This is a genomic window from Rhodococcus sp. PvP016 (genome assembly GCF_017832185.1).
Lineage (GTDB): Bacteria > Actinomycetota > Actinomycetes > Mycobacteriales > Mycobacteriaceae > Rhodococcoides.
Genome location: NZ_JAFIBH010000001.1, coordinates 3,897,968 through 3,955,638, shown reverse-complemented (window position 1 = coordinate 3,955,638; position 57,671 = coordinate 3,897,968). Strand labels below are relative to the sequence as shown.

At 68.9% G+C, this 57,671-nt stretch carries 50 protein-coding genes and 3 tRNA genes (2 of these 53 running past the window's edge); 36 read left to right on the top strand and 17 right to left on the bottom strand.

Features of this window, described 5'->3' with window-relative positions:
- On the bottom strand, positions 1 to 711 hold the 5' portion of the coding sequence (locus JOE30_RS18375) for a LuxR C-terminal-related transcriptional regulator (protein WP_204868430.1). The gene continues 66 nt to the left of window position 1, outside the view; only the first 711 of its 777 coding nucleotides appear in the window; its start codon is at positions 709 to 711; the stop codon falls past the left edge of the window.
- Positions 712 to 777: 66 nt separating this feature from the next.
- On the opposite strand from JOE30_RS18375, the gene JOE30_RS18370 reads away from it, so the two are divergent.
- Complete coding sequence (locus JOE30_RS18370; RefSeq protein WP_204868427.1) at positions 778 to 2,343, top strand: AMP-binding protein; 1,566 nt, start codon at positions 778 to 780, stop codon at positions 2,341 to 2,343.
- Here JOE30_RS18370 and JOE30_RS18365 read toward each other — a convergent pair.
- A complete protein-coding gene (locus JOE30_RS18365) occupies positions 2,307 to 2,726 on the bottom strand; it encodes a DUF732 domain-containing protein (protein WP_204868425.1) in 420 nt (139 codons plus the stop codon). The genes JOE30_RS18370 and JOE30_RS18365 overlap by 37 nt on opposite strands.
- 40 nt (positions 2,727 to 2,766) lie before the next feature.
- Between JOE30_RS18365 and JOE30_RS18360 the strand changes: the two genes are divergently transcribed.
- Positions 2,767 to 3,405 (top strand): YoaK family protein, encoded by a 639-nt coding sequence (locus JOE30_RS18360; protein WP_204868423.1) that lies wholly within the window; start codon positions 2,767 to 2,769, stop codon positions 3,403 to 3,405.
- Positions 3,406 to 3,411: 6 nt separating this feature from the next.
- Here JOE30_RS18360 and JOE30_RS18355 read toward each other — a convergent pair.
- Positions 3,412 to 3,487: transfer RNA gene (locus tag JOE30_RS18355), tRNA-Arg, on the bottom strand.
- Positions 3,488 to 3,601: 114 nt separating this feature from the next.
- Between JOE30_RS18355 and JOE30_RS18350 the strand changes: the two genes are divergently transcribed.
- Both JOE30_RS18350 and JOE30_RS18345 read left to right on the top strand, forming a co-directional pair.
- Positions 3,602 to 4,693: an XdhC/CoxI family protein gene (locus JOE30_RS18350; RefSeq protein WP_239533078.1), complete on the top strand. Its 1,092-nt coding sequence runs from the start codon at positions 3,602 to 3,604 to the stop codon at positions 4,691 to 4,693.
- Between the two features lie 177 nt (positions 4,694 to 4,870).
- Positions 4,871 to 6,907, top strand: a complete 2,037-nt coding sequence (locus JOE30_RS18345; RefSeq protein WP_204868419.1) for a cytochrome c oxidase assembly protein — start codon at positions 4,871 to 4,873, stop codon at positions 6,905 to 6,907.
- Here the strand turns inward: JOE30_RS18345 and JOE30_RS18340 are convergent.
- Both JOE30_RS18340 and JOE30_RS18335 read right to left on the bottom strand, forming a co-directional pair.
- On the bottom strand, positions 6,904 to 7,305 hold the full coding sequence (locus JOE30_RS18340) for a GtrA family protein (protein ID WP_204870549.1): 402 nt from the start codon (positions 7,303 to 7,305) through the stop codon (positions 6,904 to 6,906). The two genes, JOE30_RS18345 and JOE30_RS18340, sit on opposite strands and share 4 nt — an antisense overlap.
- Before the next feature lie 47 nt (positions 7,306 to 7,352).
- Positions 7,353 to 8,015, bottom strand: a complete 663-nt coding sequence (locus JOE30_RS18335; protein WP_204868417.1) for a TetR/AcrR family transcriptional regulator — start codon at positions 8,013 to 8,015, stop codon at positions 7,353 to 7,355.
- A 125-nt stretch (positions 8,016 to 8,140) separates the two neighbouring features.
- Here JOE30_RS18335 and JOE30_RS18330 point away from each other — a divergent pair, with 125 nt between their 5' ends.
- The gene (locus JOE30_RS18330; protein WP_204868414.1) at positions 8,141 to 9,679 is read left to right on the top strand and encodes an MFS transporter; all 1,539 of its coding nucleotides are present in this window, start codon (positions 8,141 to 8,143) and stop codon (positions 9,677 to 9,679) included.
- Between the two features lie 36 nt (positions 9,680 to 9,715).
- On the opposite strand, the gene JOE30_RS18325 is transcribed toward JOE30_RS18330, so the two are convergent.
- Positions 9,716 to 10,156 carry a MarR family winged helix-turn-helix transcriptional regulator gene (locus tag JOE30_RS18325; RefSeq protein WP_204868411.1) on the bottom strand — a complete coding sequence of 147 codons (441 nt, stop codon included), beginning with the start codon at positions 10,154 to 10,156 and terminating at the stop codon, positions 9,716 to 9,718.
- Positions 10,157 to 10,229: 73 nt separating this feature from the next.
- Between JOE30_RS18325 and JOE30_RS18320 the strand changes: the two genes are divergently transcribed.
- From JOE30_RS18320 to JOE30_RS18295, 6 genes are all read left to right on the top strand, one after another.
- Positions 10,230 to 12,044, top strand: a complete 1,815-nt coding sequence (locus JOE30_RS18320; protein ID WP_204868408.1) for an ABC transporter ATP-binding protein — start codon at positions 10,230 to 10,232, stop codon at positions 12,042 to 12,044.
- A 137-nt stretch (positions 12,045 to 12,181) separates the two neighbouring features.
- On the top strand, positions 12,182 to 12,628 hold the full coding sequence (ssb, locus tag JOE30_RS18315; RefSeq protein WP_204868406.1) for a single-stranded DNA-binding protein: 447 nt from the start codon (positions 12,182 to 12,184) through the stop codon (positions 12,626 to 12,628).
- 142 nt (positions 12,629 to 12,770) lie between these two features.
- Positions 12,771 to 14,450, top strand: coding sequence for an energy-dependent translational throttle protein EttA (gene ettA / locus JOE30_RS18310; protein WP_027505632.1), 1,680 nt, complete (start codon positions 12,771 to 12,773; stop codon positions 14,448 to 14,450).
- A gap of 154 nt (positions 14,451 to 14,604) precedes the next feature.
- Positions 14,605 to 19,470, top strand: a complete 4,866-nt coding sequence (locus tag JOE30_RS18305; RefSeq protein ID WP_204868403.1) for an NAD-glutamate dehydrogenase — start codon at positions 14,605 to 14,607, stop codon at positions 19,468 to 19,470.
- Between the two features lie 133 nt (positions 19,471 to 19,603).
- Positions 19,604 to 20,035 carry a thioesterase family protein gene (locus tag JOE30_RS18300; protein ID WP_307806238.1) on the top strand — a complete coding sequence of 144 codons (432 nt, stop codon included), beginning with the start codon at positions 19,604 to 19,606 and terminating at the stop codon, positions 20,033 to 20,035.
- Entirely contained in the window at positions 20,032 to 20,703 is a 672-nt protein-coding gene (locus tag JOE30_RS18295; RefSeq protein ID WP_371831686.1) for a hypothetical protein, read from the top strand. The genes JOE30_RS18300 and JOE30_RS18295 overlap by 4 nt, the downstream gene beginning before the upstream one ends.
- A 21-nt stretch (positions 20,704 to 20,724) precedes the next feature.
- On the opposite strand, the gene JOE30_RS18290 is transcribed toward JOE30_RS18295, so the two are convergent.
- On the bottom strand, positions 20,725 to 22,338 hold the full coding sequence (locus JOE30_RS18290; RefSeq protein WP_371831685.1) for a glycoside hydrolase family 13 protein: 1,614 nt from the start codon (positions 22,336 to 22,338) through the stop codon (positions 20,725 to 20,727).
- A 281-nt stretch (positions 22,339 to 22,619) separates the two neighbouring features.
- Between JOE30_RS18290 and JOE30_RS18285 the strand changes: the two genes are divergently transcribed.
- On the top strand, positions 22,620 to 23,051 hold the full coding sequence (locus JOE30_RS18285) for a cupin domain-containing protein (protein ID WP_204868398.1): 432 nt from the start codon (positions 22,620 to 22,622) through the stop codon (positions 23,049 to 23,051).
- 10 nt (positions 23,052 to 23,061) lie between these two features.
- Here JOE30_RS18285 and JOE30_RS18280 read toward each other — a convergent pair whose 3' ends face one another.
- Together JOE30_RS18280 and JOE30_RS18275 are read right to left on the bottom strand one after the other, a co-directional pair.
- Complete coding sequence (locus JOE30_RS18280; protein ID WP_204868397.1) at positions 23,062 to 23,457, bottom strand: globin; 396 nt, start codon at positions 23,455 to 23,457, stop codon at positions 23,062 to 23,064.
- Positions 23,458 to 23,477: 20 nt separating this feature from the next.
- Positions 23,478 to 24,431 carry a mechanosensitive ion channel family protein gene (locus JOE30_RS18275; protein WP_204868396.1) on the bottom strand — a complete coding sequence of 318 codons (954 nt, stop codon included), beginning with the start codon at positions 24,429 to 24,431 and terminating at the stop codon, positions 23,478 to 23,480.
- Positions 24,432 to 24,691: 260 nt separating this feature from the next.
- Here JOE30_RS18275 and JOE30_RS18270 point away from each other — a divergent pair, with 260 nt between their 5' ends.
- From JOE30_RS18270 to JOE30_RS18260, 3 genes are read left to right on the top strand one after another with little or no spacing between them, the layout of a single operon-like run.
- Positions 24,692 to 25,414, top strand: a complete 723-nt coding sequence (locus JOE30_RS18270; RefSeq protein ID WP_239532409.1) for an HNH endonuclease — start codon at positions 24,692 to 24,694, stop codon at positions 25,412 to 25,414.
- 27 nt (positions 25,415 to 25,441) lie between these two features.
- Positions 25,442 to 25,711 (top strand): hypothetical protein, encoded by a 270-nt coding sequence (locus JOE30_RS18265; protein WP_027505641.1) that lies wholly within the window; start codon positions 25,442 to 25,444, stop codon positions 25,709 to 25,711.
- Positions 25,698 to 26,180 (top strand): DUF5130 family protein, encoded by a 483-nt coding sequence (locus JOE30_RS18260; protein WP_204868395.1) that lies wholly within the window; start codon positions 25,698 to 25,700, stop codon positions 26,178 to 26,180. The genes JOE30_RS18265 and JOE30_RS18260 overlap by 14 nt, the downstream gene beginning before the upstream one ends.
- Before the next feature lie 82 nt (positions 26,181 to 26,262).
- On the opposite strand, the gene pepN is transcribed toward JOE30_RS18260, so the two are convergent.
- Entirely contained in the window at positions 26,263 to 28,845 is a 2,583-nt protein-coding gene (gene pepN / locus JOE30_RS18255; protein ID WP_204868394.1) for an aminopeptidase N, read from the bottom strand.
- 176 nt (positions 28,846 to 29,021) lie between these two features.
- Here pepN and JOE30_RS18250 point away from each other — a divergent pair, with 176 nt between their 5' ends.
- Positions 29,022 to 29,633 (top strand): DsbA family protein, encoded by a 612-nt coding sequence (locus JOE30_RS18250; protein WP_204868393.1) that lies wholly within the window; start codon positions 29,022 to 29,024, stop codon positions 29,631 to 29,633.
- Between the two features lie 39 nt (positions 29,634 to 29,672).
- On the opposite strand, the gene JOE30_RS18245 is transcribed toward JOE30_RS18250, so the two are convergent.
- The gene (locus JOE30_RS18245) at positions 29,673 to 30,383 is read right to left on the bottom strand and encodes a DUF429 domain-containing protein (RefSeq protein WP_307806237.1); all 711 of its coding nucleotides are present in this window, start codon (positions 30,381 to 30,383) and stop codon (positions 29,673 to 29,675) included.
- A 16-nt stretch (positions 30,384 to 30,399) separates the two neighbouring features.
- On the opposite strand from JOE30_RS18245, the gene JOE30_RS18240 reads away from it, so the two are divergent.
- Together JOE30_RS18240 and JOE30_RS18235 are read left to right on the top strand one after the other, a co-directional pair.
- A complete protein-coding gene (locus JOE30_RS18240) occupies positions 30,400 to 30,897 on the top strand; it encodes a ribose-5-phosphate isomerase (RefSeq protein WP_027505646.1) in 498 nt (165 codons plus the stop codon).
- Positions 30,898 to 30,936: 39 nt separating this feature from the next.
- Complete coding sequence (locus tag JOE30_RS18235) at positions 30,937 to 31,734, top strand: Fpg/Nei family DNA glycosylase (protein WP_204868392.1); 798 nt, start codon at positions 30,937 to 30,939, stop codon at positions 31,732 to 31,734.
- A gap of 33 nt (positions 31,735 to 31,767) precedes the next feature.
- Here the strand turns inward: JOE30_RS18235 and JOE30_RS18230 are convergent, their stop codons facing one another.
- From JOE30_RS18230 to JOE30_RS18215, 4 genes are all read right to left on the bottom strand, one after another.
- Positions 31,768 to 32,553 carry a DUF1542 domain-containing protein gene (locus tag JOE30_RS18230; RefSeq protein WP_204868390.1) on the bottom strand — a complete coding sequence of 262 codons (786 nt, stop codon included), beginning with the start codon at positions 32,551 to 32,553 and terminating at the stop codon, positions 31,768 to 31,770.
- A gap of 37 nt (positions 32,554 to 32,590) precedes the next feature.
- Positions 32,591 to 33,607, bottom strand: coding sequence for an iron-containing redox enzyme family protein (locus JOE30_RS18225; RefSeq protein WP_204868388.1), 1,017 nt, complete (start codon positions 33,605 to 33,607; stop codon positions 32,591 to 32,593).
- 18 nt (positions 33,608 to 33,625) lie between these two features.
- Positions 33,626 to 34,960 (bottom strand): EAL domain-containing protein, encoded by a 1,335-nt coding sequence (locus JOE30_RS18220; RefSeq protein WP_204868386.1) that lies wholly within the window; start codon positions 34,958 to 34,960, stop codon positions 33,626 to 33,628.
- Between the two features lie 89 nt (positions 34,961 to 35,049).
- Complete coding sequence (locus tag JOE30_RS18215) at positions 35,050 to 35,883, bottom strand: universal stress protein (RefSeq protein ID WP_204868385.1); 834 nt, start codon at positions 35,881 to 35,883, stop codon at positions 35,050 to 35,052.
- Between the two features lie 229 nt (positions 35,884 to 36,112).
- Here JOE30_RS18215 and JOE30_RS18210 point away from each other — a divergent pair, with 229 nt between their 5' ends.
- The gene (locus tag JOE30_RS18210) at positions 36,113 to 36,529 is read left to right on the top strand and encodes an STAS domain-containing protein (protein WP_204868384.1); all 417 of its coding nucleotides are present in this window, start codon (positions 36,113 to 36,115) and stop codon (positions 36,527 to 36,529) included.
- 56 nt (positions 36,530 to 36,585) lie between these two features.
- Here the strand turns inward: JOE30_RS18210 and JOE30_RS18205 are convergent.
- A tRNA-Gly gene (locus tag JOE30_RS18205) sits at positions 36,586 to 36,659 on the bottom strand.
- Positions 36,660 to 36,851: 192 nt separating this feature from the next.
- On the opposite strand from JOE30_RS18205, the gene JOE30_RS18200 reads away from it, so the two are divergent.
- The 7 genes from JOE30_RS18200 (at position 36,852) to JOE30_RS18170 (ending at position 43,363) form a co-directional block, all read left to right on the top strand.
- Positions 36,852 to 36,925: transfer RNA gene (locus JOE30_RS18200), tRNA-Pro, on the top strand.
- A gap of 115 nt (positions 36,926 to 37,040) precedes the next feature.
- Positions 37,041 to 38,459: a trigger factor gene (gene tig / locus JOE30_RS18195; protein WP_204868383.1), complete on the top strand. Its 1,419-nt coding sequence runs from the start codon at positions 37,041 to 37,043 to the stop codon at positions 38,457 to 38,459.
- Between the two features lie 241 nt (positions 38,460 to 38,700).
- Positions 38,701 to 39,297 (top strand): ATP-dependent Clp protease proteolytic subunit, encoded by a 597-nt coding sequence (locus tag JOE30_RS18190; protein ID WP_051613384.1) that lies wholly within the window; start codon positions 38,701 to 38,703, stop codon positions 39,295 to 39,297.
- A gap of 79 nt (positions 39,298 to 39,376) precedes the next feature.
- On the top strand, positions 39,377 to 40,042 hold the full coding sequence (locus JOE30_RS18185) for an ATP-dependent Clp protease proteolytic subunit (RefSeq protein WP_027505653.1): 666 nt from the start codon (positions 39,377 to 39,379) through the stop codon (positions 40,040 to 40,042).
- 225 nt (positions 40,043 to 40,267) lie between these two features.
- Positions 40,268 to 41,548, top strand: a complete 1,281-nt coding sequence (gene clpX, locus JOE30_RS18180; RefSeq protein WP_027505654.1) for an ATP-dependent Clp protease ATP-binding subunit ClpX — start codon at positions 40,268 to 40,270, stop codon at positions 41,546 to 41,548.
- A gap of 108 nt (positions 41,549 to 41,656) precedes the next feature.
- Positions 41,657 to 41,926: a SelT/SelW/SelH family protein gene (locus JOE30_RS18175; RefSeq protein WP_204868382.1), complete on the top strand. Its 270-nt coding sequence runs from the start codon at positions 41,657 to 41,659 to the stop codon at positions 41,924 to 41,926.
- A 48-nt stretch (positions 41,927 to 41,974) separates the two neighbouring features.
- Positions 41,975 to 43,363 carry an amino acid permease gene (locus tag JOE30_RS18170; protein ID WP_204868380.1) on the top strand — a complete coding sequence of 463 codons (1,389 nt, stop codon included), beginning with the start codon at positions 41,975 to 41,977 and terminating at the stop codon, positions 43,361 to 43,363.
- On the opposite strand, the gene fdhD is transcribed toward JOE30_RS18170, so the two are convergent.
- Positions 43,332 to 44,180, bottom strand: coding sequence for a formate dehydrogenase accessory sulfurtransferase FdhD (fdhD, locus tag JOE30_RS18165; protein ID WP_204868378.1), 849 nt, complete (start codon positions 44,178 to 44,180; stop codon positions 43,332 to 43,334). The genes JOE30_RS18170 and fdhD overlap by 32 nt on opposite strands.
- A gap of 164 nt (positions 44,181 to 44,344) precedes the next feature.
- Between fdhD and JOE30_RS18160 the strand changes: the two genes are divergently transcribed.
- The 10 genes from JOE30_RS18160 to JOE30_RS18115 form a co-directional block, all read left to right on the top strand.
- The gene (locus JOE30_RS18160; protein WP_204870539.1) at positions 44,345 to 45,334 is read left to right on the top strand and encodes an iron-siderophore ABC transporter substrate-binding protein; all 990 of its coding nucleotides are present in this window, start codon (positions 44,345 to 44,347) and stop codon (positions 45,332 to 45,334) included.
- 40 nt (positions 45,335 to 45,374) lie between these two features.
- Entirely contained in the window at positions 45,375 to 45,755 is a 381-nt protein-coding gene (locus tag JOE30_RS18155; RefSeq protein ID WP_204868377.1) for a dimethylamine monooxygenase subunit DmmA family protein, read from the top strand.
- 8 nt (positions 45,756 to 45,763) lie between these two features.
- On the top strand, positions 45,764 to 46,672 hold the full coding sequence (locus JOE30_RS18150; RefSeq protein ID WP_307806236.1) for a PDR/VanB family oxidoreductase: 909 nt from the start codon (positions 45,764 to 45,766) through the stop codon (positions 46,670 to 46,672).
- Positions 46,669 to 47,640: a DUF3445 domain-containing protein gene (locus JOE30_RS18145; RefSeq protein ID WP_204868376.1), complete on the top strand. Its 972-nt coding sequence runs from the start codon at positions 46,669 to 46,671 to the stop codon at positions 47,638 to 47,640. The genes JOE30_RS18150 and JOE30_RS18145 overlap by 4 nt, the downstream gene beginning before the upstream one ends.
- 18 nt (positions 47,641 to 47,658) lie before the next feature.
- The gene (locus JOE30_RS18140; protein ID WP_204868375.1) at positions 47,659 to 49,713 is read left to right on the top strand and encodes an alpha/beta fold hydrolase; all 2,055 of its coding nucleotides are present in this window, start codon (positions 47,659 to 47,661) and stop codon (positions 49,711 to 49,713) included.
- 9 nt (positions 49,714 to 49,722) lie between these two features.
- The gene (locus JOE30_RS18135) at positions 49,723 to 52,374 is read left to right on the top strand and encodes a valine--tRNA ligase (RefSeq protein WP_204868374.1); all 2,652 of its coding nucleotides are present in this window, start codon (positions 49,723 to 49,725) and stop codon (positions 52,372 to 52,374) included.
- Positions 52,371 to 53,807 carry a folylpolyglutamate synthase/dihydrofolate synthase family protein gene (locus JOE30_RS18130; RefSeq protein WP_204868372.1) on the top strand — a complete coding sequence of 479 codons (1,437 nt, stop codon included), beginning with the start codon at positions 52,371 to 52,373 and terminating at the stop codon, positions 53,805 to 53,807. Before JOE30_RS18135 ends, JOE30_RS18130 begins: the two co-directional genes overlap by 4 nt.
- Positions 53,804 to 54,202, top strand: a complete 399-nt coding sequence (locus JOE30_RS18125; protein ID WP_027505665.1) for a DUF4233 domain-containing protein — start codon at positions 53,804 to 53,806, stop codon at positions 54,200 to 54,202. The genes JOE30_RS18130 and JOE30_RS18125 overlap by 4 nt, the downstream gene beginning before the upstream one ends.
- A gap of 46 nt (positions 54,203 to 54,248) precedes the next feature.
- A complete protein-coding gene (gene ndk / locus JOE30_RS18120) occupies positions 54,249 to 54,662 on the top strand; it encodes a nucleoside-diphosphate kinase (RefSeq protein ID WP_204868370.1) in 414 nt (137 codons plus the stop codon).
- A gap of 433 nt (positions 54,663 to 55,095) precedes the next feature.
- On the top strand, positions 55,096 to 57,671 hold the 5' portion of the coding sequence (locus tag JOE30_RS18115) for a translation initiation factor IF-2 N-terminal domain-containing protein (RefSeq protein ID WP_204868368.1). It continues 838 nt past the right edge of the window; 2,576 of the gene's 3,414 nt are visible here — the first part of the coding sequence; the start codon lies at positions 55,096 to 55,098; its stop codon lies beyond the right edge, outside the window.

The window sequence follows — 57,671 nt, the reverse complement described above, 5'->3', positions numbered from 1 at the left end:
GGCCATGATCGACTTCATGTAGCTCTTGACCGTGGACACGGTGAGGCCGAGTTCCTCGGCGATGGCGATGTTCGATCGGCCCAGCGCCACCAGTGACAACACGTCCCGTTCGCGGGCCGTCACGTGCGGAGCGGACGGCATCGGTGCAGCGGGTTCGAGGAATGCGCGCATCGAATCGAGCACGGACGTGAGCTCGGGTGCGTCCGACCGTGCCGCGACCGCCCGAAGGCGGGTGTAGGTCTGACGGACGTCCTCGCGCAGCCGGTCGGCATCACGCCGCGCCTCGTCGACCGCGAGGTCCTGGCCCAGAATCCCCGCTTCGAGGGTCAGCACGTCGAGCACGCGATCCCCGATGTGCCCGGCCGTGTGCATCGCGCCGTAGAGCACGCCGACGGCCGTCCGGCCGACGACGACGGGGGCGGCGATCATGGCGCGCAGGCCCTCGGCGGAGATGATGGCGTCGTATCGGTGGCTGATCTTCGGAGTCCGCATGTAGTCGTCGAGGGCGACGGTGCGATTGACCTCCAGCACCTTGCCGCCGAGACCATGACCTGCCTCGAGCTCGACCCCGTCGAGCGCTCCGACGGACTGCCCGGCGAAGTGGCGCAGCGTCAATCGCCGACCCGCGGTCATGACTCCGCCGAAAGCGAGTGTGACGCCCGAGCCGGCGCGCAACCGGTCCACGGCGGCGTCGAAATGTGTGTCGATCATGGTCTCCGTCTTCTTACCCTCTTCGGAGGGTATCGGGCCGCGAGTGTTCCGCGCCACACTCTCACCATGACGACCTTGACCGACGATGTCGCACGCCTGCTGTCGACCTACGGATCCGCCGACGCCGACCTCGCCGCGCTGCTGTGCGACGACCACGACCCGGCGGCGATCGCGTTCACCTTCATCGAAGGCGATCTCACGGCGCGCGACCTCACCTACGGCGAGCTGCACGAGCTGTCGGCACGCTTCGCGACGGGCCTCGCCGAGATGGGCGTCGGCCGGGGTGACCGCGTCGGAGTGCTGATGAGCAAGCGGCTCGAACTGGTCGTCGCACTGCTCGGGCTGTGGCGACTCGGCGCGGTGCACGTCCCGCTCTTCACCGCGTTCGCGACCCCCGCGATCGCGATGCGCGTCGAGGCCGCGCAGGCGCGCGTCGTCATCACCGAGACCGACCAGCGCGAGAAGCTCGACTCGATCGAGGGCATCACGGTGATCGAGACGGGGGAGGGCTTCGACGCTCTGGTTCGTGAGCACGAGCCGATGGCGGTCTCGGTGGCCGTGGGCGGCGACGGTGTGATGATCCAGCTCTTCACCAGCGGTACGACGGGCAAGCCGAAGGGCGTGCCGGTGCCCGTGTCGGCGCTGGCGTCGTTCGTCGCCTACATGACCTACGGCCTCGACGTGTCCGAGGACGACGTCTTCTGGAACGCCGCCGACCCCGGCTGGGCCTACGGGCTCTACTACGCCATTCTCGGCCCGATGGCGATGGGCCGTCGCAGCTTGATGCTGCATGCCGGCTTCACCCCCGCGCTCACGGTCGCGGTGATGCAGAAATTCCAGGTCACCAACTTCGCGGCGGCGCCGACGGTGTACCGGAGCCTGAGCAAGGACCCGTCGGTCGGCGGCATCACGCTGCGACGGGCGTCGTCGGCGGGGGAGCCGCTGACGCCGGACGTCCTGGTGTGGTCGGAGTCGGCGCTCGGCGTACCGGTGCGTGATCACTACGGCCAGACCGAGCACGGCATGGTCATCGTCAACGCCTGGCACGACGCGGTCCGTGAGCCGCTGATCCCGGGCTCGATGGGAAAGCCGTTGCCGGGCTTCACCGCCGGAGTCGTCGAGGATCAGATCGGCTTCGAGGTGGCGGGCAGCCCGTTGATGTGGTTCACCGGATACGTCGATGCTCCCGAGAAGACTGCCGAACGGTTCACCGAGGACGGGTCCTGGTACCTGACGGGTGATGCCGGACGCATCGAGAACGGCTCCTTCTTCTTCTCCGCGCGTAACGACGACGTCATCATCATGGCCGGCTACCGGATCGGGCCGTTCGACGTGGAAAGCGTTCTCGTGGAACACCCGTCGGTCATGGACGTCGCGGTGGTCGGGCAACCGGACGACATCCGCGGGGAGGTGATCGAGGCGTACGTCGTTCTGGCGGAGGGTGTCTCGGGCACTCCCGAGTTGGAGTCCGAGCTGCAGCAACTGGTGAAGTCCAACTTCGCCGCGCACGCCTACCCCCGCACAGTGCACTTCGTCGACGCCCTGCCGAAGACGCCCAGCGGCAAGGTGCAGCGCTTCCTGCTGCGCCGGAACCGTCAGCCTGGCAGCAGCGCTCGGAATTCGGGGCAGTAGGCGCCGATCGCGGTACCGACGATGGCACCCGCGGCGCTCTCGTCCCACTTGCCGCGGCTGCCCGTCGTGACGGCGTCCACCTCGGCGATCACGGGCTGCCCCTGCTGCAGTTCCGCGCAGATGCCGCGCCCGAGGATCTTCATCGTCTCCGGGTCGGTGTACTCGATGGCGCCACTGTCCAACCCCGCGATGAAGAGGTCGTCCGCGGCGACCGCGTCGGGCCCCGTCGGCACGGAGGGACCCGCCACCGCCGGAGTGGTGGGCGCCTCGGACGTCGAGGACGTGGGAGCCGGGTCGTCGGCCGGTGGTGTCGCCGGGTCACCGCCGCACCCCGCCACGCTCAGAGTGGCAAGGAGGAGAAGGGTAGCGGTGCGGCGGGTCACCGGTGCGACGTTACCGGTCTCGTGGTGATCCAATGACCGCGTGAAGCGCACCCACGACCGCCGCCGCGATGCCCACGTGGCCCTGGGTCTCGCCGCCGTGGCCGGCTTCGTCGACGCCGTCGGCTTCCTCGCTCTCGGCGGCTTCTTCGTCTCCTTCATGACGGGCAACACCACTCGGGCGGCCGTCGAACTGACCGCAGGACATCTCGGTGCGGCGGCTGTCGGGCTCGTGGTGATCGTGTCGTTCGTGGGCGGAGTGGTCACCGGGTCGCTCGTCGGCGACCTCGCCGGCCGGCGTCGTAAGACCGTCGTCCTTCTGCTCGTCGCGGTACTGCTGGCCGCGGCCGGCGTCGTGCACCTCGGCGGCGGCGCGACCCTGGTGTCCGCACTGATCGTGGCGGCGGCGATGGGCGCCGAGAACGCGGTGTTCGAGCGGGACGGCGGCATCAGCCTCACCTACATGACCGGGACGCTCGTGACCATGGCACGCACGATCGCCGCTCGGATCCAGGGGCGCAGCTCGGAATCCTGGGTGCGCCCGCTGATGATGTGGGCTGCGCTCGCGGGCGGAGCGATTCTCGGCGCCGCGGCCTTCGCGATCGTCGGACTCGGCGCACCCGTGGTGGCGCTGGTCGCGGTGCTCGTGGCCGCCGGCGTCGTCTTCTCGATGGGTGACTGAGCGCCGTGGTGCCCCCGGCAGGATTCGAACCTGCGACCAAGGGATTAGAAGGCCCTTGCTCTATCCCCTGAGCTACGGAGGCGTGCATCGGTGTCCGATGCGCCGTCTAGTGTAGCGAGGCGCTGCGCCCTGCCCGGCCCGGAGGTGCGGCTTAGACTTCTCGCTCCGAGGGAAGGCATCAGGCGTGCAGGACGTGATGGACCAGGTGCTCGCGGCGTGGCGCGCGGGGGAGTCCGTGGGTGTGGGCACCGTCGTGCGCACGTTCCGATCGGCACCGCGTCCGCCGGGTGCGTCGATGGCCGTGCTCGCGGACGGCCGGGTGGTCGGGTCGGTGTCCGGCGGCTGCGTCGAGGGCGCGGTGTACGAGGCCGCGCATAACGGTGAGGCGGGTCTGCATCGCTACGGAGTCAGCGACGACGATGCGTTCGCGGTGGGTCTGACCTGCGGGGGCATTCTCGACGTCTTCGTCGAGACCGTCTCCCGATCGACTTTCCCGGAGCTCGGCGCGGTGGCGTCGGCGATCGCGGAGCACCGGCCGGTCGCGGTGGCGACCGTCATCGAGCACCCCGACGCCGGTCGGGTCGGCTCTCGCCTGGTCGTCGACCCGGTGGCGGCGTCCGGCACGCTCGGGTCGCCGCGTGCGGATGCCGCGGTGATCGACGACGCCCGCGGTCTGCTCGAGGCTGGCCGCACCGATCTCCTGCACTACGGCCCCGACGGTCAGCGGCGTGGCGAGGGCATGACGGTGTTCGTGAACTCCTTCGCGCCCCGTGCTCGCATGTGCGTGTTCGGTGCGATCGACTTCGCGTCGGCGGTGGCGCGTCAGGGCGCGCTGCTCGGCTATCGCGTGACCGTCTGCGATGCGCGGCCGGTGTTCACGACACCCGAGCGATTCCCGACGGCCGACGAGGTGGTCGTCGAGTGGCCGCACCGTTACCTGGAGCGACTGCAGGCCGAGGGTGAGATCGACGAGCGCACCGTGATCTGTGTACTGACCCACGACCCCAAGTTCGACGTGCCGCTGCTCGAGGTGGCGTTGCGGCTGCCCCGCGTCGGCTATGTGGGGGCGATGGGGTCGCGGCGCACCCACGACGATCGCGTCGCGCGACTGCGCGAGGTGGGAATCACCGACGACGACCTCGCACGATTCTCGTCCCCGATCGGGCTCGATCTCGGCGCCCGGACACCGGAGGAGACGGCGGTGTCGATCGCGGCGGAGATCGTTGCGAGGCGGTGGGGCGGCAATGGTCGGCCGTTGGGGGAGCGCGAGGGACGCATTCACCACTGACGCCTCCGCCGCTGACCCCTTCGCCGCTGACCCCTTCGGCGAGTACGTCCGAACTGCCGCTGCAGCACGGAGGATCATGACGTTTCCGACGTACTCGCCGGAGGGGGTGGAGTGTGAGTTGCGCGTCTACTACGTCCCGTAGGTGCTGCGATGCCGGTCACCTCCTACCCTGGAGGTATGGCAACGACTGAGGCACCGCGTTCCGCGACCGCGGAACCCGACGGTGGGGCGCGACGAGCCGGATCGGCAGGCGTGTTCGCGAGTGCCGGACTGATCGCCGCGGTGGTGGCCGGCCTGATCGTCGCACTGTCCGCGTCGCAGGCGTTGGTCCTGCTCGGCATCCCGGATCCCGGTCCGGTGACGACGTACGGTCTGCCCGCCGTGCGCGCGCTCGGGGAGATCGCGGCCGTCATCGCCGTGGGTTCCCTGCTGCTCGCAGCCTTCCTCGTGCCGCCGCAGAGGTCGGGTGTTCTCGACATCGACGGCTACCGGGCACTGCGCACCGCATCGTCGGCGGCGATCGTGTGGGCGGGCTGCGCCATCGTGCTGGTGCCGTTGACCCTCTCGGACACGTCCGGTCAGCCGGTGTCCGAGGCGCTGCGTCCCGAGAACCTGTGGTCGGGCCTGTCGCAGATCGAGTTGGCCCGCGCGTGGCAGTGGACCGCGATCATCGCGATCGTGCTCGCACTCGGGACACGCGCCGTGCTGCGGTGGTCGTGGACGCCGATCCTGCTGGTGGTCGCGCTCGGCTCGCTCATGCCTCTCGCGTTGTCCGGCCACTCGTCGTCCGGTGGATCGCACGACGTCGCCACCAACAGCCTCATCCTGCATCTCCTCGCCGCGTCGCTCTGGGCGGGCGGACTGTTCGCGGTCCTGGCGCACGCCCGCCGCGCCGGCGCGCACACCGACGTCGCGGCGCGCCGCTTCTCCGCGGTCGCCACGGTGGCGTTCGTGGTCATGGGTGTCAGCGGAGTGGTCAACGCCTTCGTCCGCGTCGAGCCCGCAGATCTGTTCGACACCACCTACGGCCGGCTCGTGCTCGCCAAGGTCGTCGCACTGGTCGTCCTCGGCGTGTTCGGCTACACCCAGCGTCGACGCGCCCTGCCCGCGCTCGCCGCGGACCCGACCTCGCGCGCGAATCTCGTGCGTTTCGCAGGTGCGGAGGTACTGGTCTTCGCGGCCACCATCGGGCTCGCGGTCGGGCTCTCCCGGACACCGCCGCCGCTGGGGAGCGCTCGGGAGCTCACGCTCACCGAGGCGGAGTTGGGGTACGACCTCACCGCGGCCCCGAGCCTCGGGCGCTTCCTCTTCGACTGGCGGTTCGACCTCATCTTCGGTACCGCCGCCGTCGTCATGGCCGTCGTCTACCTCCTCGGCGTCCGTCGACTGCGGGCCCGCGGCGACGCATGGCCGGTGGGTCGCACTATCGCCTGGGTCCTGGGCTGCGCGACGCTGCTGTTCGCGACGTCGTCGGGTGTCTACCGCTACTCGATGGCGATGTTCAGCGTGCACATGGGCTCGCACATGGTGCTGTCGATGCTCACCCCGGTGCTGCTCGCGCTCGGCGGTGGCGTGACCCTGGCCCTGCGGGTGCTGCCGGCGGCCGGCCGGGACGGTGTGCCGGGACCGCGCGAGTGGATCCTCGAGGCCCTGCACAGCCCGGTGTCCCGGTTCCTCACCCAGCCCCTGGTCGCGGCCGTCATCTTCGTGGGTGGTTTCTACGCGCTCTACCTCGGCGGCATCTACGGCGCGACCGTCGACTCGCACGGCGCCCACCTGCTGATGAACGCGCATTTCCTGCTGAGCGGGTACTTGTTCTACTGGGTCGTCATCGGCGTCGATCCGGCACCGCGTCGGCTGTCGCCCGTGACCAAGCTGGCGATGGTGTTCGGATCGCTGCCCTTCCACGCCTTCTTCGGTATCGCGCTGATGAGTACCGAGACGGTGATGGGTCAGACCTTCTTCCGCGGCCTGTCGCTGCCGTGGAACTCCGACCTCCTGGCGGATCAGCGACTCGGCGGCGGCATCGCGTGGGCGACGGGCGAGATCCCGCTGATCCTCGTCATGCTGGCGTTGCTGGTGCAGTGGTCCAACACGGACCGGAAGGAAGCCGTCCGCACGGACCGGGCGGCCGATCGCGACGACGGTGCGGACCTCGCGGCGCACAACGCGATGTTCGCGGAGCTGGCGCGCCGCGAGCGTGAGCGCAGTTAGAAGACCAGACCGCGTAGGGCCAGGAAGCGGAGCCCGCCGACGAGGGCGGTGACTCCTACCAGGATCAGGGCCGACAGCGCGGCGCCGGCGGTCGGCAGTGCGACGTCGAGTGCGGTCAGCGCCGCGGTGCTGGCGCCCAGTCCGATGAGTGCCAGTCCGCCGCCCTCCCACTGCGCGGTGAACCAGCCCACTCGATCGGCGGCGTGGAACGTGAGCCGACGGTGCAGTTCATTGGCGAGAACGGTCGACGCCACTGCTCCGACGGCGTTGGCCACGATGGAGCCCTCGCTGTGCATCACCATGAAGACGGCGATGTAAAGAACGTTGCTGAGCCCGCCGACCAGCGCGAAGCGAACCAACTGGGGGAATGCCCCGTCACTGCGCAGCGCCACCAGCATCGGGTGCTCGGGGTGCGCGGAAAGCACGGGCGAGACCACGTTGTCGATCACGACGCCCTCCCGTGCAATCTGCTCTTGACTCTGAGGATCTCGTCCGGTGTCAGTGCTCGACCCGGCAGCGGCACCGATCGGTCCGGCACCGCCGCGAGGGAATCGATCACCAGGGCGAAATAACGTCGCCAGTTGTCCTCGTCCACCTCGTCTGCGACCTCGGCACCGGCCACGATCATTCGTACCAGGGTGAAGAGGTCGCCGGGCTGCACGTCCGGGCGGAGCTTCCCGGCCTTCTGGGCGCGCTTGATGAGGGTGTCGATCGTCGGTTCGAGCTTGGACCGCACCGCCGCGATGCGGTCGAGGCCGTCGTCGCATCCGAGGACGACGTGACCGAGACCACGGTCCGCGGCCATGTGTCGGCACAGGAACTCGAAGAAATCCACCATCGCGGCCCAGGGATCGTCGGCCTCGGCGGCCACTTCCGCGCGGCTGAGCACGTCGACGAGACGCTGCTCGAGGATGCCGTCGATGAGTTCCTGCTTGTTGGCGAAGCGCCGGTACACGGTGCCCACACCCACCCCGGCGCGCGCGGCGACATCGTCGAGCGTGATCTCGAGACCTTTGCGCGCCAACAACTCTCGCGCGCAGTCGATGATCTTGAGCTTGTTCCGCTCGGCGTCCGCTCGAAGCGGCTTCGCCGCTGTGGTGGGTTTCACAGTCCGTTTCGTCCTGGTTCGTCGGTTAACCGGAGGTCATGCCTCCGCATCGCTGCTATCGTCTTGCTATCCGGAGCGTACGCCTCCGTATAGCTCCATTTCACGCCGTACCGAAGCGAGGATCAATGTCTTCCACCACATCCGACGTCGGAAACGTCCAACCGACGATTCGGTCGAGCGCCAACGACGCGCCCGACCGCACTCGCTGGCTCATCCTGGGCGTACTCGGCCTGGCCCAGCTGATGGTCGTGCTCGACGCGACCGTCGTGAACATCGCGCTTCCCGCCGCACAGCTCGATCTCGGCTTCGACAACGCGGACCGCTCGTGGGTGGTCACCTCCTACGCTCTGGCATTCGGCAGCCTCCTGCTGCTCGGTGGTCGACTCAGTGACCTCTTCGGCCGCCGCACCACCTTCCTCGTCGGACTCGTCGGCTTCGCGGTGATGTCCGCCGTCGGCGGCGCAGCCGTCAACTTCGGCATGCTGGTCGCGGCCCGTGCGGGACAGGGCGTCTTCGGCGCGCTGCTCGCCCCGGCTGCGCTGTCCCTACTGACCACGACGTTCACGGATCCGAAGGAACGTGCGAAGGCGTTCGGCATCTTCGGCGCGGTCGCCGGTGCCGGCGGCGCCATCGGCCTGCTTCTCGGCGGTGTGCTCACCGAGTGGGCGAACTGGCGGTGGAGCCTCTACGTCAACCTGGTCTTCGCGGGAATCGCCTTCGTCGGCGGGTTCCTCCTGCTGGCCAAGCATCGCGCCACCGAGCGTCCGGCACTCGACATCCCCGGCACCCTCACCGTCTCCGCGGCGCTGTTCTCCATCGTCTACGGATTCGCGCACGCCGAGTCCGACGGGTGGGGCAACGCGGTGACCATCGGCTTCCTCGCGGTCGGTGTTGTCCTGCTGGGTGTGTTCGTCTACCTGCAGACGCGGGCGGCACATCCGCTGCTCCCGCTGCGCATCGTGCTCGACCGCACCCGCGGCGGCGCGTACCTGGCGGTGTTCGTCGTCGGCGCCGGCATGTTCGCGGTCTTCCTGTTCCTCACGTACTACCTGCAGAGCACGCTCGGCTACACGCCCATCACCACCGGGTTCGCATTCCTCCCGATGATCGCGACCCTCGTGGTCACGGCCACCGTTGCCACGTCGGTCATCCTGCCGCGCTTCGGACCTCGCGTACTCATGAGCGCCGGCATGCTGATCGCGTCGGCCGGCATGGCCCTGCTGACCCAGATCTCGATCGACAGTTCGTACGCCGCGCACATCCTGCCGAGCCTGCTCGTCATGGGCGTGGGCATGGGCGCCACGATGGCCCCGGCCATGCAGGGCGCCGTGTCCGGAGTCTCGCCGGACGACGCCGGCGTCGCCTCCGCGACCGTCAACACGATGCAGCAGATCGGCGGATCCATCGGTACGGCGCTGCTCAGCACCATCGCGGCGACGGCAGCGACGAACTACGCGACCGACAACCAGGCGGCCGTGGCTCAGGCCGCGGATCCGCAGGCCGCCGCGACGCTGCTCCGGATGAACGCGGAGATCGCCAGCTACACCACGACGTTCTGGTGGGCGTCGGGCATCTTCCTCGCCGGCTCGGTGATGGCAGCGCTCCTCGTCCGCTCGGGCAAGCTGCCCGACGGACCCGAGGGTGCCACCGTCGTCGCTCACTGACGCATACAGTCACCGGATCCGGTGCAGAGAACCGTGTCAGACGCGGTTCTCTGCACCGGATTCGTCGTGGATGCGGGAGAGCAGGTCGGTGAGGGTCGCTCGGTCGTCCGCGCTCAGGCCGGCGAACATCGCCTCGGACGCACTGCGCTGCGCCTGCGCGATGGTGTCCGCCAGTGCCCGCCCCTCGTCGGTGAGGTCGAGCAGAACCGCGCGCCGATCGGTGGCATCGGCGTGCCGGGCGACGTAGCCGGCCGACTCCAGCGCATCGACGACATCGGTCGCCGATCGGGGAGCGATGCGCAACCGTTCCGCCAGATCGCCGGGCCGAAGCGGTCCCGCCGCGCTGGACAGCACGCGCAGTGCCCGTCCGTGCGAGGGCGAGAGTCCGAAAGGTTCGAGAGCGGCCATGTGGCGGCGCCGCATCGACCTGGCCACCATCATGACCAGATCGGCCGGATCCTTCTCGTGGGAATGCACGGGACGATATTAGCGTTGCAGCGGTCGACCTCATAATGAGGTAACCTCAGTTCTACCCGATCAGGGAGGTCATATGCGTTCCTCCACCACACCGGCAAGGCCGGTGCAGTCCCCCGTGACATCCGCGGACCATCAGCCCGCACCGCTCGGGCGCGTCGTCGCCCTGTTCCGGCCCTATCGTGGCCGGGTCGCCGCGGTGAGCGCGGTCATCACCCTCAGCGCCGTCGTGGCACTGGGATCACCGCTGCTCCTGCGCGACATGCTCGATCACGCCATCCCGAACGCCGACGTCACGCTGGTGACGATCCTCGCGGCCGGCATGATCGCGATCGCCGTCGTCACCAGCTGTCTCGGCGTCGCCCAGACCTGGATGTCCAACAGCATCGGGCAGGCTCTGATGCATCAGCTGCGCGTGCAGGTCTACTCGCACCTGCAGCGTCAGTCGCTCGGCTTCTTCGCGCGCACCCGCACCGGCGAGGTGCAGTCGCGCATCGCCAACGACATCGGCGGTATGCAGTCCGTCGTCACCAACACGGCCACGTCGATCGCTCAGAACGCGACCACCGTCCTGGCCACCGTCGTCGCGCTCTTCCTGCTCGACTGGAAGCTGGCCCTCTTCTCGCTCGCCATCCTGCCGGTGTTCGTCCGCATCGCTCGACGGGTGGGCGACGAGCGCCGCCGTATCTCCACCGTGCGGCAACGCCTGCTCAGCGATCTGTCCGTCCAGGTGGAGGAGTCGCTCTCGGTGAGCGGCATCCTGCTGGGCAAGACGACCGGCGCGTCGTCGGTCCTCACGAACCGGTTCACCGAACGCTCGTCCGAGGTGGCCGACGTAGAACTCCGCTCGATGATGGCGGGCAAGTGGCGCATGGCGACCATGTCGATCAGCTTCGCCGCGATGCCGGCGTTGGTCTACTGGTTCGCCGGCATCACCATCGGCAACGGCAGCGCGTTGACGGTGGGAACGCTCGTCGCGTTCACCACCCTCCAGACGCAGCTGTTCCGCCCCACGATGATGCTGCTCAACACCGGCGTCGAGGTGCAGAGCTCCCTGGCTCTGTTCGGCCGGGTCTTCGAGTACCTCGATCTCCCGGTGGACATCGACGAACCCGCCGTACCGACGCCGATCGATCCGACGGCCCGACGCGGTGAGGTGCGCTTCCGCCACGTGGGCTTCGACTATCCGGGTGCGGCACATCCGACGCTCACGGACATCGACCTCACGGTCCCCGCCGGGAGCACCCTGGCGATCGTGGGAGCGACCGGCGCAGGCAAGACGACACTCGGCTATCTGACGGCGCGGCTCTACGATCCGACGTCCGGATCGGTCGAGGTCGACGGTGTCGACCTCCGCGATCTCTCGCTCGCCGACGTGTCCGCGACGGTCGGGGTGGTATCGCAGGAGACCTACCTCTTCCACGACACGATCCGCGAGAACCTGCGCTTCGCGCGGCCCGACGCCACCGACGCGGACATCGAGAATGCCGCTCGCACAGCGCAGATCCACGATTTCATCGCCTCGCTCGACGACGGCTACGACACGATGGTGGGGGAGCGCGGCTACCGGTTCTCGGGCGGCGAGAAGCAGCGCCTCGCCATCGCGCGCACCGTCCTGCGCAACCCGCCCGTCCTCGTTCTGGACGAGGCCACCAGCGCCCTGGACACCACCACCGAACGCGCGCTGGCCGACGCGATCGACCAGCTCGAACAGGACCGCACCACCATCGTCGTGGCCCACCGACTCTCCACCGTGCGGTCGGCCGATCGCATCGTGGTGCTCGATCACGGGCACGTCGTCGAATCGGGATCCCACGACGAGCTCGTCGCCCGCGGCGGTGCCTACGCCGCATTGCTGGCGGCATCCGGCGACTCGCTGGTCACTGCCTGAGTGCTCCTCCTGTCAACCCCCGCGGCGCTCCTGTGGACGGCCGTCCACAGGTGCCCGCGGGCCCTTCTGTCCGGGGTGCGAGCGGCGCAGAGTCGGAGTCGCGGTCGGTACCGGATCGACCGCGAGAGGGGGGAACGATGTACGAGTCGTATCTGACCGTGGTGGGCACCGTCATCACCGATCCGATCAAGCGCACCACGCCGTCCGGCGACGAGGTGCTCAGCTTCCGCGTGGCCAGCAACTCGCGCCGCATGGACCGCGAGAGCGGGGAGTGGCAGGACGGGGACACGCTCTACGCCTCGGTCAGCTGCTGGCGACGTCTGGTGTCGGGTGTCGGAGCGTCACTGATGAAGGGCGATTCGGTGATCGTCTTCGGGCAGGCGCACACCAACGAGTACACGACCAAGGAGGGCGTGGGCCGAGCCGATCTCGAGATCCGAGCCACCGCGGTGGGACCCGATCTCGCGCGGTGCCACGTGAAGGTGGATCGGCCGCGTCAGGCGGCCGAGCGGCAGGAGTCCGGCGAGACCGTCGCCGAGGCCGCGGCAGACACGGCCGAGTCGGAGCCGGTGCCGGTGGGCTGACCGCGAACGGTTTCACGGGCACCGGTCGGTCCCGGTAGACTTCCGCGTCGAGCACATCTCCCAGTTGTCGGCCCCGTCGTCGGCATCTCAGCCGGCGCGATCCGCCCGGCACACACGCTGGTGAGCACATCGAGAGGAACTCGTGGCGGAATTCATCTACACCATGAAGAAGGTGCGCAAGGCGCACGGCGACAAGGTCATTCTGGACGACGTGACGATGAGCTTCCTGCCGGGAGCGAAGATCGGCGTCGTCGGCCCCAACGGCGCCGGCAAGTCTTCGATCCTCAAGATCATGGCCGGGATCGACCAGCCCGGAAACGGTGAGGCGTTCCTCGCGCAGGGCGCCACCGTCGGCATCCTCATGCAGGAGCCCGAGCTCGACGAGAACAAGACGGTCCGCGAGAACGTCGAGGACGGTCTCGGCGAGACGATGGTCCAACTCAAGCGGTACAACGAGATCGCCGAGCTGATGGCCACCGACTACTCCGACGAGCTGATGGAGGAGATGGGCGAGCTGCAGGAGAAGCTCGACCACGCCGACGCGTGGGAGATCGACTCGCAGCTCGAGCAGGCCATGGACGCGCTGCGCTGCCCGCCGCCGGACGAGGGTGTGACCCACCTGTCCGGTGGTGAGAAGCGTCGTGTGGCGTTGTGCAAGCTGCTGCTGAGCAAGCCGGACCTGCTGCTGCTCGACGAGCCCACCAACCACCTCGACGCCGAGTCGGTTCTCTGGCTCGAGCAGCACCTGGCCGCGTACCAGGGCGCCATCCTGGCCGTGACCCACGACCGGTACTTCCTCGATCACGTCGCGCAGTGGATCTGCGAGGTCGACCGTGGTCGCCTGTACCCCTACGAGGGCAACTACTCCACCTACCTGGAGAAGAAGGCCGAGCGTCTCGAGGTCCAGGGCAAGAAGGACCAGAAGCTCCAGAAGCGCCTCAAGGACGAGCTCGCGTGGGTCCGCTCCGGCGCCAAGGCTCGCCAGGCCAAGAACAAGGCACGTCTCGATCGCTACGACGAGATGGCAGCCGAGGCCGACAAGATGCGCAAGCTCGACTTCGACGAGATCCAGATCCCGAACCCGCCGCGCCTCGGCGACGTCGTGGTCGAGGTCAAGAGCCTCGACAAGGGCTTCGACGGCCGCGTGCTGATCAAGGACCTGTCGTTCACGCTTCCGCGGAACGGCATCGTCGGTGTCATCGGCCCCAACGGCGTCGGCAAGACCACGCTCTTCAAGACCATCGTCGGTCTCGAGGAGCCGGACGGCGGCGAGGTCAAGATCGGTCAGACGGTCAAGCTGAGCTATGTCGACCAGAACCGATCCGGCATCGATCCCGCCAAGACCGTGTGGGAGACCGTGTCCGACGGTCTGGACTTCATCACCATCGGCACGCAGGAGTTCCCGTCGCGGGCATACATCAGCTCGTTCGGGTTCAAGGGTCACGACCAGCAGAAGGCGGCCGGTGTCCTGTCCGGTGGCGAGCGCAACCGTCTCAACCTGGCGATGACGCTCAAGCAGGGCGGCAACCTGATCCTGCTCGACGAGCCCACCAACGACCTGGACGTCGAGACGCTCGGTTCGCTGGAGAACGCCCTCGAGGAGTTCCCCGGCTGCGCCGTCGTGATCTCGCACGATCGGTGGTTCCTCGATCGGACGTGCACGCACATCCTGGCGTGGGAAGGTGGCTTCGGAGACAACGAGGCCGCTTGGTACTGGTACGAGGGCAACTTCGAGGGCTACGAGGCCAACAAGGTCGAGCGCCTCGGTCCCGATGCCGCTCGCCCGCACCGCGTGACGCACCGGAAGCTCACGCGCGACTGAAATGTACTGGTAAGTAACCTATTTTCATCGCACGCCCCGTCACCGCGGTGTTCGGCTCCCGGCCTCTCGAGGCTAGGGTCGGGAGCCGAACCCCACGGACAACGTCGCCCCGACCGGTGGATCCGCCGCTCGTGGTGATCGAAAGGCGACAGCGATGACTTCAGCGGGAGAGCACTCCGAGGCGGCAACGGCGCCGAACTCGGTGCTCGATCGGGCGGACGACCTCCGCGCGGTGTACTTCGGGCACGTCGATCTGGACGTGTTGCGGACCACCACGGGAGCCGACCCGACCGCGGTGGTGCACCGGCATCTCGAACTCGCGGAGCGTCGTGATCCCGGCGTCGCCTCTCTCGCCCTGCACCGCGGACCCGACAGCACCGTCGGTGTGGCCCTGCAGATCGTCACCGACGACATGCCGATGCTGGTCGAGTCGGTCACCGCCTGGCTCACCGGAGCCGGCATCGCGGTCGTCGAGGTGGTGCACCCGATCCTGCGCGTCGTGCGCGACGAGTCTGGGACGCTCCTCTCCATCCGAGGCGGAGCCACCCCGTCCGATGTCGAGACGGGCGATCTCGCGGACGGCAGCATTCTCGAATCGTGGATCCACGTCGCCCTGCATCCCGCGGCCAGCGAGGACGCCTTCGCCTCGCTCGAGAGTTCGCTGGCCGACGTCCTCGCCGACGTCCGTCGCGTCGTCGACGACACCGAGGCCATGCAGCGTCGCCAGCTGGAGCTGGCCGATCGTCTGGAACGACCACGCCGCGGAGACGCGGACGGGACCGAGTCCGTCACCCCCGAGGCGCGGCACGACGCCGCCCGCCTGCTCCGGTGGTTGTCCGAGGGCAACTTCCGCGTGCTCGGCAGTCGCCGGTACACCGCGACGGAGGCGGGTCTCGAACCCGTCGCCGAGTCCGCGCTGGGCATCCTGCGATCCGACGACCCGGGCGCCGTCGCGGGCTTCGACCTGCCGATCGACCGCGTGGTTGCTCGTGAGGACCTCCTCGTGCTCACCCGCGCATCGAGCTCCACCTCGGTGCACCGCGCCGTGCACCCCTACTTCGTCGGTGTCCACGACCTGGACGATGAGGGAAACACGGTGGGAGAGCACCGGTTCACAGGACTGTTCACCATCTCCGCGCTGCACGGCAACGTTCTCGACATCCCGGTCGTGGGTGACCGCGTGCGCACCGTCATCGAGCGCGCCGGGCACACCCTGTCGTCGTACTCCGGCCAGGCGATGCTCGAGTCGATCCAATCCTTCCCGCGCACCGAGCTGTTCTCGGCGGACAGCAGGTCGCTCTTCGACACCATCTCGGCCGTGGAGCGCAGTGCCCTGCGCCGCGAGGTGCTGCTGTTCCTGCGCCGAGACGGGTACGGCCGGTTCGTGTCGGCCCTGGTCTACCTTCCGCGCGACTCCTACACCACCCGTCTGCGTCTCGAGACCCGCCGGATCCTGCTGCAGGAGCTCGGCGGTACCGACGTCGAGTACGAGGCACGCGTCTCGGACAGCCCACTCGCGCTGGTGCACTTCACCGTTCGATTCGACGGACAGAGTGCGGACGCCGTCGACGTCTCGGACGCCAACCGCGACCGCATCAGGGCCCTGATCGCCGACGCCACCCGCACGTGGGACGACGCGCTGAGTGAGGCGGCCGCGGCCGACCCGTCGGTGTCGCCCGACAACGCGGCGCGCTACGCCGTCGCCTTCCCCGAGGCCTACAAGCAGGACTTCGACGCGGACCGGGCGCTCGTCGACATCGCTCGGCTCGACGCCCTCGTCGGCGACGACATCGACATGTGTCTGTACCGCCCGCGCGACGCCGAGGCGGGCCACTGGCGTTTCTCCCTCTACGTGACCGGCAGCGAGGTCTCGCTGAGCCAGGTGCTGCCCGTCCTGCAGAGCCTCGGTGTGGAAGTGGTCGACGAGCGGCCGTACGCCGTGGTGCGCAAGGACGGAACGCGCTGCTGGATCTACGATTTCGGCCTGTCCGCGGAGCCCGAGGTCATCGAGGGCGCCGAGAACCAGACGAGTGTGGTCAGCCGCCGGTTCACCGACGCGTTCGCTGCGGTGTGGAACGGCCACGCGGAGGCCGACCGTTTCAACGAACTGGTTCTGCGGGCCGGTCTCGAGTGGCGCCGCGCGGTGGTGCTGCGGGCGTACGCGAAGTACCTGCGCCAGGCCGCCTTCCCTTTCAGCCAGACCGGCATCGAGGGTGTCCTCCTCGCCAACCCGGTGACGGCTCGACTGATCGTCGACCTCTTCGGCGCGCAGTTCGATCCCGCCTCGGCGTCCGAGGAGCGGGCCGACGAGATCGCGTCGGAGCTCGCCGAACTCATCGATCAGGTGGTCAGCCTCGACGCCGACAGGGTGTTGCGTGCACTGTTCACCCTCGTGCGAGCGACGCTGCGCACCAACCACTTCGTCGTCGACGAGCAGGGTCGCGAGCGCGATTTCCTGTCCCTGAAGTTCGACCCTCGCGGCATCGACGTGCTGCCCAAGCCGCGCCCGCGTTTCGAGATCTTCGTGTACTCGCCGCGCGTCGAGGGCGTGCATCTGCGCTTCGGCACGGTCGCGCGCGGCGGTCTCCGTTGGTCCGACCGTCGCGAGGACTTCCGCACCGAGGTGCTCGGGCTGGCCAAGGCGCAGGCCGTCAAGAACGCGGTCATCGTGCCGGTGGGAGCGAAGGGCGGCTTCGTCGTCAAGCAGCCGCCGTCCCCGACCGGCGATGCAGCGACCGACCGCGCCGCGACCACCGCCGAGGGGCGAGCCTGCTACCGCATGTTCATCGCGGGGCTGCTGGACGTCACCGACAACCTCGACCGTGCCACTCGCGCCGCGATCCCACCGCAGCGCGTGGTGCGACGCGACGACGACGACTCGTACCTCGTGGTGGCGGCGGACAAGGGCACCGCCACGTTCTCCGATCTCGCGAACGAGGTGTCCGCCGAGTACGGCTTCTGGCTCGGCGACGCCTTCGCCTCGGGCGGGTCGGTGGGGTACGACCACAAGGCGATGGGCATCACCGCCAAGGGTGCCTGGGAGAGCGTGAAGCGTCACTTCCGCGAGTACGGGATCGACACGCAGTCCGACGAGATCACCGTGGTCGGCATCGGTGACATGAGCGGCGACGTGTTCGGCAACGGGATGCTGCTCAGTGAGCATCTCCGCATCGTCGCCGCGTTCGACCACCGGCACATCTTCCTGGATCCGGCACCCGACGCGGCCGCCTCCTTCGCCGAGCGGCGGCGACTGTTCGATCTGCCGCGCTCGTCGTGGGCCGACTACGACACCTCCCTGATCAGCAGGGGTGGTGGAGTCCACGATCGCACCGTGAAGTCGGTGCCGATCAGCGCCGAGGTGCGAGCGGCTCTCGGACTGGCGGACGACGTCACCGCACTGTCACCGCCCGAACTGATGCGCGCGATCCTCACGGCGCCGGTGGACCTGCTGTGGAACGGCGGCATCGGCACCTACGTGAAGTCGCGCACCGAGAGCGATGCCGACGTGGGCGACAAGGCCAACGACTCGGTGCGCGTGAACGGCGCGGACCTGCGGGCGCGCGTCGTCGGCGAGGGCGGCAACCTCGGGGTGACCGCGCTCGGCCGCATCGAGTACAGCGCCGCGGGCGGCAAGATCAACACCGACGCCGTGGACAACTCCGCCGGCGTCGACTGCTCCGATCACGAGGTCAACATCAAGATCCTGCTCGATTCCACCGTGACGTCGGGTGACCTGGCGGCGGAGGATCGGGAGTCCCTGCTGGCCTCCATGACGGACGAGGTGGGTGCCCTCGTTCTCGAGGACAACGTCGCGCAGAACGAGCTGCTGGGCGTCTCACGGGCACACGCTCCCGAGCTGCTGGGTGTCCACGCCCGAGTGATCGCGGACCTGGTGGCGTCGGGGCGGGTGGACAGGGCGCTCGACGCGCTGCCGACGAAGTCGGAGATCTCGCGACGCCTGCAGAACGGGCTCGGCCTCACCTCGCCCGAGCTGTCGACTCTCATGGCGCACGTGAAGTTGGCGCTGCAGGAAGACCTGCTGGCATCGGATCTGCCGGACAACGACGTGTTCGCCCCGCTCATGACGGACTACTTCCCGACGCCGTTGCGCGAACGTTTCGCCGGTGCCATCAAGGCGCATCCGCTGCGTCGGGAGATCGTGGCCACGCGGGTGGCGAACGAGACGGTCGACCACGGCGGCATCACCTACGCCTTCCGCCTCGCGGAGGACTCGGGAGTGGGGAGCACGGACGCTGCACGAGCGTTCGCGGCGACGAGCGAGATCTTCGGTCTGCACGACATCTGGGCCGCGATCGCTGCGGCCGACATGCCCACGGACGCGTCCGACGAACTCGTGCTCGAGTCTCGTCGCCTCCTCGACCGAGGATCCCGCTGGCTGCTGTCGAACCGGCCGCAGCCCATCGCTGTCGGTGCCGAGATCACGAGGTTCGCGCGCAAGGTAGGGATCCTGGAATCGCAGCTCCCGACGTGGCTGAAGGGCCGGCAGGCACGCAGCGGACTCGACCGTGCCACGTCCGCCATCGAGAAGGGAGCGCCGGAAGAGCTCGCGCACAGGGTGTTTCGGCTCCTCGACGTGTTCTGCCTGCTCGACGTCATCGAGACGGCGGACATCGCGAACGAGGACGACGAGGTGATGGCGAGCCTCTACTACGCCCTCAGCGAGCACCTCGGCATCGACTGGCTGCTGTCTGCGGTGTCGACGCTCGAACGCGGCGACCGCTGGCACTCCCTGGCGCGGTTGGCGCTGCGGGACGACCTGTACTCGTCGCTGCGTGCCCTCACACTGGACGTGATGGGCGGCGGCGAACCGGGGGAGACGGCCGACGAGATGATCGCCGACTGGGAGTCCACCAATGCTTCCCGGCTCGCTCGGGCCCGCGCGGCCCTCACGGAGATCGGCGAGTCCGGAACGCTGGATCTGGCGACGCTCTCGGTGGCGGCGCGGCAGATACGCAGCATGGTGCGCGGGGCGGGTGCGCGGACCGACGTCTCGCGTTGACGGGACGTTCCGTCGCGCCTGACTGTCTTCCCCGGCGAGTACGTCCATAGTGTCGCGATCCCGAGGCTCGCCACGACACTTCGGACGTACTCGCGGGGGGGAGGGGGCGATCGAGAGCGGATAGGTTGGGGGCGTGACAGACGACGAGCTCATCGGCTTCCACTGCCCCGTCGAGGTGCGCTGGTCGGACATGGACGTGTACCAGCACATCAACCACGCGCGCATGGTGACGCTGTTGGAAGAGGCCCGCATCCCGTGGCTCATGGCCGACGGCGTTCCCACCGCGACCCTGCGGAACAGTGCAGTGATCGCCGACCTGCACGTGCGTTATCGCGGCCAGTTGCGCCACGAGGACACGCCTCTCGACGTGTTCATGTGGGTGGAGCAGCTTCGGGCCGTCGACTTCACGGCGGGATACGAGGTGCGCCCGCACGGCGCACCGATGAGCACTCCGCCGGCCATCATGGCGTCCACCCAGATCGCCGCCTTCGACATCGACACCCAGCGCCTGCGCCGGCTGTCCGGCGACGAGCGCGAGTACCTGCAGCGCTGGCAGCGGCCGTGACGGGTGCACTGGCCGAGCGGTCGGTGACCGTCCCGGACGCGCGGGACCGGGACGATCTGTCGACCTTCCTGACCCACGCCGCGCGGCTCGACCCGGGGTCGGTGGTGCGTCTCCGGCGCCGCGGTGACAGTCACGTGGTCGCGTGGATCGAGACCGGATTCGACGTCCTCGCCGCCCGCGTGATCCGCGCTCGGGTGCTGCCGTCGGACGTCACCGTGGCCGCGGACGGGCTCCTCTCTGCCCTGCGATCCGCCGGCCCGGCTCCGTTCGATCCCGGCTTCGGCATGGACTCCGCCTGGCGTGGCCCGGTCCCGCCGGACGCCGGGTGGACCCATGTGGACGACGTCCCGGGTCCGGTGTTCGTGGAGCTGGCCGAGCGGGGTGTCGCCCTGGCCCGCGAACACGGAACCGATCACGGCCCGCCCGTGTCGTTGCTCGATCAGGACGTGGTGACCGTCGAGGCCGACGACGAGGCGGTGCCCGTGTCGATGCGCATGATCTTCGCGCTCAACGCCATGAAGTTCGTACCCACGGTGTCCGACTCGTCGCAGAGTGCGGACGACGCGCGCGTGCGGGTGCGCATCGCCCGGTCGTGGATCCGGCTCGACGCCCGCTACGGATCGGTGTTCCGCAGCCGGGGCGCCACCATCCCGCTGATGGTCTCCTGACCGACCCGCACCGCAACTCGCTCAGACGAGCCAGGCCGCCGCATCGGCGGGCAGCAGCCCGTCCTGCAGCGGTGCGCTGGCGAGCAGCAGCGCGCCCGGCGGCAGGGTGATGGGCTCGGACGTGGTGTTCAGGGCACAGATGACGCCGCCGCGGCGCCGGAACGCCAGGCACCCGGGCGGGCTCCCGTACCACTCGACTCCGGGCTCGCTGAACTCCGGACGCGCGGCCCGCAGGCTCAGCGCCGTCCGATAGAGGCTCAGCATGGAATCGACGTCCTCGAGTTGGCTCTCCACGGTCAGCGGCGCCCACTCGGCGGGGATCGGCAACCAGGTCTCCCGCGCCGTCGAGAACCCGAACGGCGGCTCGGTCCCCTCCCACGGCAGCGGGACGCGGCACGCGTCCCGTCCGCGCTCCTCGCCGCCGGAGCGGAACCAGGCGGGATCCTGCAGAGCGGAGTCGGGGAGGTCCGCGTTGGGCAGCCCGAGCTCGGAGCCGTTGTAGACGAACACGACACCGGGGAGCGCCAGCAGGACCAGTGCCATCGCGCGTGCGCGCTGCAGACCCTGCTCACCCCCGCCGTACCGGGTGACCTCGCGGTCGACGTCGTGGTTGGACAGGGTCCACGTCGGAGTGCCGCCGACACGGTCGACCGCGTCGAGCGAGTTGTCGACGGCATCCCTGATCGCCGAGGCTTCGAACGCGGCCTCGGCCAGCCGGAAGTTGAAGCCGAGGGTGAGCTCGTCGGGACGGATGTAGCGACTGAAGCGCTCGTTGTCCTGGACCCACACCTCGCCGACCGTCATCGCGCCGTCGTATTCGTCCACGACCCGGCGGAGGGCACGGTGGATCTCGTGCACCCCGTCGTCGTCGAAACGGGGGTCGCCGTCCTCGTTGCGCATCAGCTCGTTCACGGACAGATCCATGTCCGGGAGATCCGCCGGCTTGGCCATGCCGTGGGCCACGTCGATGCGGAACCCGTCGACACCGCGGTCGAGCCAGAACCGGATCGTCGCCTCCAGATCGGCGAGCACCTCGGGTTCGGTCCAGTTCAGATCCGGCTGCTCGGGCGCGAAGATGTGCAGATACCACTGACCGGGTGTGCCGTCCGCCTCGGTGACGCGGTGCCACGCGGGCCCGCCGAAGATGCTCGGCCAGTTGTTCGGCGGCTCGGAGCCGTCGCCCTTGCCGTCCCGGAACACGTAGCGGGCCCGCTCCGGGCTCCCGGGCGCCGCTGCCAGAGCCGCCTGGAACCATTCGTGCTGATCGCTCGTGTGGTTCGGGACCAGGTCCATCGTGACCTTCATGCCCCGGGCATGCGCCTCCGTCACCACGGCGTCCATCGTCTCCAGAGATCCGAACAGCGGATCGATGTCACGGGGATCGGACACGTCGTATCCGTGATCGACCATCGGCGACCGCATCACCGGACTGAGCCAGAGTGCATCGACGCCGAGCAGTTCCAGGTATCCGAGCTTGTCCCGGATACCACCCAGATCGCCGATCCCGTCGCCGTTCGAGTCCGCGAACGAGCGGGGATAGATCTGGTAGAAGACGGCGTCGGACCACCAGGGGGCCGGGGTGGACGAGCCGTCGGCGGGGGACTGGCCGGCGGACGCGTCGATCGGAGTGCTCACAGGCGCAATAGTGCCAAAGGCCGAGCCGCGAGGAGCGGTGCGCCCGTCACCACGACCGCCTCCGGCCTGCCCGGCCCAGGATGACGACCGGCCTCCGGCCTGCCCGGCCTGTGATGACGACCGGCCTCCGGCCTGCCCGGCTCGTTCGCGAATCACCACGCGGTCGCTGTTCATGCCATGGGAAGGTCAAGAAAATCGGAACGAACGGCGTGAAAACTACCCAAAGTTTGTTTGGTGAGGTATTTTCAGGCGGAACTTCAAGCGACGGTAAAGGAACCTCCATGACGACTCCTGTTTTCGAAGCCGTGAGTCTCGACTCCGTCGAGCTCCTGCCGGCTCCGATCGATCCTTCGTGGATCCTCGAGGGTGCTCCCGTCGCGCGCAGCGGTCAGTGGTCCTGCAGCCCGGACACCACCACGTCGTCGTGGGTCTGGGACTGCACCGCCGGCACCTTCAACTGGTACTTCGAGCAGGACGAGACCATCCACGTCATCGAGGGCGAGGTCGTCGTCCAGTCCGCGGGCAACGAGCCCCGCGTGCTTCGCGCCGGGGATGCCGCTCTGTTCTACGCCGACACCTGGGCCGAGTGGCACGTGCCGCACTACGTGCGCAAGCACGCCATCCTGCGCCCGCACATCCCGCGCCCTCTGTGGTTCGCGATGCGTGTCGCCCGCAAGCTGCGGGGCAAGGGCCGCTCCGGCGCCCTCGGCTGAGCGCGCAGCACTACAGCGGCGAGTTCACCATCGAGTTCGCCGCCATCTCGATGTAGTCGACGAACTGCTGTCGATGTGCGTCGTCCATCGTGTCCGAGTCGATCGACGCCAGGGCCGTGTGCATCGCGCGCAGCCAGGCGTCGCGCTCGAACGGCCCGATGACGAACGGCGAGTGCCGCATCCGCAGACGCGGGTGGCCGCGCTCGTCCGAATAGGTACGCGGACCACCCCAGTACTGCTCGAGGAACATGCGCATCCGGCGCTCCGCCGGGCCCAGGTCCTCCTCCGGGTACAACCGCCGCAGAATCTCGTCCCGCTCGACCTCGGCGTAGAAGCGCGCGGTCAGGGTGCGGAACGTCTCCGCACCGCCGACCGCGTCGTAGAAGGTCTGTGCCGGCTCGGTCATGGCTCCATTGTTCTCCACGATCACGTGCTCATACTCGGGGCGGGTCCGAAGGGGCGCCCGTTGGGGTAGGGCGCCGCGATACCGGACTCGTCGAACGCGTCGAGGATCTGACGATGCAACTGGCGCTGCACGGCCCACTGCCGGCCGGGGCGGACCTTGATGGTCAGGCGCAACGTCACCGTGTCCGACGTGACGGCGTCGACGCCGAGCATCTGCGGAGCCTCCAGGATGTCCTCCTGGAACTCGCCACGCTCGATGGATTCGCGCGCCGTGCGCTCGGCCACCTCGCATGCGATGTCGATGTCGGCGGAATGACTGACCGGGAGATCCAACACCGCGACGGCGTGACCCTGGCTCATGTTGCCGACACGCAGCACCTCGCCGTTACGGACGTACCAGAGCGTCCCGGAGATGTCGCGGACCGTGGTGACCCGCAGGCCCACGGTCTCGACGGTGCCGGACGCCTCGCCCAGATCGACGATGTCGCCGACGCCGTACTGGTCCTCGAGCAGCATGAAGATGCCGGAGAGGAAGTCGCGGACGAGGTTCTGTGCGCCGAAGCCGAGCGCGACACCCACGATGCCCGCCGACGCGATGAAGGGGGCGACGTTCACACCGACGATGGAGAGCGCGGAGAGCACGAACCAGACCAGGATGCCGACGGAGACCGCCGACTTGAGCACCGATCCGATGGTGCGGGCGCGTTGGTTGCGGCGCTCGTTCAGGATGGTGGTGGTGACGCCGGCGGGGGCACGTTCGCGCAGCGGTCTCAACAGGGGCGGTTTACCCGCAGCGCTGCGACCCGCGCCGGGTGAGCGGCTGGTGAACCGGTCGATCATGCGGTGCAGGACGTAACGCAGAACCACGGCGAGCAGGGCGTACCCCAGAACCTGGAGCGGGCGTTGGATCAGCCAGTCGCGACCGGTGTCGGAGAGCGAGAGGGCGAGGACGTCGTTCGGGTCGAAGGAATACACCCGAAAAGTCTACGGATCTCCTCGACGCACGGCACCTGTCGCGACTCGTGTCATCGCCCACCCCGCCACCCGTCTCGTCACCCACCCCGCCACCCGTGCGGGGGGACACCCGGAGTTCACCGCGTGGCCGTCAGCTCGACCTCGAATGAGCGTGCGCACGGCACCGATTCGTGATGCACTGTGGTTGGTCTTCACGTGCGGGCGGTGGCTGTCGCAAACCAGTGGTAGTCGCGCCGCGCGCAGTGGTCACTGGAGGTGGCATGAAGAAGAGCGGGACTGTCGCGAAGGTTCGGGCCGGGCATCGACAACTGTCGCCCACCGACGCCGTGCAGGGCGGCGCGTCGGGGGCGCGACCCCAGTCCGAATACCCTGTCGTCTTCGGCGGCGCGTCGTTGCACGCCGTCAGCGACCACTCCGATCCGGCCGACGTCGACGGGCACCTCGACCACGAGGACGCCGTCCCCGCCTGGGTGAAGCGACGCGTACTCCTCCTGAACGCCACGTTCGAACCTCTCACCGCGCTGCCGATGCGGCGTGCCGTCGTCCTGCTGGTCTGCGAGAAGGCCGTCGTGGTCCACGACGACGACGACGGTCCCGTCGTCCACTCGGCGGACATCGCACTGCAGGTGCCGTCGGTCATCCGGCTCCGCTCGTACGTGCGGGTGCCCTACCGAGCGCGCATCCCGATGACCCGGGCGGCTCTGATGCATCGGGACCGTTTCCGGTGCGCGTACTGCGGTTCCAAGGCCGAGACCATCGATCACGTGGTGCCGCGCAGTCGCGGCGGCGGTCACTCCTGGGAGAACTGCGTCGCGTGCTGTGCTTCCTGCAACCACCGCAAGGCGGACAAGATGCTGAGCGAGCTGGGGTGGACCCTGCGTGCCGCACTGGTCCCGCCGAAGGGTCCGCACTGGCGACTGCTCGCGAGCATCAAGGAACTCGATCCCACCTGGCTGCCGTACCTGGGTGAGGGCGCGGCCTGACACCCGTCGTCCACTAAGGTGATGGGCGTGAGCATCCTCGAAACCGCGCTGATCTTCGGACTGATTCCGTTGGCACTGTTCCTCGCGCTCTTCGTGTTCGCGAAGATCACGTCGACCGATCCCGCGCCGCGTCCCGCCCCCTACCGACTCGGGCAGCAGTGGGACCACGCCCCGGTGCTGTGGTCGGCCACGGACGAGGTGACGCCGTACTCGCAGCACGCTGCGCATTCGACACACGCCGAACTCACCGCGGGTTCGGCTTCGCTGGTAGGAGGCCGGGCAAGTGGCAAGTGGTGAACTCTCGACCCGTCGGATCGACGAGGAGAACCTTCCCGTCGGCCATGTGGTGACCGCGAGCGGTCGAGTCTCCGGTGTGCACCAGGTGGGCACCGTCAACCCCGACCTGTCCCCGTTCGCGACCGACGAGCTGATCCAGCTGGACGAGTCGCTCATCGAGGCCACGCGCCGCACGGGCATCCGCTTCAACGTGCTGGTCGGTGACCTCGGCTCCGACACCGCCGCGGGTGCGGACGCCGCTCTCGCCGGGACGCCCGAGGCCGAGTACTCGGTGCTCATCGCCGTCTCACCGAACCAGCGCGCCATCGAGGTCCGTTCCGGTCGCGGCGTCGCCCACCTCGTCGACGACCGCATCGCGCAGCTCGGTATCACCGCGGCCACGGGATCCTTCCGTGACGGCGACCTGATCGACGGCCTCGTCGCCGCCGTGCGCGTCATGAGTGCGGCGATCACCGGCCCGTCCGCCTGACACAGCGCCACCCGGTCACAGAGAAAAGGGCCCATCATCCGCGAGGATAATGGGCCCTTTTCTCTGCGCGAGTCAGGTGCGGTCAGGCACCGTCCGCCGCTCGGGCGGCGAGTGACCGGACCACGGACGCGCGACCCTCGACGACGAGGCGTGCGAGGGCCGGCGGGTGGTCGCCCGCGAGGAACTCGTCCGCCGCCGCGACCGACTGCTCACTGATGGACCAGGTCGGGTACAGGCCGACGACGACGGTCTGCGCGACCTCGCTGGAACGACGTGCCCAGACATCGGAGATGGCGTCGAAGTAGCGGGAGACGAACGGCTCCAACAACTCTCCCTGGCCCGCACCGGGGAACGCGCCGATGATGGCACGCGCGGTGATGTTCGGAAGCGAGTCGTTGTCGATGACCGTGGTCCACGCCTCCTCCTTGACCGAGGCCTGCGGGCGGGCGGCTCGCGCCGCCGCCGCGTTGCGGGCACCGGCCGCGGTGTTGTCCTTCTCCGCCTCGGCGTCGATCACGGGTGTGTCGGATCCCGTGTCGATCGCGCCGCTGCGTGCCAGAGCGGTGACGAACCGCCAGCGCAGATCGGTGTCGACGGTGAGGCCGCCCAGATCCTGGTCGGCCACGTCTCCGTCGAGCAGCGCCTGCAGCACGGTCGTGTGGCGCTCTGCCAGCACGGACGAGGCCAGCGCGTTGACGTAGGCCAGCTGATGATCCGAACCACCGTCGGCCGCGCGCGCCAGCTCGAGGAGGCGGTCCGCGAACTCGGGCCATCCCGTGGACTGCGCCCACCCCGGCTCGGCGTAGCTGCCGAGTGCGGTCTGCGCCTGCAGCAGGAGCCGCTGCACGACTCCGACCTCTGTCTCGGAGGTGATGCCGCGCTCCACCAGTGCGACGAAGTCGCGTGCCTTCAGGTCTGCCTGCCGGGTCATCTCCCAGGCTGCCGACCACGCCAGGGTGCGGGGGAGCGAGTCGGTGATGTCGCCGATGCGCGCGATGAGCGTCTCCAACGAGGTCGGATCCAGCTGCAGCGAGCAGTACGTCAGATCGTCGTCGTTGACGAGCACCAGTCGACCGGCAGGCGTGCCCACCAGCGCGGGAACCTCGGTGCGCTCCTGCGGCTCGACGTCGAGCTCGACCCGCTGGGTACGGGCGAGGGCGCCGGAGTCGTCACCGTCGTAGATGCCGACGGCGATGCGGTGGACGCGGCGCTCACCCTTGCCGGGTGCCGCGGCCCCCTGCACGACGGCGAAGGACGAATAGTTGCCGTCGTCGTCGATCTCGAATTCCGGTGTCAGGGTGTTCAGGCCGGTGGTGCGCAGCCACTGATCACCCCAGTCCGAGAGGTCGCGACCGGACGAGGCCTCGAGAGCCGACAACAGATCCGAGAACGTCGCGTTGCCGAAGGCGTGGTCGCGGAAGTAGCTGCGCAGGCCCGCGAGGAAGTCCTCGAGCCCCACGTAGGCGACGAGCTGCTTGAGGACGCTGGCGCCCTTGGCGTAGGTGATGCCGTCGAAGTTGACCTCGACGGCGGCGAGATCGGGAATGTCCGCGGCGATGGGGTGCGTCGACGGCAACTGGTCCTGGCGGTAGGCCCAGCTCTTCTCGACGTTCGCGAACGTGGTCCAGGCGCTGGTGTACTCGGTGGCTTCCGACTGGCAGAGCACCGACGCGAACGTGGCGAAGGACTCGTTGAGCCAGAGGTCGTCCCACCACCGCATGGTCACGAGATCGCCGAACCACATGTGGGCCATCTCGTGCAGCACGGTCTCGGCGCGGCGCTCGTAGGAGTAGCGCGTCACCTTGGACCGGAAGACGTAGTCCTCCAGGAAGGTCACCGCGCCGGCGTTCTCCATCGCGCCCGCGTTGAACTCGGGCACGAACAGCTGGTCGTACTTGCCGAAGGCGTACGGGACACCGAAGTTACGGTGGTAGAACTCGAAGCCCTGCTTGGTCTCGGTGAAGAGGCGATCGGCATCCATGTACTCCGAGAGCGATGCGCGGCAGTAGATTCCGAGCGGAATGGTGCCGTGGTCGTCCGAGTAGGAATCGGTCCACTGCGCGTACGGTCCGGCGATGAGCGCGACGAGGTAGGTGCTCATCACGGGAGTCGTCTCGAACACGTGCTTCGTGGCACCGGACGCCTCGGAGGTCTCCGCGGCAGCCGCGTTGGAGATGACGGCCCAGTCCTTCGGTGCCGTCACCGTCACGTCGAAGGTCGCCTTGAGATCCGGCTGATCGAAGCACGCGAACATGCGCTTGGCGTCCGCGGTCTCGAACTGGCTGTACAGGTAGACGGAGCCGTCCGACGGATCGACGAAGCGGTGCAGGCCCTCGCCGGTATGGGAGTAGACGCACTCCGCGACGACGGTGAGCTCGTTGTGCTCCGCGAGGTCGGTGAGAGCGATGCCCGTCGACTCGTCGTAGGAGGAGACGTCGACGTCGCTTCCGTTGAGCGTCGCGGAGCTCACCGAGGCGGCGACGATGTCGACGAGACTCGAGGCTCCGGCGGTCGCGTCGAAGGTGACGGTGGTGGTCGAGGAGAAGGTCTTCTCGCCCGGGCCACCAGCTCCGTCCGTCAGGTCGAGAGTGATGGAGTAGTGCGTGACCGTGAGCAGCGAGGACCGTTCCTCTGCCTGGTCCCTGGTCAAATTGGGGGCAACCACGTGCACCCTTTCTGTCGATTTCTTCTGCCACCGCCGAACTGCGGTCGCGGCTGTGTCCATCCCATCATGACGTCGGTCGCCGCGGGCGGGTAGAACAGGTGTGCAGAGTTCGTGTCACCGCTTCCTCGTGCGGGGCCGCTCAGCAGACGCACTGATCCACGGACGAAAGGACCGACGTGAGCGATAGCAAGGACGTGGCAGATTTCTGGTTCGACCCGCTCTGCCCCTGGTGCTGGATCACCTCGCGCTGGATTCTCGAGGTGGCGAAGGTTCGCGACATCGAGACGAACTTCCACGTCATGAGCCTGGCGGTCCTCAACGAGGGGCGCGATCTCCCCGACGAGTACCAGGACATGATGAAGAAGGCGTGGGGCCCCGTCCGCGTCGCGATCGCGGCCGCGCAGGAGAAGGGTGACGAGATCCTCGCGCCGCTCTACACCGAGATGGGTACGCGAATTCACAACGAGGGCAACAAGGACTTCCCGGACGTGATCCAGAAGTCGCTCGCGACACTGGACCTCCCGGCCTCGTTGGCGGAGGCGGCGGCGAGCAGTGAGTTCGACGACGCGCTGCGCAAGAGCCACCACGCGGGAATGGATAAGGTGGGCAAGGACGTCGGCACGCCGACCATCCACGTCAACGGTGTCGCCTTCTTCGGTCCCGTGCTGTCGCGGATCCCGCGCGGCGAGGAGGCCGGCAAGCTGTGGGACGCGTCGGTGATCTTCGCGTCGTACCCGCACTTCTTCGAGCTCAAGCGTTCTCGCAACGAGGACCCGCAGTTCGACTGAGTCGACCGCGCACCCCGTCGGTGATGCCGACGGGGTGCGTCAGACCACGATGAGGTCGGGACGGCCCCGGCGATCGCGAGTCCCGTCGCCGAACTCCAGTGCCTCGCCGCCGAGCCAGCGGCCCGCGGACCAGGCGGCCGCCACCGCGTCGAGCACGTCGTCCATCGCGGGCCCGTCCTCCATCGCACTCGTGGCCTCCAGCAGCGCCGGCACGTCCACCACGGCCGAGAGTGCTTGCAGCCGTTGCGCGATGCCGCGCGCTCGTTTCTTCGACGTGAAGTGAGTGGCAGGGGCGAGCGCCCGGAACGACGATTCCGGGTGCACCTCGACGACCCGTGTGACGTCGGGGCCGGCGGCGTCCCATTCCCGGATGTGCCCGGTGAGGTACCAGGACTGCTTGCTGATGGCCTTGCCTGTGTGGGCCCGAGCGATCACGCAGGCGTCCTCCCAGGAGGCCGCCCACACTGCGTCGCGTACCGGCGTGGGGAAGAGCGACGATCGCGCCGGGCCCAGGAACGTCCGAACCTGGAGTTCGCTCGCTCGCACTCCGGTGTCGGGAACGGTCAGCGGCATGTCGACCCCGACGGCCGCGCAGTCCCGCGTGGTGTCCAGGACGGCCGCGACGGTGTCGACCAGGGTCAGCGACACTCGTCCCTCGTGCAGGCGAGCCACCACCCAGCGGCCCGCGGCGCCGTCCACCCCGGCGACGGGGCCCCACCCGCACGGTGGCGTCGGGGCGGAGGTGGGCACCTGTCAAACTCTAGCCATGCGCGTATACCTGGGTGCCGATCACGCCGGCTTCGAGTTCAAGAATCAGATCATCGACCACCTGCGGGAATCGGGACACGAGCCGATCGACTGCGGTGCGTTCACCTACGACGCGGTGGACGACTACCCGGCGTTCTGCATCGAGGCGGCTCGCCGCACGGTCGCCGACCCGGAGAGCCTCGGACTGGTGCTCGGTGGCTCCGGCAACGGTGAGCAGATCGCGGCCAACAAGGTCCCCGGCGCGCGGTGCGCTCTCGCCTGGAGCGTCGAGACGGCTCAGCTCGCGCGTCAGCACAACAAGGCGCAGCTGATCGGCATCGGCGGCCGCATGCACACGCTGCCCGAGGCGCTCGCCATCGTCGACGCGTTCCTCGAGACCCCGTGGTCGGGCGAGGAGCGCCACCAGCGCCGCATCGACATCCTGTCCGAGTACGAGCGCACCGGCGACGCGCCGGCCGTGCCCGGTGCACCCTCGGCCGACGGCGGCTCCGAATAAGAGGGTCCGCACCACAGCCCGAGTAGTCAGGTACCACCCATGCCCGAGGGGCACACTCTCCATCGTCTGGCGCGACTGCACCAGAAGCGTTTCGGCGGCCAGGTCATCGAGGTGTCCAGTCCGCAGGGACGTTTCGTCGACGGCGCCGAGTGGGTCTCCGGGCATGTCCTGAAGCGCGCCGACGCCTGGGGCAAGCATCTGCTCCACCGGTACGACAACGGCGCGATCGTCCACGTTCATCTCGGGCTGTACGGCAAGTTCGGCGAGCAGTCCGTTCCCATGAAGGAGCCCGTCGGCCAGGTGCGGATGCGCATGGTGGGGGAGGAGTACGGCACCGACCTGCGCGGCCCCACCCGGTGCGAGATCTTCGACGACACACAGGTCGACGCCTTGGTGGCGCGCCTGGGTCCCGATCCGCTGCGCAAGGAGTCCGACCCGGAGAAAGCGTTCCACCGAATCCACAAGTCGGCCATGGCGGTCGGCGCGTTGCTGATGGAGCAGGACGTCATCGCCGGCATCGGCAACGTCTACCGAGCCGAGCTGCTGTTCCGGCACCGCGTGAGCCCGTTCCGCACCGGCAAATACCTCGATCACGAGGAGTGGGACGAGATGTGGACGGATCTCGTCGAGCTGATGAAGGTGGGTGTGCGACGCGGGCGCATCATCACGCTCGACAAGGAACACGACTCGGGCACCGGATCGCGAGGACCGGGACGCCCGCGTTCCTACGTCTACAAGCGGAACGGCCAGCCGTGCCTGATCTGCGGCACGACGATCCTCACCGCGGACATGAAGGGCCGCAACCTCTTCTGGTGCCCGAGGTGTCAGGCGACGTGAGGTCGGTCGAGCACTGATCGACGACGGTCGAGGTCAGAAACCTCCGTCGAACCCGCCACCGCCGTCGAAGCCGCCGCCACCGAAGTCGCCCCCTGCGTCGCCGCCCATGTCTCCGCCACCGTCACCCATGTCGCCGCCCATGTCGCCACCGCCATCACCCATGTCGGTCCCGTCGCCCTCGCCGCTGGCGAAGTTGTCCGCTCCGTAGCCCACGCCGGCCATGCCGGAGAACATCGCGGAGAACAGGAACATGGACCCCATGCCCCACGCGCCGGCCACGAGGGCGGGCTTCCACCACGGCTCGGAGTACCAGCCCGCGGGGACGGGGCGACCGGCAACGCGTCCGCCGGGGTAGTAGTTCGGGGTCTTCTCGGACGGCCCCGGGCTCGCGGTCACGGCGCGGCCCTCGTAGTCGACGGTGCGCTCCTCGGTGACCTCGCCCGCAGCCTTCTGTCCGTCGATGGTGGGGACCTCGGGGCCGGGGTCCATGCCCATCGCGAGCCGAGCCGCGCGAATGTAGTAGAGCCCCTCCAGCGCAGTCTGCTTGGCCAGCCGAGCCTGAGTGGGGGACTGCGCCTGATCGATCTGTGAGCCCGCGGCCGTGTAGCGCTCGGACGCATCGGCCAGAGCCTGCTTGGAGGCGGTGTCCGAGCCCACCAGGTTGTACACCTGGCCGCCGAGGCGCTCGATGGCCTGCCGTGCGTCGGCTTTGGCGTCGTCGAGTGACTCGAGACTCCTGCGGCCGGACCTGCGCTGGGACACGACGACGACACCGACGACCAGAGCCACGACGACGATGATCAGGAGCAGAGGTTCCATGGTCCCAGTGTACGGAGAGTCCGGTTCCGGTCGCGGATCACGGCGCAGGGCGCAGCGACTCCCGGCCGTTGCTCCACGCGTCCATGAGGTGGTCCGCCAGGACGTTCTCGACGTGGTCGATGGCGCGCATCCCGAAGACGACGTCCGCTTCGAGTTCCGGTTCGCGCGCGATGAGGTCGCCCACCACGTCGTGTCGCATCACCTGTTCGTGCACCGCGTCGGCCTCGACGTGCTCGGCATAGAACGCGACGCACTCGGCGGGGAAGTCCAACCGCTGCAACGCCTTCACCAGCCGCTGCGATCCGGGTGAGGAGGTGATCTCCGTCGCGGCGAGGTGCCCGACGGCGGCGCCGCGCAGCGATCGGTGCAGACCGAACATCGACATCAGGTTGACCGGTGCCAGGGTCGGTGCGCCCACCCGGTCGAGGTAACCGAGGTACGTCGCATCGAGTCCCGCCGCCGCCAGAAGATCGCGAAACAGGTTCTGGTGCATGCGGCTTCCGCGCCCGCCGCCGAACTCGTCGAACTCGACGGCCACGTAGGAGGCCTTGGCCTGTCCCTGCAGCCGCGGGATCGTCCACGCGTGGGGGTCGGCCTCCTTGAGGTGGTACAGCGACCGGTGGGCGAGGTACTCCCGCATCTGCTCGGCGGTGCCGGTGTCGCGGAGGTGGAAGGACGGGCCGGACCCGTCGACGTGCTCCGTCGACAACAGGTCCATCTCCTCGGCCGCCGAGCCGCCCACCGTCACGTGCGCGCGGACGTCGGCGAGGAAGGCGCTCTCCATCTCGGCGCGCAGACGCAGGAGGTCGGGATTCCACTCCCAGGCGTCGTCGACACCGGGGAGCCCGCGGTAGTGCAGTTCGTAGCAGAGGTACAACGCGAGATGCAGGTCGTCGCCGTAGGGATCCGCGTCCGCGACGGGGGCGACGACGCTGCCTGCGCCGGACGGGGACTGCACGAGAGCGGACAGGACGGCGGCGGACAACGGCCCACGCGCCGTCGGCAACGCGGCTGCGGTCGGCGGTTCGGAGGCGGTCGGGATGTCGTTCAGCATCGCGGTCACCTCGTCCGACTACCCACTTCGACCGTGTCCGAACATGCGCGGCGGTCGCTGAGGTCCGAAGACGGGCAACGGACCCGATCCGGGTTCGGTCGGCGCGGGAGTGGTCCGGCGGAGCAACAGGGTGGCCGCGTCGAGCACCAGTTCGCGGTCGTACGTCAGGCGGTAATCGAACACAGGGTCTGTCTCCGCCGACCCGCCGCCCTCCGCTTCGGCTCCGATGACGGCGGCGGTGAAGTGCGGGCTCACGACGATCACCGACAGTTCCCGCAACAGGGGGTCCGCGGCGGGCAGCCTCATGGTGTGCAGGCCGGGCACCGGCGGGGTGGCCGCGGCGCCACCCCGGCCGAACAGGGCGACGAGCGTTCCGGACGTGGCGAGATGCGCGGCCCGAGTCATCTGCTCGGCGGACACCTCGAACGAGTGTGGAACCGTGGCCAGCACGATGGTCGACGGTCCGGTGGCCGCGGCGTGGATTGCGAACTGGTCGATGATGGTGGAGAGGAGAGACAGACGCCCGCGGCGGACGCCACCGGTCGCCGCGGCGAGTGCGAAGGGCGTCGGCGCGGACGGCATGCGGTGGGTGAGCCCGACGGCGAAGGGGGAGTCCCACGGCAGGTCGCCGGCCGTCGGGCCGGCGTACGGCTCCCGGCGCGGCAGGGGAGCGGGCGTGCCGAAGAGCCAGCCCTGGCCTAGAGCAGCACCCATCTCGCGCGCGAGATGCAGGTGTTCCTCTGTCTCGATGCCTTCGGCGAGGACCACCGCTCCCGTGCGGTCGGATTCCGCGGAGACCGCAGCGAGCACGCGCGCGGTGTCCGCCGTCGCCCGCTGCTGGGTGAACGTCATGTCCAGCTTGATGATGTCGGGCCGCAGGAACGGCAGCAGGGCCAGGCTCGCTGTCTCGGCTCCCACGTCGTCCACCGCCACGAGCCATCGTCGGTCGCGCACTCGTTCGACTGCCTCGAGCAGCGATGCGGGGTCGGCGAGGAGGTCGCGTTCGGTGATCTCCACGACCACCGACAGCCGCGACGCCTCGGCGAGCAGAGCGGCCGCACCCGCGGGAGGCGCGAGGTTCATCGCACTGGGTTCCATGTTGACGAACAACTGCAACCCGGTCGGCAGATTGGCCTCGAGCGCCCCCCGGAGCGCACTGATGCGGCACATCCAGTCCAGCTGACCGACGGTCCCGTGCGCACGCGCCGACTCGAACAGTGCGGCCGGTGACTCCCAGGGTGTGTCGACGGGACCGCGGGCGAGCGCCTCGTAACCGATCAGTGCACGCGTCGAGAGGTCCACGACGGGTTGGTAGAGGGAGTGGACCGTCAAGCCTGCGGGGATTTCTTCCACGCCCGGTCCTCTCCGTCGGCGGACCGAGTCCGCGTGCCTGCAGCATCTGACACAGTAGGCCGATCACCCCTCGCGAGGGCGAGGGCGGATCAGGCGGGCGACGGCACCACGGTGACGGGGACGTCCACCGAGTGCATCACGGCTCGGCTGGTCGACCCCAGCAGGAGCGAGGTGAATCCACCTCGTCCGCGGCGACCCACCACGACGAGATCCGCCTCGGCCGATCTGGCCACGAGTTCCCGCACCGGTCGGTCCTGGACCACCACGCGCTGCACCTCGACGTCCGGATAGTCCTGCGACCATCCGGCCATCGTCTCCGCGAGGACGGCCTCCTCGTCCTCGGCGGACCGACCGCGGCCGCCGGGGACGTCGATGTCGCTCCACGCGTGCACGGCGATCAGCGATGCCCCGCGTGACGAGGCGATCTCGAACGCCCAGCGGACGGCGGGCACGCTGTTGTCCGTGCCGTCGACGCCGACGACGACGGCGTGTTCCGCGCCTTCGCTCGGCGGCGTGTCCAGGGGCACCACGGTGACGGCGCACGAGGCGTGTGTCGCCACCGCCGTGCTCACCGACGCGGAGAGTCCTCCGGTGAACTCGCCGAGCCCCCGCGTTCCCACGACGATCATCGCGGCCTCCGTCGAGCGTTCGACCAACACTCCGGCGGGGGTGCCGTGGTGGGTCTCGGTGGAGACCGACACATCGGCCGCGACGGCCCGCGCCGCGTCCACGCCGTCGGAGAGGATGCGGTCGAGCGCACTCGCCGCACCGTTGTCGACGTCCGCGAAGGCCGGCGCGGACACCGCCGTGACCAGCACGAGGGGAAGGCCGCGAGCGGTACAGAGCCGCGTGGCCCATCGCACGGCCGCGAGCGCTGCGGACGATCCGTCGACTCCGACGACGACGGGGTGGGACACGGGCATGCAGGCCTCCAGCGGTTCGGACGGGCGGTGCCGAGATGACCACAGTGTTCCCGACGCGAGGCGATGTCATGTCCGGAACAGGCAGTTGAGTCTGCAACGGCGTTATCCCGATGTGCTGCGAACGTTATCAAATCGTGATGCTCTGCACGCAGCCTCGTCACTCTGGCGGGCGAATCTAAGGCAGACGCCGAGGAACGAGATCGACGCACACGAACAGGGAGACACAGCAATGACCGCACACGGACTCGACACCCACTTCTCCATCGACGCTGCCGATCTCACCGTCCTCGAATACGAACGCGGCGACGTCGCCGTGGTGTCGGTCGGCGGCGAGATCGACATGAGCACCACGCCCGAACTCCGCGAGGTCCTGGCACGCGTGGCTGCTCGCGGCCACGAGGACGTGGTTCTCGATCTGTCGGACGTCACCTTCCTGGGCAGCGCCGGCGCCGTCCTGCTCCTCGGCGCGGCGTCATCGTTGTCGGTCCGTCCGATGGTGCTGGTGGCGACCGACCCCGCCGTGCGGCGCCCACTGGAACTCCTCGGTGTCTGCTCGCCGATCACCGTGTGCGGAAGCATCTTCGAGGCCGTGTCGCTGGTCGGCTCGGCGCGCGACGGCGCCGGAGTCCTGTCCGACGCCGGCTGACCCCCGAACACGAGAGGGCCCCCCGATTCAGCTGAATCGGGGGGCCCTCTCGTTCGTGGAGCGGGCGACGGGAATCGAACCCGCGTAATCAGTTTGGAAGACTGAGGCTCTACCATTGAGCTACGCCCGCATGCCTGCGGCGGTGCTGGGATCGCCAGCTCCTGCCGCCTGCGTTGAGGAACTGTACCGAACGTCGCTCGCGATCGAGAAATCGGCCCGCCGTCGGCGCCTCCGCGGTACCGCCGTAGGATCGTCGGCGCACGTCGCTGTGGCCTTGCCGGTGCGAATCGCCACGATCGAGGGTGACGGCGTGCACGAGGAACGGGATGTGGCGCAGCTTGGTAGCGCATCCGCTTTGGGAGCGGAGGGTCGCAGGTTCGAATCCTGTCATCCCGACAGACGTCGGTCGCCGCGATCGAATGGTCCAGATCAACCTTCCCACCGGAACCACCCCGCACCACCACAGTCCGACAACGAATCACTGCAGTCGAGCAGATGAAGGAGCACGTTCGTGAAGAGCACTGTCGAGCAGCTGAGCCCGACGCGAGTCCGTATCAACGTCGAGGTGCCCTTCGAGGAGCTGAAGCCTGATTTCGACCGCGCCTACAAGACGCTCGCGCAGCAGATCCGCCTGCCCGGGTTCCGCCCCGGCAAGGCCCCCGCGAAGCTTCTCGAGGCACGCGTCGGCCGCGCGAACGTCCTGAACCAGGTGGTCAACGACGCGTTGCCCGCCAAGTACAACGACGCGCTCAGCTCGACCGAGCTGAAGCCCCTCGGCCAGCCGGACATCGAGATCACCAAGCTCGAGGACGGCGAGGAGATCGTCTTCACCGCCGAGGTCGACGTGCGTCCCGAGATCACGTTGCCCGATTTCTCGACCGTCACCGTGACCGTCGACCCGGTCGAGATCACCGACGAGGCCGTCGACGAGCAGCTGCTGTCGCTGCGTCAGCGTTTCGGCACCCTCACCGGTGTCGAGCGCGCGGCGCAGACCGGCGACTTCGTCTCCATCGACCTGTCGGCCACGGTCGACGGCGAGGACGTCGCGGAGGCCTCGACCGAGGGCCTGTCCCACGAGGTCGGCTCCGGCCAGCTCATCGAGGGTCTCGACGACGCGATCGTCGGCCTGTCCGTCGGTGACTCGAAGGAGTTCCCGACAACCCTGCTCGCCGGGGAGCACGCGGGTCGCGAAGCGCAGGTCACCGTCACGGTGAAGTCGGTCAAGGAGCGCGAGCTGCCCGAGCCCGACGACGAGTTCGCCCAGCTGGCGAGCCAGTTCGACACGTTCGACGAGCTGATGGCCGATCTGCGCGAGCGCGTGGCCCGCGTCAAGAAGGTCGAGCAGGCCGGACAGATCCGCGACAAGGTTCTCGAGGCTCTGCTCGAGTCCGTCGAGGTCCCGGTTCCCGAAGCCTTCGTCAAGGCCGAGGTCGACTCCGCGCTGCACGACGCGATCCATCCTCTCGACCACGACGAGAACAAGCTCGCACAGCAGCTCGAAGCCGCTGGCTCTTCGCGCGAGGAGTTCGACACGGATGCGCGTGAGGGTGCCGAGAAGTCCGTGCGCACCCAGCTGCTGCTCGACACCATCGCCGACGCCGAGTCGGTCCAGGTCGGGCAGGAAGAGCTCACTCAGAACATCGTCTTCCAGGCGCAGCGCTACGGCATCGCACCGGAGGAGTTCATCCAGCAGGTGCAGCAGGCCAACCAGCTGCCCGCACTGTTCGCCGACATCCGTCGCAGCAAGGCACTCGCCGCGATCGTCGATCGCGTCTCCGTGACCGACACCGCCGGCGCGAGCGTCGACACCAAGGAGCTCTTCGGAGATCCCGAGGACGAGGGCACCGCCGAGACCGAGTCGGCGGAGATCGAGTCGTCCACGGACGAGTCGGCTGCAGACGATTCGTCTGCGGGCGAACAGCAGAAGTAACGCTCACAGCGAACGACGGCGGTTCCGGGACTCCGGGGCCGCCGTCCTTCGTTAGTGTCGGTGACAGAGAACGTGAGCGTTCCGTCCACAGGGAACGTTCGCGCTCACGGCGAGAAACTCGTTCAGGCGAGACCACATCGAGCACGAGAAGGCAGGTACCGTGACCACCACGAACCCGGCGACCAACACCGACCAGGCAGGGCCGTCCCGTCAGGCAGGGTCGATCGTGACCGCTCCGGCCATGACGTCCGCGACCGCCGGACTCAACCTCAGCGACTCCGTCTACGAGCGTCTGCTCCGTGAGCGCATCATCTTCCTCGGCACGCAGGTCGACGACGACATCGCGAACAAGCTGTGCGCCCAGATCCTCCTGCTCTCGGCAGAGGACCCCACTCGCGACATCGCGCTCTACATCAACTCGCCCGGCGGTTCCGTCTCGGCCGGCATGGCGATCTACGACACGATGAACTTCGCCGAGTGCGACGTCGCGACCTACGCGATGGGCCTGGCCGCGTCGATGGGCCAGTTCCTGCTCACCGCCGGGACCAAGGGCAAGCGCTACGCCCTGCCGCACGCCCGCATCATGATGCACCAGCCGTCCGCCGGAATCGGTGGCAGCGCGGCGGACATCGCCATCATGGCCGAGCAGTTCGCCCTCACCAAGCGCGAGATGGCCGAACTGATCGCACAGCACACCGGCCAGTCGTTCGAGCAGGTCACCGAGGACTCCGACCGCGACCGGTGGTTCACGGCGCAGCAGGCACTCGAGTACGGCATGGTCGATCACGTCATCACACGCGCCGAGCAGGCCGGCGGCACCAGCGGAGCCGACAACTGATCGGACCGGACAGCGCAGCGCGCGACGCGCTCGCTCCTGTCGGTCGTCCGATCTCTTCACCCACACCCTTGGAGTACTGATGTCCCAGCTCTTCGATCCCCGTTCTCTCCCCGGCTCCAGCTCGCCCGCCGGGCCCGATTCCCGCTACATCCTCCCGTCCTTCGTCGAGCACTCCAGCTACGGCGTCAAGGAGTCGAACCCGTACAACAAGCTCTTCGAGGAGCGCATCATCTTCCTCGGCGTGCAGGTCGACGACGCCTCGGCGAACGACATCATGGCGCAGCTGCTGGTGCTCGAGGGTCTCGATCCCGACCGCGACATCACGATGTACATCAACTCGCCCGGTGGCTCGTTCACCTCCCTGATGGCGATCTACGACACGATGCAGTACGTGCGCGCCGATGTCGCGACCGTCTGCCTCGGTCAGGCCGCGTCGGCCGCTGCCGTACTGCTCGCAGCGGGCGCCCCCGGCAAGCGTGCGGCACTGCCGAACGCTCGCGTCCTCATCCACCAGCCGTCCACCGGCGGTGTGCAGGGCCAGGTGTCGGACCTCGAGATCCAGGCTCGGGAGATCGAGCGCATGCGCCGTCTGATGGAGACCACCCTCGGTCGCCACACCGGCAAGGACGCCGACGTCATCCGCAAGGACACCGATCGCGACAAGATCCTCACGGCCGAGGAGGCCAAGGACTACGGGATCATCGACACCGTCTTCGAGTACCGCAAGCTCTCCGCACGCAAGTGACGCCGGCCGGCCGGAGGCCGCTTCCGACACGCCCGGACGACGGGTCGTGGACGGGTGGCTCCGGCCGGTTCCGAGCCTCCGGACTGCATCGATTCACCCACGTCCGAGGGGGTGCGACGCCGCTCCGACATGCCTGCTCGGGTTGCGTCAGAAGTCGACCTCCGACCGCGAAGGCGGGTACGGTCGCACGCAGAGATTCTCTTTCACTAGTGAGGACTAACGCTCATGGCACGCATCGGTGACGGTGGTGATCTGCTCAAGTGCTCTTTCTGCGGAAAGAGCCAGAAGCAGGTCAAGAAGCTCATTGCCGGACCAGGTGTCTACATCTGTGACGAGTGCATCGATCTGTGCAACGAGATCATCGAGGAAGAACTGGCCGAGTCGAGCGAGGTCAAGCTCGACGAGTTGCCCAAGCCCGCGGAGATCCGCGACTTCCTGGAGAACTACGTCATCGGTCAGGACACGGCGAAGCGCCGCCTCGCCGTCGCGGTCTACAACCACTACAAGCGCATCCAGGCCGGCGACAAGGCCCGTGACGCCCGTGGTGAGACCGTGGAACTGGCCAAGTCCAACATTCTGATGCTCGGCCCCACCGGCTGCGGCAAGACATACCTCGCGCAGACGCTGGCGAAGATGCTGAATGTTCCGTTCGCCATCGCCGACGCCACCGCGTTGACAGAGGCCGGGTACGTCGGTGAGGACGTCGAGAACATCCTCCTCAAGCTCATCCAGGCCGCGGACTACGACGTCAAGCGCGCCGAGACCGGCATCATCTACATCGACGAGGTCGACAAGATCGCCCGCAAGAGCGAGAACCCGTCGATCACGCGCGACGTGTCCGGTGAGGGTGTGCAACAGGCCCTGCTCAAGATCCTCGAGGGCACGCAGGCCAGCGTCCCGCCGCAGGGCGGACGTAAGCATCCGCACCAGGAGTTCATCCAGATCGACACGACCAACGTGCTCTTCATCGTCGCCGGTGCGTTCGCCGGGCTCGAGAAGATCGTGTCGGACCGCATCGGCAAGCGCGGCCTCGGCTTCGGCGCCGAGGTCCACTCCAAGGCCGAGATCGACACTCAGGACCACTTCGCGGAGGTCATGCCCGAGGATCTGATCAAGTTCGGTCTGATTCCCGAGTTCATCGGTCGCCTGCCGGTCGTCGCGTCGGTCACGCACCTCGACAAGGAGTCCCTCGTGACCATCCTGTCGGAGCCGAAGAACGCTCTGGTGAAGCAGTACACGCGCCTGTTCGACATGGACGGTGTCGAATTGGAGTTCACGCCGGACGCGCTGGACGCGATGGCCGAGCAGGCCATCCATCGCGGCACGGGTGCTCGTGGGCTGCGCGCGATCATGGAGGAAGTGCTCAACCCGGTCATGTTCGACATTCCCAGCCGTGACGACGTGGCGAAGGTGGTCGTGACGGCGGAGACCGTGAACGACAACGTGCTCCCCACCATCGTGCCGCGCAAGCCGGACCGGCCGGAACGGCGCGAGAAGAGCGCCTGACCCCCTCTGCTCGATCGAGAGCCCCGACGACCGATGGTCGCCGGGGCTCTCGTGCGTCGGGGCTCTCGTGTGTCGGGGCTCTGGAGCGTCGGGGGTAGGGTCGCCGCCATGCGCGTCGCGATCACGTACTGCACCCAGTGTCAGTGGCTCCTGCGAGCCGGATGGATGGCGCAGGAACTGTTGCAGACCTTCGGATCCGACCTCACCGAGGTGGCGCTGATTCCCGGCACCGGCGGAGTCTTCCGCGTCGTGGTGGGGGACTCCGTGGTGTGGGATCGCAAGGAGCGCAGCGGTTTTCCCGAGATCACCGTCCTGAAGCAGCTCGTTCGAGACGAGGTCGACCCGGAGCGCGACCTCGGGCACGCAGACCGCTCCTAGACGTCCGCTGTCGGCTCGCTGCGGCGTCCCGCTACCGTGAGTGCTCTCATGGTCGACTCACTCACCGACGGACTGAAGGTCCGCCACCTGACGATGATGGGCCTCGGCTCCGCGATCGGCGCCGGCCTGTTCCTGGGCACCGGCGCCGGCATCGCCGCCGCGGGACCCGCCGTCCTCCTGTCCTACGCCATCGCCGGCTTCCTCGTGATCCTCGTCATGCGCATGCTCGGCGAGATGGCCGCCGCCTCGCCGTCGTCGGGTTCGTTCTCGACGTACGCCGAGATGGCGTTCGGCCGCACCGCCGGCTTCGTCACCGGGTGGCTGTACTGGTTCACCCTCGTCATGGTCATGGGCGCCGAGATGACCGGCGCCGCAGCCTTCATGGGGGCGTGGTTCGGCGTGGATCCGTGGATCCCCGCCCTCGTGGCCATGGTCGTCTTCGCCGCGGTCAACCTCGCGAAGGTGTCGAACTTCGGCGAGTTCGAGTTCTGGTTCGCCGCCATCAAGGTCACCGTCATCATCGGGTTCCTCGTCGTCGGGACGTTGCTCGTGTTCGGCCTGCTCCCCGGTTCGGACCCTGTCGGCGCCGCCAACTTCACCGGTCTCGGTGGGTTCGCGCCCAACGGCGTCTCGGGCATCGCCGCGGGGCTGCTGGTCGTGGCGTTCGCCTTCGGCGGCATCGAGATCGTGACCATCGCGGCGGCCGAGTCGAAGGACCCGGCCCTGTCGGTGGGGCGCGCGGTGCGCAGCGTCGTGTGGCGCATCAGCGTCTTCTACCTCGGGTCGATCCTGGTGATCACGTTGCTGCTGCCGTGGAACCGTCTCGACGAGGCGCAGTCGGCCGCGGAGAGCCCGTTCACGCTGGTGCTGCAGCAGGCGAATCTCTCCGGGGTGGTCGGCTTCATGGAGGCGATCATCGTGCTGTCACTGCTCAGCGCCTTCAACGCGCAGATCTACGCGACGAGCCGGATGATGTACTCGCTGGCGCTGCGGGAAGGCCGGAGGCCGGCCGGTGGTGGGCGGGAAGGCCGGAGGGGTCCGTTGGCGCGGGTGGATGCGTCGGGTGTCCCGCGTGCCGCGCTGCTGGTCTCGGTGTTCTTCGGCTTCGTGGCCGTGTTGCTGAACTATCTCGACCTCGACGGTCTGCTGACGTTCCTGCTCAACGCCGTCGGCGCATCGCTGTTGGTGATCTGGGCGATGACGGTGGCGTCGCAGCTACGACTACGACGCCGTCTGGAGGCGGCAGGTCCTCTGCCGGTTCGCATGTGGGCGTTCCCGTACCTCAGCTGGGTGGCGCTCGCGCTCCTCGTGGGCCTGACCGTGCTCATGCTGACGGACGCGTCGTCCCGTCGTCAGGTACTCGCCACCCTCGCGGTGGTCGTGGTGCTCACCGTCGTCGGTCTGATCACCGGGCGTCGTCGGGCGGCGGCTCGCTGATCACACGGTGGGCGTGGGTGTAGACGTTCATGCCGTCTCCGCGGAGGAAGCCGACGACCGTCAGGCCCGACTCGTCGGCGAGGTCGACGGCGAGCGACGACGGCGCGGACACCGCGGCGAGGATCGGGATACCGGCCATGACGGCCTTCTGCGCGAGCTCGAAGGACGCGCGTCCGCTGACCATGAGCACCGTTCCCGTGAGGGGAACCCGTCCTTCGAGCACCGCCCACCCGATCACCTTGTCCACGGCGTTGTGTCGGCCGACGTCCTCCCGCACCGCGAGAAGCGTGCCGTCCGTGTCGAAGAGTGCGGCCGCGTGCAGTCCACCCGTGGACGCGAAGATGCGCTGGTGCTCGCGGAGGGTGTCCGGGAGCGTGGTCAGGACGGTCGTCGTGACTGTCGCGCCGTCGGCTGCGGGGGAGTGGCGGGTCTTCAGCCGCACCGCATCGAGTGACGCCTTGCCGCAGACACCGCAGGACGACGTCGTGTAGAAGTTCCGTTCGACCCCGGGGTCGGGTGGTGGAACGTGCTCTGCGAGAGCGAGATCGAGCACGTTGTAGGTGTTGAGCCCCTCGTCGTCGACGCCGTCGCAGTACCGTGCGGCGAGAATGTCGTCGCGGCCGCCGATGACGCCCTCGGTGGCGAGGAACCCGTGTGCGAGTTCGACGTCGTGCCCGGGCGTGCGCATGGTGACGGCCAGTGCCTTGCCGCCGACGCGCAACTCCAACGGTTCCTCGGCGACCACGGTGTCGGGCCGTGACGAGCGGTGCAGCCCGCGGATCCGGACGACCGGACGGCGGACGGTGGCGCGGCCCATCAGTGGTGGCTCTCGTGCGACGTGCTCATGACTCCATAGTGGACCCGCGTGGGTTCGGCGCGCGGACGGACCCGTGTCCGGGGCATCTGTGCATAAGTTAGCCTTGCCTACAACCAGGGGGGCTGGGTCCCCGCCGTCCATCGAAGGGACCACCTCACATGGCCATGTCGACCGGCGTCTCACGTCGCTCTTTCCTCCTCGGTGCCACCGGCGCGATCGTCGCGGTGGCCGCTGCGTGCAGCAGCTCGGACTCCGGTGGATCGCAGGACTCCGGTGCGACCGTGTCCACGAAATACGGCGAGGTCACCGTGCCGTCGGATCCGCAGCGCGTCGTCAGCGTCGGGTACAACGACCAGGACACCCTGCTCGCACTGGGTGTCGTTCCGGTCGGGGTGTTCGACTGGTACGGCGACTACCCGTCCGCGACCTGGCCCTGGGCGCAGTCCGCGCTGGGCGGCGCCGCACCGGCGATCGTCGGTACCGCGTCCGAGGGCATCGACGTGGAGAAGGTGGCGTCGGCAGGCCCCGATCTCATCGTCGGTACCTATGCCGGTATCACGCAGTCGGAGTTCGACTCGCTGTCCCAGCTCGCCCCGACCGTGACTCAGCCGACCGGTTTCGTCGACTACGGCATTCCGTGGCGCGACCAGACCACGCTGCTCGGCCAGGCGCTCGGTCGGGCCGATCAGGCGAGCACGCTGATCACCGATCTCGAGCGCGAGTTCGCCGACACGGCTGCCGCCAACCCGTCGTTCGCCGGCAAGACGGTGCTGCTCGGAGCGCTGCAGGGCCCCGGACAGTTCGGTGTCTACGGCGCGCAGGACCCGAAGGTGCGCTTCCTCAACGAACTGGGCTTCGTGAACCCGCCGGTCGTCGACCAGGTGGGCGAGCGCAACTTCGCCACCGTGAGCACCGAGCAGTTGTCGCTCGCCGACGTCGACGTGCTCGTCTGGTACGCCGGCGGCGGCTTCGGTGACAAGCTCCGTGCCGAGCTGGCGGCCACTCCCGTCTACCAGCAGCTGTCCGCCGTCCAGGAGAACCGCGTGATCATTCTCGAGGACGAGGCCGCCGAGGCCATGGCGTGGAGCACCGTGCTCAGCCTGCCGTTCGCGTTGCAGGAGATCCCCGGCCGGCTGGCACCCCTCGTGCGCTGACACGCCCGACGGGGGATCGGCCGGCGGTACTGTCGGCGGCGTGACCGTGCTGATCATCGGCGACGCCGACCGTCCGGACTCGGCTGGTGAGAGCCCGGGCCGATTCGCGGCGCGAGGTCCGCAGTCGGACGCGTGGTTCGACGCCGAGACGGATCGTGCGGTGGTCGGCTGGCGTTGTGTGCTGATCGGTTCCGCAGCCGATGTCGCGGTCTACCGCGAGCGGGCGCTGCGGGCCGGCGCAGAACCCGACGAGATCTCCGTCGTCGTCACCCCGGACGGCGCTCTCGACGTCTACTGCCCGGTGTGCGGAACGGTCGGTCCGGCACCGCCCTGTGAGTCCTGCGGAGCCAATCTGGTGGTGTCCGACCATGTCTCGAGCCGTCTCGCGGCTCGCCTCGGTGTCCCGGACGCCGCGTCGTGAGGATGCGGGTGGTCCACTCGACAGCGGTCACTCCGGACGGTGCGGTGCGGCGCATCGACCTCGCACCGCAGCGCTCGGGGGACGCGCTGCCGTCGTTCGTGCCCGGAAGCCACGTGGTGGTGCGCTGCGGCGACGACGCGTCCGCCCCGTACAACGCCTACTCCCTGATCGGGGCGCCGCACGCCCCGTCCCTCTACTCGTGCGCGGTACTCGCCGTCGGCGCCGGGTCGCGGTGGCTGCAGCGTCGGCGCCCCGGTGACCTCGTCGAGATCCACACTCCGCGCAGCACCTTCGCTCCGGTTCTCCGCGCGCGGAGGCACCTGCTGGTGGCCGGCGGGATCGGCATCACGCCGATCCTGTCCCTGGCGCGGTGGCTCGGGTCGACCGCCGAGGTGCACTACGTCCACCGGCCGGAACGCGGCGCGTTCGCCGAGGACGTGGCCACCTCGTGCGACGCTCGGATCAGCACCACCCGCGCGGGCTTCGAGAGCGGACTGGCGGACGCGCTCACCCGGCAGCCACTGGGAACGCACCTGTTCGTCTGCGGCCCGACCCCTCTCGTCGAGGCGACGCTGAGCGCCGCGCGTGCGGTGGGCTGGCCGGAAAGCCGTCTGCACACCGAGGCGTTCACCCGCCCCGATGCTCCTCGCCGGTCGTTCGTGCTCGAACTCGCGCGCAGCGGACGCACCCTGCCGGTGTCGTCCGACGAGTCGGTGCTGGACGTCCTCGACACTGCCGCCGTGTCCGTCGATCGGCAGTGTCGTCACGGTGTCTGCGGTCGGTGTCGGACGCCTGTGATCGCGGGCGCCGTCGACCATCGCGACCTCTTCCTGTCCGACGACGAACGCACGCGGTCGGATTCGATGATGGTCTGCGTGTCCCGCGCCGCGGGGGATCGTCTGGTGGTGGACCTGTGACCGATCTGCGGGCTTTCCCGTTCCCCTTCGACGTCGACACGTACCGGTACAGCACGAATCTCGAGCCGGCGCGCACGGCTCATCGGACCGCCGCGGGCGGCTGGGGTGAGCACGTCGTCGAACCGGGTACCGACTATCGGGACGCGCTGGCCGAACGCGCCCGCATCCTCGCGCGGGACCCCCGGCGAGCGGTGTCGTTGCCGCACATGGCGCCGGCCGGGTGGGACGCGCTCGAGACGGTGCTGATCGAACTGCACCGCAGCGTGCCCGACGAGACGACGCTCGACCTCGACGGCGGGCGTGTCCGTTTCTCGAACAGGTTGTCCGGCAACAGCATCGACGTGGCCAGAGGGGACCCGAGCGTCGATCCGTTGGTGCTGGCGGCAGGGGAGACGCCGGACGATCTGGTTCTGCTGGACACCCGCGGGGGTGAGCTGTTCGCCGACGCGGGCGTGGTGACGTACGCGTCGGGGTGGTCCATGAACTTCGCTCTGGGTGCGAGCTTCGAGGACATTCACGGTCCAGTCCCGCGCGTGCGGGACGAGGGGGTCGTGGCGCGGGCACGCGCGTTCCTCCTCGGGCTGGGTGCGGGAGCGACCGTGCGGCGCACCAATTGGTCGCTCGGAGTCGACCATCGGCTCGATGCCTCGCTGGAGACGCGCGGGGAGTGGGCACGCGCGCGACGGGAACTCGAGACCGCGTCCGCCGACGACGTCGGCAGGCGCCTCTGCCTGCGGGTCGAGGTGCAGCACCTGACGCGCCTCGCTCCGTCCGGTGCGATCCTCTTCCTCGTCCGCACCCATCACGCGTCGCTCGACGAGCTCGCCGCAGTGCCCGGTTGGGCGGAGCGTGTCGTCGCGGTCACCGCGGAACTGCCGCGGGACATGGCCGACTACAAGGGGCTGACCGCGCTGCGACCGGCGATCGACCGCTGGTGGCGGAGCAGACGTCGCGCGGTGCTCGGGTGATCGCCTAGGTTCGGGGGCATGACCGACGCGAGCGCTTTCCGGACTCCCGACGCCTACCTCGACCTCCCCCGCATCGCGGGCCTCGCGCTGTCCGTCGACGGAGCCTCGCTCGTCACCACGATGTCCGAGCTGAATGCCGCACGGACGAAGTACGTCTCGAGTCTGTGGTCCATCGCGACGGACGGCACGTCGGCGCCGCGCCGGCTCACCCGGTCCACCACCGGGGACTCGGCACCGACCTTCGCCGCGAACGGCGACCTGCTCTTCGTCCGAGCGGCGTCCGGTGACGACGATGCACCGTCCGCGGTGTGGGCGCTGTCCGCGCAGGGCGGAGAGGCCCGCAGGGTCGCGCACCGCGTCGGTGGGGTGGGGGGAGTCGTGGCCGCGTCCGACGTGCCGGTGTTCGCCGTCGCCGGTGAGGTTCTGGGCGACGTCGACCGTGACGAGGCGCTGCGCGCGCTGCGGAAGGACAAGGCCGTCTCCGCGATACTGCACAGCGGATATCCGATGCGGCACTGGGACAGCGACCTCGGTCCGGCGTCCACGCACGTCTTCGTGGGGAACCTCGGCGACACCGAGGACACCGACGTCGCACTGCGGACGGTGACGCCGCGACCCGGCGGTTCGGCGGGCGGCGGCGCGTACCGCGACACCTCCGTCGCGGTGGCTCCCGACGGCTCGTGGCTGGTGGCCACGCGCAGGGTCGCGGGAGCCGACGCCACCACACGGCACGTGCTCGTCCGGATCGACACCTCGGACGGCGCCGACGCCGTGCTGGTCGACGATCCCGTGGCCGACGTCGGTGCCCCTGCCGTCTCGCCCGACGGAACGCGCGTCGCGTTTCTGCGCGAGACGCATCCGGAACCGGACGCGGCTCCGCGGACCACGCTGCACGTCCTCGACCTGACGACCGGGTTGCCGGAGCAGTGGGCGGCCGGGTGGGACCGGTGGCCGTCGTCGCCGGTGTGGTCCGCCGACGGGCGCAGCATCCTGGTGACGGCGGACGACGACGGCCGGGCACCGATCTTCGTCGTGACGCCCGACGCGGCCCGCCGCCTGACACAGGACGACCACGCCTACACCGACCTGCGTCCGGCTCCGGACGGTGATGTCGTCCACGCGCTGCGCTCGTCGTATCTCGTTCCGCCGCATCCGGTCCGGATCACGCTCGCCGACGGTGCGGTGACCGAGCTGCGATCACCGGCCGCCACGCCGACACTGCCGGGCACTCTCGAGGACGTCGAGACCACCGCCGAGGACGGCGTGCGCGTGCGCGCCTGGTTGGCTCTGCCCACGGGCACGTCCGCCGACTGGCCCGCGCCCCTCGTGCTGTGGGCGCACGGCGGACCGCTCGGGTCGTGGAACGCCTGGTCGTGGCGCTGGAATCCGTGGATGCTGGTGGCGCAGGGATTCGCCGTCCTGCTTCCCGATCCCGCACTGTCCACCGGGTACGGACAGGAGTTCGTGCAGCGCGGCTGGGGCCGATGGGGGACGGAGCCCTACACGGACCTGATGGCCGTCACCGACGCTGTCGAGCAACGCGAGGACATCGACTCGACGCGCACGGCGATGATGGGCGGCTCGTTCGGCGGCTACATGGCCAACTGGGTCGCAGGTCACACCGACCGCTTCCGGGCGATCGTCTCGCACGCCGGTCTATGGGCGCTCGACCAGTTCGGTCCCACCACCGACGAGGCGTCGTACTGGGCGCACGAGATGACGCCGGAGATGGCGTTCGAGAACTCACCGCACCTGGCCGTCGCGGACATCGTCACCCCGATGCTGGTGATCCACGGCGACAAGGACTACCGCGTGCCCGTGGGCGAGGCGTTGCGGTTGTGGTGGGAGTTGTTGTCCGAGTCCGGTTCTCCCGCCGACGAGAACGGGGAGACCGTGCACCGGTTCCTGTACTTCCCCGACGAGAACCACTGGATCCTCTCGCCGCAGCACACCGCGGTCTGGTACGGCGCCGTGCACGCCTTCCTGGCCGAGCACGTACTCGGACAATCCACTCCGATGCCCGAGATCCTCGCGGCGCGACCGGGCCGGACCGTCGATCCCGACGCGCACTAGAATCACCCGGTGACCAGATCGACGACGACGCCCGACGAGAACCCTGCCGACCGCCTGCCCAAGGCCTGGAATCCCGGTGACGTGGAAGCAGACCTCTACCAGGGATGGGTCGACTCCGGGTACTTCGTCGCCGATCCGGACAGTGCGAAGCCGGGGTACTCGATCGTGCTCCCGCCGCCCAACGTCACCGGCAGCCTGCACATGGGCCACGCGCTCGACCACACGCTGATGGACGTCCTGTCGCGTCGCAAGCGGATGCAGGGCTACGAGGTGTTGTGGCTTCCCGGCATGGACCACGCGGGCATCGCCACGCAGTCGCTCGTGGAGAAGCAACTCGTCGCCGAGGGAACGTCCAAGGACGAGCTCGGTCGGGACGCCTTCATCGAGAAAGTGTGGGAGTGGAAGCGTGAGTCCGGCGGCACCATCGGCGAGCAGATGCGCCGGATCGGTGACGGCGTCGACTGGAGCCGCGAGCGGTTCACGATGGACGAGGGCCTCTCACGTGCCGTCCAGACCATGTTCAAGTTGCTCCACGATCGTGGCCTGATCTACCGCGCCGAGCGGCTCGTCAACTGGTCGCCGGTGCTGAAGACGGCGATCTCCGACATCGAGGTCAAGTACGAGGACGTCGAGGGCGAACTGGTCTCGCTCCGCTACGGATCGCTGAACGACGACGAACCGCACGTGGTCGTCGCCACCACTCGTGTCGAGACGATGCTCGGCGACACCGCCGTCGCCGTCCACCCCGACGACGAGCGCTACCGAGACCTGGTGGGCACGACGCTTCCGCACCCGTTCCTCGACCGCGAGATCCCGGTCATCGCCGACGACTACGTCGACCCCGAGTTCGGCACCGGCGCCGTGAAGATCACGCCGGCACACGACCCCAACGACTTCGAGATGGGTGTCCGGCACAGCCTGCCGATGCCCTCGATCATGGACACCTCGGGCCGGATCGCCGACACCGGAACGCAGTTCGACGGTATGGACCGCTTCGAGGCGCGCGTCGCCGTGCGCGAGGCACTCGCGGAGCAGGGCCGCGTCGTCGCCGAGAAGCGTCCCTACGTCCACAGTGTCGGCCACTCCGAGCGCAGCGGCGAGCCCATCGAGCCGCGACTCTCCCTCCAGTGGTGGGTGAACGTCTCCACGTTGGCGGCCTCCGCCGGCGACGCCGTGCGCGACGGGCGCACCGTCGTGCACCCGAAGAGCCAGGAACCGCGGTGGTTCGCCTGGGTCGACGACATGCACGACTGGTGCATCTCGCGCCAGCTGTGGTGGGGGCACCGCATCCCCATCTGGTACGGACCCGACGGTGAGACGGTCTGCCTCGGCCCCGACGAGACGCCGCCCGAGGGCTGGGTGCAGGACCCGGACGTGTTGGACACGTGGTTCTCGTCCGGCCTGTGGCCCTTCTCGACGATGGGCTGGCCCGACCGCACTCCCGACCTCGAGAAGTTCTATCCCACCAGCGTTCTCGTCACGGGCTACGACATCCTGTTCTTCTGGGTCGCCCGCATGATGATGTTCGGCACCACCGTCGGCGACGAGCTGCCCGGTCCGGTGCCGTTCCGCGATGTGTTCCTGCACGGGCTGGTGCGCGACGAGTTCGGCCGCAAGATGTCGAAGTCGAAGGGCAACGGCATCGACCCTCTCGACTGGGTCGACCGATTCGGTGCGGATGCACTGCGTTTCACGCTGGCGCGCGGAGCCCATCCCGGCGGTGACCTCTCGGTCGGCGAGGACAACGCGCAGAGTTCGCGCAACTTCGCCACCAAGCTGTTCAACGCCACCAAGTTCGCGTTGATGAACGGCGCTGTGGTGCAGGATCTCCCGGCCCGCGAGACGCTCACGGACGCCGACCGCTGGATCCTCGACCGGCTGGCGACGGTGCGCGCCGAGGTGGACGACGCGCTGGACCGCTACGAGTTCGGCAAGGCGTGCGAGGCGCTTTACCACTTCGCCTGGGACGAGGTCTGCGACTGGTACCTCGAACTGGCCAAGGTGCAGTTCTCGTCGGAGCGCGCGGCCGAACCCACCCGCATCGTCCTCGGTGTCGTGCTCGATTCCATTCTCCGCCTGCTGCATCCGGTCATCCCCTTCGTCACCGAGACGCTCTGGAAGGCCCTCACGGGCGGCGAGAGCATCGTGGTCGCACCGTGGCCGAAGGAGACCGGGGTCGGAGCCGATCCCGTCGCGCTCCAACGCGTGTCCGACATGCAGAAGCTCATCACCGAGGTGCGCCGCTTTCGCAGCGACCAGGGCGTGAAGCCGAAGCAGAAGGTCCCGGCGCGGCTGCTCGGGGTCGAGGAGGCGGACCTCACGGCGCAGATCCCCGCCACCCGCGCGCTCGCCTTCCTGACGGAGCCGGAGGAGGATTTCGCCGAGACGGCATCCATCGAGGTCCGGCTCTCGCTCGGTACCGTCGTCGTCTCCGTCGACACGTCCGGCACCGTCGACGTGGCGGCCGAGCGCAAGCGTGCCGAGAAGGATCTCGCGGCCGCGGAGAAGGAACTCGCCGCCACCACTGCCAAGTTGGGCAACGAGGCCTTCATCGGCAAGGCCCCCGAGGCGGTCGTGGACAAGATCCGCGCGCGGCAGCAGATCGCCCGCGAGGACGTCGAGCGCATCACCGCACGCCTGCGTGAGATGGGGCCGGCGTGAGCTATCCGGGCAACTCCGGGCCGGAAGGGGTGTCGGGACCCTCGCCGGTCGATCTCGCCGAGTTCACACTGGTGGAGTCCGAACTGGACCAGCGCTGGGGCGAGACGACCATCGAGCCGTCGCTCACGCGCATCAGTGCACTGATGGACCTGCTCGGGTCCCCGCAGGCGAGCTACCCGTCCATCCACGTCGCGGGCACCAACGGCAAGACGTCGGTCACCCGGATGATCGAGTCGTTGCTGCGGGCGTTCCACCGGCGCACCGGTCGCACCACCAGCCCCCACCTGCAGTTGGCCACCGAGCGGATCGCCGTGGACGGGGTGCCGCTGACCCCTCGTCAGTACGTCGACACGTACCGCGACATCCTGCCGTACGTCGAGATGATCGACGCGCAGTCGGAGGCCGCGGGCGGGCCCAGAATGAGCAAGTTCGAGGTGGTGACCGCGATGGCGTTCGCGGCCTTCGCGGAGGCCCCGGTCGACGTCGCCGTCGTCGAGGTGGGTCTCGGTGGACGCTGGGACGCCACCAACGTGGTGGACGCGCAGGTCTCCGTCATCACCCCGATCGGTATCGACCACATCGAGTACCTCGGTACCGATCTGGCCGGTATCGCCGCCGAGAAGGCCGGCATCATCAAGAAGGCCCCTGAACGGCTCGATCCGGTCGACACGGTGGCGGTTCTCGACGAGCAGCAACCCGAGGTCACCGACGTCCTGTTGCGGCGTGCCGTGGAGATGGACGCGGCGGTGGCCCGCGCCGGGTCCGAGTTCGTGGTCCTGGCCCGTCGCGTCGCGGTCGGCGGTCAGCAGCTCGAGCTCCGCGGCCTCGGCGGCGTGTACGACGACATCTTCCTTCCGCTCCACGGTGAGCACCAGGCGCGCAACGCCTCGCTGGCCCTCGCGGCGGTCGAGGCGTTCTTCGGCGCGGGTGCCGACCACGGACTCGACGTCGAGACGGTGCGCGAGGGTTTCGCCTCGGTGGTGAACCCGGGCCGACTCGAGCGGGTGCGCAACGCACCGACGGTCTTCGTCGACGCCGCGCACAACCCGCACGGCGCCGCCGCACTCGCCGCGACGCTGACGGCCGAGTTCGACTTCCGCAAGCTCGTCGGCGTCGTGTCCGTGATGAAGGACAAGGACGTCGACGGCATCCTGCAGGCACTCGAACCCGTACTCGACGAGATCGTCGTGACCCACAACGGCTCCCCACGCGGGCTCGACGTCGAGGCACTCGCCGACGCGGCCGTGGCCAAGTTCGGCGACGAGCGTGTCGTCGTCGCGGAGACGCTCCCGGACGCACTCGAGATCGCGATCGGCATCGCGGAGGACGTCGCGGACGAGGGTGAGGCCGTCTCCGGTGCCGGCGTCGTCGTCACGGGATCCGTGGTGACCGCCGGTGCGGCACGCACTCTCTTCGGGAAGGACCCGGTATGACAGTCCCCGAGGCGGGCCAGGTCCCGCCGCCCGCACGCGATCCGTGGAAGGGGTTCCGCGGCGTCTGCGCCGGCACCCTCGTCCTCGAGGCGATCGTCGTCTTCCTGTCGCTCCCGGTCGTCGCGACCGTCGGCGGCGGACTCACGTGGATCAGTGGGACGTACATCATCGCGCTGGGCGTGGTCATGCTGCTCGGTGCAGGACTGCAGGGTCGGTCGTGGGCTCTGTCCTTCGATCTCGCGCTGCAGGTCCTGGTGATCCTCGGCTTCTTCGCGCACCCGTCGATCGCCGTCGTGGGCGTGCTGTTCCTCGCCGTGTGGGTGTACCTGCTGTATCTGCGCCGCGATCTCCGCAAGCGCATCGCCGAGGGCCGGTTGCCGAGCCAGCGAGAATGACGCCGGTGCTCCGGGGCCGATCGAGGGTCCTCTAGGCTCAGCGCTCGTGACCGAACGCACTCTCGTACTGATCAAGCCGGACGGCGTCGAACGTCGCTACGTCGGCGACATCCTCGGCCGTGTCGAGCGCAAGGGGCTCGACCTCGTCGCCCTGAAGCTCCTGACGGTGGACCGCGAGGTGGCGGAGAAGCACTACGCCGAGCACGCCGAGCGGCCGTTCTTCCCCGACCTCATCGAGTTCATCACCTCGGGACCGCTCGTCGCAGCCGTCTTGGAGGGTCCTCGTTCCATCGAGGCCTTCCGTCAGATCGCCGGTGGCACCGACCCCGTGGCCAAGGCGACGCCCGGCACCATTCGCGCCGACCTCGCGCTGGACGGCCAAAAGAACCTCGTCCACGGCTCCGACTCGCCCGAGTCCGCGGCCCGCGAGATAGCGCTCTGGTTCCCCGAGCTCGGCTGACGCTGCACCTCGAGTCCCACCTCCGACCGCCGGGCCGCACCGCGAACCCCGCATTGGCACGCGGCGGTCGGGGAGTGTGGGATACTGGCCTAGGTCGCGGCGCGCACCACGCGAACGTGACCGGATGACAATCACGGACCGAAGCCCGTCATCGCGAACACGCGCAGGCATCGATGCGAGTCTCCTTCTCGCACCGCCGGCGCGTCCCGCTGAAGATCAGGTGCTCGGATCGGCCATCCGCCCAGGCAGTGCGGTGACAGTCGCCGACCGTTCCGGTCGACGACCTGACGCAGTGCGAACCCGCTTTTTCGTCGGATCGTCCGATCCCGCGAACGAACCATGACTCCCGCGTGGCCGCGTGCCATTCGACGGACGACGCCCGATCGGGCACCTCGACCGTGGATGTTCGCGCCCGGGAGCCCGAGGAGAACACGTGGCCGACACCGTGCCGCCCCAGGAGCCGCTCGATCAGGGCGCCCCCACCTTCCCCGAGCGCATCCGCGTTCACGCGCTCGCCAAGCTGCTGGGAGTGACCAGCAAGCAGGTCGTCGCTCAGCTCGCCGAGATGGGCGTCGACGTCCGCAGCGTCCAGTCCAGCGTCGTCCGTGACGACGCGCAGACCGTCGCGTCAGCGCTGGGCGCTCCGGCACTCGAGGCCGCCGACGTGGCAGACCTGCCCGCTGCGGAGAGCGCACCTCCCGCCGCCGAGGCGACCAGCTCGGCGTCCACGGCCGACGAGAGCCCCGCGTCTCCCACCGAGCCGGACCTCTTCACGAACATCGAGACGGTCGAGGCGACCGCCCCGTCGTCCGCCGATCCCGCCACCGCACCGCTGTTCCTGCAGCCCGAGGTCACCGAGGCGCCGAAGGCTCCCCGGACGCGGGCACGTCGCGCTCGATCCGCGCCGAAGAAGGCGGAGGTCGACGAGACCGCGACAGCGGACGCACCCGAGGCCGACGGCACCGCCGACGTGTCCACCCCTGTCGAGGTGTCCGCCCCCGCCGAGAGCACCCCCGCCGTCGAGACGGCGACCGAGTCCGACACCGCTGCGTCCGATGTCTCCGCGTCCGACGAGGGCACCGACGACGACGCGAACGACCAGGACGGATCGTCCGGTCCTCGCCGCCGCCGCCGTGGCCGTCGTGGCCGTGGTCGCGGACGCGGCGACAACCAGAACGACGACAACCAGAACGACGATCAGAGCGACGACGAGACGGACGAGTCCGCCGCGGACCGCTCCGATGCGCCTGCCGCCGAGGACGCGACCGCGGAACCGGAGACCACGGACACGGACGACGCCGCGGAGGGCGACGACGCGCCGAAGCGCTCCTCGAACCGCCGCTCGCGCAGCCGTCGTGGGTCGCGGGCGGACACGTCGCCCGACGCAGACGCGTCCGAGACCACCGACTCGACCGACGCGTCGAGCACGAGCGACACCACTGCCGGCGAGACGGAACCGTCCGCCGAGGACACCGATGGTGCCTCCGGGGAGAACGACAGTGCCTCCGGGGACAACGACGACGACTCGACCGGGGACAGCGCGAGCCGTCGCCGGCGCCGCCGCCGTCGCCGCAAGAGCGGGGGCGAGAGCGCGGACTCCGAGACCACGACCGACGACGATCCGCCCAACACGGTGGTGCACGAGCGCGAGCCGCGTCAGCGTTCGGCGAAGTCCAAGGACGAGGTCCAGGGCATCACCGGGTCGACCCGGCTCGAGGCGAAGCGTCAGCGTCGCCGCGACGGTCGTGACGCGGGCCGTCGCCGTCCGCCCATCCTGACCGAGTCCGAGTTCCTCGCGCGCCGCGAGTCGGTGGACCGGACGATGGTCGTGCGCGAGAAGTCGCTGGCCGGGCACCCGGACCTGACCCAGGTCGCGGTGCTCGAGGACGGCGTTCTCGTCGAACACTTCGTCACCAGCACGGCGTCGGGCTCCATCGTGGGCAACGTGTACCTCGGCCGCGTGCAGAACGTGCTGCCCAGCATGGAAGCCGCGTTCATCGACATCGGCAAGGGCCGCAACGGTGTGCTCTACGCCGGCGAGGTCGACTGGGACGCCGCCGGTCTGGGCGGCAACAGCCGCAAGATCGAGCAGGCACTCAGGCCCGGTGACCAGGTGCTCGTGCAGGTCAGCAAGGATCCGGTCGGGCACAAGGGCGCCCGGTTGACCACGCAGATCTCGCTCGCCGGCCGCTTCCTGGTCTACGTGCCCGGTGGCTCGTCCACCGGCATCAGCCGCAAGCTGCCCGACAACGAGCGCAAGCGTCTCAAGGACATCCTGCGCGACATCGTCCCGTCCGAGGCCGGGGTCATCATCCGGACCGCGTCGGAGGGCGTCAGCGCCGAGGAACTCGAGCGCGACGTCACCCGCCTGCAGGCGCAGTGGGCCACCGTCTCGGAGCGCTCGACAGGTGCCGAGGCGTCCAAGTCGTCGGCTCCGGTCACGCTGTACGAGGAGCCCGACCTTCTGGTCAAGGTGGTCCGCGATCTCTTCAACGAGGACTTCTCCAAGCTGGTCATCGAGGGCGACCGGGCCTGGTCGACCGTGCAGAACTACATCGAGACCGTCGCCCCCGACATGCTGCCCCGCGTCGAGCGGTACACCTCGGCGTCGAAGGACGTCGACGTCTTCGGTGCCTTCCGCATCGACGAGCAGCTGGCCAAGGCGCTCGATCGCAAGGTGTGGTTGCCGTCCGGCGGCACGCTGGTGATCGACCGTACCGAGGCCATGACCGTCGTCGACGTCAACACCGGCAAGTTCACCGGCGAGGGCGGCAACCTCGAGGAGACCGTCACCCGGAACAACCTCGAGGCGGCCGAGGAGGTCGTGCGGCAGATGCGCCTGCGCGACATCGGCGGCATGATCGTCGTCGACTTCATCGACATGGTGCTCGAGTCCAACCGCGACCTGGTGCTCCGTCGCCTGACCGAGGCCCTGGGCCGTGATCGCACACGGCACCAGGTGTCCGAGGTGACGTCGCTCGGGTTGGTCCAGATGACGCGCAAGCGCAT

Coding starts and splice junctions, on each gene's coding strand:
- JOE30_RS18370 (WP_204868427.1), top strand. CDS start 778: ATGACGACCTTGACCGACGATGTCGCACGCCTGCTGTCGACCTACGGA.
- JOE30_RS18350 (WP_239533078.1), top strand. CDS start 3,602: ATGGACCAGGTGCTCGCGGCGTGGCGCGCGGGGGAGTCCGTGGGTGTG.
- JOE30_RS18345 (WP_204868419.1), top strand. CDS start 4,871: ATGGCAACGACTGAGGCACCGCGTTCCGCGACCGCGGAACCCGACGGT.
- JOE30_RS18340 (WP_204870549.1), bottom strand. CDS start 7,305: ATGCTGGTGGCGCTGCGCAGTGACGGGGCATTCCCCCAGTTGGTTCGC.
- JOE30_RS18330 (WP_204868414.1), top strand. CDS start 8,141: ATGTCTTCCACCACATCCGACGTCGGAAACGTCCAACCGACGATTCGG.
- JOE30_RS18320 (WP_204868408.1), top strand. CDS start 10,230: ATGCGTTCCTCCACCACACCGGCAAGGCCGGTGCAGTCCCCCGTGACA.
- ssb (WP_204868406.1), top strand. CDS start 12,182: ATGTACGAGTCGTATCTGACCGTGGTGGGCACCGTCATCACCGATCCG.
- JOE30_RS18305 (WP_204868403.1), top strand. CDS start 14,605: ATGACTTCAGCGGGAGAGCACTCCGAGGCGGCAACGGCGCCGAACTCG.
- JOE30_RS18285 (WP_204868398.1), top strand. CDS start 22,620: ATGACGACTCCTGTTTTCGAAGCCGTGAGTCTCGACTCCGTCGAGCTC.
- JOE30_RS18280 (WP_204868397.1), bottom strand. CDS start 23,457: ATGACCGAGCCGGCACAGACCTTCTACGACGCGGTCGGCGGTGCGGAG.
- JOE30_RS18270 (WP_239532409.1), top strand. CDS start 24,692: ATGAAGAAGAGCGGGACTGTCGCGAAGGTTCGGGCCGGGCATCGACAA.
- JOE30_RS18240 (WP_027505646.1), top strand. CDS start 30,400: ATGCGCGTATACCTGGGTGCCGATCACGCCGGCTTCGAGTTCAAGAAT.
- JOE30_RS18235 (WP_204868392.1), top strand. CDS start 30,937: ATGCCCGAGGGGCACACTCTCCATCGTCTGGCGCGACTGCACCAGAAG.
- JOE30_RS18230 (WP_204868390.1), bottom strand. CDS start 32,553: ATGGAACCTCTGCTCCTGATCATCGTCGTCGTGGCTCTGGTCGTCGGT.
- JOE30_RS18225 (WP_204868388.1), bottom strand. CDS start 33,607: ATGCTGAACGACATCCCGACCGCCTCCGAACCGCCGACCGCAGCCGCG.
- JOE30_RS18215 (WP_204868385.1), bottom strand. CDS start 35,883: ATGCCCGTGTCCCACCCCGTCGTCGTCGGAGTCGACGGATCGTCCGCA.
- JOE30_RS18210 (WP_204868384.1), top strand. CDS start 36,113: ATGACCGCACACGGACTCGACACCCACTTCTCCATCGACGCTGCCGAT.
- JOE30_RS18190 (WP_051613384.1), top strand. CDS start 38,701: ATGACGTCCGCGACCGCCGGACTCAACCTCAGCGACTCCGTCTACGAG.
- JOE30_RS18185 (WP_027505653.1), top strand. CDS start 39,377: ATGTCCCAGCTCTTCGATCCCCGTTCTCTCCCCGGCTCCAGCTCGCCC.
- clpX (WP_027505654.1), top strand. CDS start 40,268: ATGGCACGCATCGGTGACGGTGGTGATCTGCTCAAGTGCTCTTTCTGC.
- JOE30_RS18175 (WP_204868382.1), top strand. CDS start 41,657: ATGCGCGTCGCGATCACGTACTGCACCCAGTGTCAGTGGCTCCTGCGA.
- JOE30_RS18170 (WP_204868380.1), top strand. CDS start 41,975: ATGGTCGACTCACTCACCGACGGACTGAAGGTCCGCCACCTGACGATG.
- fdhD (WP_204868378.1), bottom strand. CDS start 44,180: ATGGGCCGCGCCACCGTCCGCCGTCCGGTCGTCCGGATCCGCGGGCTG.
- JOE30_RS18160 (WP_204870539.1), top strand. CDS start 44,345: ATGTCGACCGGCGTCTCACGTCGCTCTTTCCTCCTCGGTGCCACCGGC.
- JOE30_RS18140 (WP_204868375.1), top strand. CDS start 47,659: ATGACCGACGCGAGCGCTTTCCGGACTCCCGACGCCTACCTCGACCTC.
- JOE30_RS18125 (WP_027505665.1), top strand. CDS start 53,804: ATGACAGTCCCCGAGGCGGGCCAGGTCCCGCCGCCCGCACGCGATCCG.